At 71.9% G+C, this 57,671-nt stretch carries 46 protein-coding genes and 1 tRNA gene (1 of these 47 running past the window's edge); 26 read left to right on the top strand and 21 right to left on the bottom strand.

Features of this window, described 5'->3' with window-relative positions:
* From tmk to ACZ499_RS23155, 4 genes are all read left to right on the top strand, one after another.
* On the top strand, positions 1–3,261 hold the 3' portion of the coding sequence (tmk, locus tag ACZ499_RS23170) for a dTMP kinase (protein WP_468677534.1). 45 nt of this gene lie to the left of the window's left edge; only the last 3,261 of its 3,306 coding nucleotides appear in the window; its start codon lies beyond the left edge, outside the window; the stop codon is at positions 3,259–3,261.
* A gap of 102 nt (positions 3,262–3,363) precedes the next feature.
* Positions 3,364–4,569: a DNA polymerase III subunit delta' gene (locus ACZ499_RS23165; RefSeq protein WP_468412908.1), complete on the top strand. Its 1,206-nt coding sequence runs from the start codon at positions 3,364–3,366 to the stop codon at positions 4,567–4,569.
* 124 nt (positions 4,570–4,693) lie between these two features.
* Positions 4,694–6,238 carry an alpha/beta hydrolase gene (locus tag ACZ499_RS23160; protein WP_468677532.1) on the top strand — a complete coding sequence of 515 codons (1,545 nt, stop codon included), beginning with the start codon at positions 4,694–4,696 and terminating at the stop codon, positions 6,236–6,238.
* Between the two features lie 96 nt (positions 6,239–6,334).
* Positions 6,335–6,408, top strand: a tRNA-Thr gene (locus ACZ499_RS23155).
* A 79-nt stretch (positions 6,409–6,487) separates the two neighbouring features.
* Here ACZ499_RS23155 and ACZ499_RS23150 read toward each other — a convergent pair.
* The 5 genes from ACZ499_RS23150 to ACZ499_RS23130 all read right to left on the bottom strand — a co-directional run bounded on the left by ACZ499_RS23150 (position 6,488) and on the right by ACZ499_RS23130 (position 13,741).
* Positions 6,488–6,967, bottom strand: a complete 480-nt coding sequence (locus tag ACZ499_RS23150) for a hypothetical protein (protein WP_468677530.1) — start codon at positions 6,965–6,967, stop codon at positions 6,488–6,490.
* Positions 6,968–6,996: 29 nt separating this feature from the next.
* Complete coding sequence (locus ACZ499_RS23145; protein ID WP_468412902.1) at positions 6,997–7,263, bottom strand: hypothetical protein; 267 nt, start codon at positions 7,261–7,263, stop codon at positions 6,997–6,999.
* Between the two features lie 84 nt (positions 7,264–7,347).
* Positions 7,348–11,691 (bottom strand): polymorphic toxin type 17 domain-containing protein, encoded by a 4,344-nt coding sequence (locus tag ACZ499_RS23140; protein WP_468677528.1) that lies wholly within the window; start codon positions 11,689–11,691, stop codon positions 7,348–7,350.
* Entirely contained in the window at positions 11,688–12,101 is a 414-nt protein-coding gene (locus ACZ499_RS23135; protein ID WP_468677527.1) for a hypothetical protein, read from the bottom strand. Before ACZ499_RS23135 ends, ACZ499_RS23140 begins: the two co-directional genes overlap by 4 nt.
* 128 nt (positions 12,102–12,229) lie before the next feature.
* A complete protein-coding gene (locus ACZ499_RS23130) occupies positions 12,230–13,741 on the bottom strand; it encodes an FAD-binding oxidoreductase (RefSeq protein WP_468412896.1) in 1,512 nt (503 codons plus the stop codon).
* 257 nt (positions 13,742–13,998) lie between these two features.
* Between ACZ499_RS23130 and pdxR the strand changes: the two genes are divergently transcribed.
* From pdxR to ACZ499_RS23105, 5 genes are all read left to right on the top strand, one after another.
* Entirely contained in the window at positions 13,999–15,429 is a 1,431-nt protein-coding gene (gene pdxR / locus ACZ499_RS23125; RefSeq protein WP_468677525.1) for a MocR-like pyridoxine biosynthesis transcription factor PdxR, read from the top strand.
* Between the two features lie 72 nt (positions 15,430–15,501).
* Positions 15,502–17,220, top strand: coding sequence for an alpha/beta fold hydrolase (locus ACZ499_RS23120; RefSeq protein WP_468677523.1), 1,719 nt, complete (start codon positions 15,502–15,504; stop codon positions 17,218–17,220).
* 343 nt (positions 17,221–17,563) lie between these two features.
* On the top strand, positions 17,564–20,632 hold the full coding sequence (locus tag ACZ499_RS23115; RefSeq protein ID WP_468677521.1) for an AfsR/SARP family transcriptional regulator: 3,069 nt from the start codon (positions 17,564–17,566) through the stop codon (positions 20,630–20,632).
* 63 nt (positions 20,633–20,695) lie between these two features.
* Positions 20,696–21,232 (top strand): SigE family RNA polymerase sigma factor, encoded by a 537-nt coding sequence (locus tag ACZ499_RS23110; protein WP_283142276.1) that lies wholly within the window; start codon positions 20,696–20,698, stop codon positions 21,230–21,232.
* 65 nt (positions 21,233–21,297) lie between these two features.
* Positions 21,298–22,539: a hypothetical protein gene (locus ACZ499_RS23105; RefSeq protein ID WP_468677520.1), complete on the top strand. Its 1,242-nt coding sequence runs from the start codon at positions 21,298–21,300 to the stop codon at positions 22,537–22,539.
* Positions 22,540–22,689: 150 nt separating this feature from the next.
* On the opposite strand, the gene ACZ499_RS23100 is transcribed toward ACZ499_RS23105, so the two are convergent.
* Positions 22,690–24,387: a bifunctional 3'-5' exonuclease/DNA polymerase gene (locus ACZ499_RS23100; protein WP_468677519.1), complete on the bottom strand. Its 1,698-nt coding sequence runs from the start codon at positions 24,385–24,387 to the stop codon at positions 22,690–22,692.
* A 60-nt stretch (positions 24,388–24,447) separates the two neighbouring features.
* On the bottom strand, positions 24,448–25,308 hold the full coding sequence (locus ACZ499_RS23095) for an NAD(P)H-binding protein (RefSeq protein ID WP_468677517.1): 861 nt from the start codon (positions 25,306–25,308) through the stop codon (positions 24,448–24,450).
* 100 nt (positions 25,309–25,408) lie between these two features.
* Between ACZ499_RS23095 and ACZ499_RS23090 the strand changes: the two genes are divergently transcribed.
* The 3 genes from ACZ499_RS23090 (at position 25,409) to ACZ499_RS23080 (ending at position 29,389) form a co-directional block, all read left to right on the top strand.
* The gene (locus ACZ499_RS23090; RefSeq protein ID WP_468677515.1) at positions 25,409–25,828 is read left to right on the top strand and encodes a winged helix-turn-helix transcriptional regulator; all 420 of its coding nucleotides are present in this window, start codon (positions 25,409–25,411) and stop codon (positions 25,826–25,828) included.
* Positions 25,829–25,833: 5 nt separating this feature from the next.
* Positions 25,834–26,964 carry a DUF2786 domain-containing protein gene (locus tag ACZ499_RS23085; RefSeq protein WP_468677631.1) on the top strand — a complete coding sequence of 377 codons (1,131 nt, stop codon included), beginning with the start codon at positions 25,834–25,836 and terminating at the stop codon, positions 26,962–26,964.
* Between the two features lie 322 nt (positions 26,965–27,286).
* A complete protein-coding gene (locus tag ACZ499_RS23080) occupies positions 27,287–29,389 on the top strand; it encodes an FUSC family protein (protein WP_468677514.1) in 2,103 nt (700 codons plus the stop codon).
* A gap of 36 nt (positions 29,390–29,425) precedes the next feature.
* Here ACZ499_RS23080 and ACZ499_RS23075 read toward each other — a convergent pair whose 3' ends face one another.
* On the bottom strand, positions 29,426–29,929 hold the full coding sequence (locus ACZ499_RS23075; protein WP_468677512.1) for a hypothetical protein: 504 nt from the start codon (positions 29,927–29,929) through the stop codon (positions 29,426–29,428).
* A 241-nt stretch (positions 29,930–30,170) separates the two neighbouring features.
* Here ACZ499_RS23075 and ACZ499_RS23070 point away from each other — a divergent pair, with 241 nt between their 5' ends.
* Positions 30,171–30,410: a DUF397 domain-containing protein gene (locus ACZ499_RS23070; protein WP_385539564.1), complete on the top strand. Its 240-nt coding sequence runs from the start codon at positions 30,171–30,173 to the stop codon at positions 30,408–30,410.
* A 90-nt stretch (positions 30,411–30,500) separates the two neighbouring features.
* Here ACZ499_RS23070 and ACZ499_RS23065 read toward each other — a convergent pair whose 3' ends face one another.
* Positions 30,501–31,004, bottom strand: coding sequence for an ATP-binding protein (locus ACZ499_RS23065; protein ID WP_468677511.1), 504 nt, complete (start codon positions 31,002–31,004; stop codon positions 30,501–30,503).
* Between the two features lie 311 nt (positions 31,005–31,315).
* On the opposite strand from ACZ499_RS23065, the gene ACZ499_RS23060 reads away from it, so the two are divergent.
* From ACZ499_RS23060 to ACZ499_RS23050, 3 genes are all read left to right on the top strand, one after another.
* Positions 31,316–32,179, top strand: a complete 864-nt coding sequence (locus ACZ499_RS23060) for a helix-turn-helix domain-containing protein (protein WP_385539567.1) — start codon at positions 31,316–31,318, stop codon at positions 32,177–32,179.
* 122 nt (positions 32,180–32,301) lie between these two features.
* Positions 32,302–33,759, top strand: coding sequence for an aldehyde dehydrogenase family protein (locus ACZ499_RS23055; RefSeq protein WP_468677509.1), 1,458 nt, complete (start codon positions 32,302–32,304; stop codon positions 33,757–33,759).
* Positions 33,760–33,809: 50 nt separating this feature from the next.
* Positions 33,810–34,412 (top strand): PadR family transcriptional regulator, encoded by a 603-nt coding sequence (locus ACZ499_RS23050; protein WP_468677507.1) that lies wholly within the window; start codon positions 33,810–33,812, stop codon positions 34,410–34,412.
* 169 nt (positions 34,413–34,581) lie between these two features.
* On the opposite strand, the gene ACZ499_RS23045 is transcribed toward ACZ499_RS23050, so the two are convergent.
* Together ACZ499_RS23045 and ACZ499_RS23040 are read right to left on the bottom strand one after the other, a co-directional pair.
* On the bottom strand, positions 34,582–36,012 hold the full coding sequence (locus ACZ499_RS23045) for a glutamate decarboxylase (protein ID WP_468677506.1): 1,431 nt from the start codon (positions 36,010–36,012) through the stop codon (positions 34,582–34,584).
* Positions 36,013–36,027: 15 nt separating this feature from the next.
* Complete coding sequence (locus ACZ499_RS23040; protein ID WP_101389397.1) at positions 36,028–36,393, bottom strand: YbjQ family protein; 366 nt, start codon at positions 36,391–36,393, stop codon at positions 36,028–36,030.
* 175 nt (positions 36,394–36,568) lie between these two features.
* Between ACZ499_RS23040 and ACZ499_RS23035 the strand changes: the two genes are divergently transcribed.
* Positions 36,569–37,282 (top strand): DedA family protein, encoded by a 714-nt coding sequence (locus ACZ499_RS23035; protein ID WP_468677504.1) that lies wholly within the window; start codon positions 36,569–36,571, stop codon positions 37,280–37,282.
* A gap of 20 nt (positions 37,283–37,302) precedes the next feature.
* Here the strand turns inward: ACZ499_RS23035 and ACZ499_RS23030 are convergent, their stop codons facing one another.
* Together ACZ499_RS23030 and ACZ499_RS23025 are read right to left on the bottom strand one after the other, a co-directional pair.
* Positions 37,303–39,009, bottom strand: coding sequence for a threonine/serine exporter family protein (locus tag ACZ499_RS23030; RefSeq protein WP_468677503.1), 1,707 nt, complete (start codon positions 39,007–39,009; stop codon positions 37,303–37,305).
* 69 nt (positions 39,010–39,078) lie between these two features.
* Positions 39,079–39,573 (bottom strand): inorganic diphosphatase, encoded by a 495-nt coding sequence (locus ACZ499_RS23025; RefSeq protein WP_067160543.1) that lies wholly within the window; start codon positions 39,571–39,573, stop codon positions 39,079–39,081.
* Between the two features lie 211 nt (positions 39,574–39,784).
* On the opposite strand from ACZ499_RS23025, the gene dacB reads away from it, so the two are divergent.
* The 7 genes from dacB (at position 39,785) to ACZ499_RS22990 (ending at position 47,846) form a co-directional block, all read left to right on the top strand.
* Positions 39,785–41,176 carry a D-alanyl-D-alanine carboxypeptidase/D-alanyl-D-alanine endopeptidase gene (dacB, locus tag ACZ499_RS23020; protein WP_468677630.1) on the top strand — a complete coding sequence of 464 codons (1,392 nt, stop codon included), beginning with the start codon at positions 39,785–39,787 and terminating at the stop codon, positions 41,174–41,176.
* 54 nt (positions 41,177–41,230) lie between these two features.
* Positions 41,231–42,361 (top strand): zinc-dependent metalloprotease, encoded by a 1,131-nt coding sequence (locus ACZ499_RS23015; RefSeq protein ID WP_468412868.1) that lies wholly within the window; start codon positions 41,231–41,233, stop codon positions 42,359–42,361.
* Between the two features lie 210 nt (positions 42,362–42,571).
* Positions 42,572–43,633, top strand: coding sequence for a tRNA lysidine(34) synthetase TilS (gene tilS, locus ACZ499_RS23010; RefSeq protein ID WP_468677502.1), 1,062 nt, complete (start codon positions 42,572–42,574; stop codon positions 43,631–43,633).
* 45 nt (positions 43,634–43,678) lie between these two features.
* Positions 43,679–44,218, top strand: a complete 540-nt coding sequence (gene hpt, locus ACZ499_RS23005) for a hypoxanthine phosphoribosyltransferase (RefSeq protein WP_385539612.1) — start codon at positions 43,679–43,681, stop codon at positions 44,216–44,218.
* Positions 44,219–44,399: 181 nt separating this feature from the next.
* Positions 44,400–46,427, top strand: coding sequence for an ATP-dependent zinc metalloprotease FtsH (ftsH, locus tag ACZ499_RS23000; RefSeq protein ID WP_468677500.1), 2,028 nt, complete (start codon positions 44,400–44,402; stop codon positions 46,425–46,427).
* 107 nt (positions 46,428–46,534) lie between these two features.
* Complete coding sequence (gene folE / locus ACZ499_RS22995; protein ID WP_468677499.1) at positions 46,535–47,140, top strand: GTP cyclohydrolase I FolE; 606 nt, start codon at positions 46,535–46,537, stop codon at positions 47,138–47,140.
* Positions 47,141–47,645: 505 nt separating this feature from the next.
* Entirely contained in the window at positions 47,646–47,846 is a 201-nt protein-coding gene (locus ACZ499_RS22990) for a hypothetical protein (protein WP_468677497.1), read from the top strand.
* A 21-nt stretch (positions 47,847–47,867) separates the two neighbouring features.
* Here ACZ499_RS22990 and ACZ499_RS22985 read toward each other — a convergent pair whose 3' ends face one another.
* The 6 genes from ACZ499_RS22985 to ACZ499_RS22960 all read right to left on the bottom strand — a co-directional run bounded on the left by ACZ499_RS22985 (position 47,868) and on the right by ACZ499_RS22960 (position 51,449).
* The gene (locus ACZ499_RS22985; RefSeq protein WP_371653972.1) at positions 47,868–48,347 is read right to left on the bottom strand and encodes a DUF3180 domain-containing protein; all 480 of its coding nucleotides are present in this window, start codon (positions 48,345–48,347) and stop codon (positions 47,868–47,870) included.
* Positions 48,348–48,397: 50 nt separating this feature from the next.
* Positions 48,398–49,012, bottom strand: coding sequence for a 2-amino-4-hydroxy-6-hydroxymethyldihydropteridine diphosphokinase (gene folK, locus ACZ499_RS22980; protein WP_385539588.1), 615 nt, complete (start codon positions 49,010–49,012; stop codon positions 48,398–48,400).
* On the bottom strand, positions 49,009–49,368 hold the full coding sequence (gene folB, locus ACZ499_RS22975) for a dihydroneopterin aldolase (protein WP_371653974.1): 360 nt from the start codon (positions 49,366–49,368) through the stop codon (positions 49,009–49,011). The genes folK and folB overlap by 4 nt, the downstream gene beginning before the upstream one ends.
* 205 nt (positions 49,369–49,573) lie before the next feature.
* Positions 49,574–50,035 (bottom strand): nuclear transport factor 2 family protein, encoded by a 462-nt coding sequence (locus ACZ499_RS22970; protein WP_468677496.1) that lies wholly within the window; start codon positions 50,033–50,035, stop codon positions 49,574–49,576.
* Entirely contained in the window at positions 50,032–50,925 is an 894-nt protein-coding gene (gene folP / locus ACZ499_RS22965) for a dihydropteroate synthase (RefSeq protein ID WP_468412856.1), read from the bottom strand. The genes ACZ499_RS22970 and folP overlap by 4 nt, the downstream gene beginning before the upstream one ends.
* 53 nt (positions 50,926–50,978) lie before the next feature.
* Complete coding sequence (locus ACZ499_RS22960; RefSeq protein WP_468677494.1) at positions 50,979–51,449, bottom strand: MarR family winged helix-turn-helix transcriptional regulator; 471 nt, start codon at positions 51,447–51,449, stop codon at positions 50,979–50,981.
* Between the two features lie 170 nt (positions 51,450–51,619).
* Between ACZ499_RS22960 and ACZ499_RS22955 the strand changes: the two genes are divergently transcribed.
* Positions 51,620–53,149, top strand: a complete 1,530-nt coding sequence (locus tag ACZ499_RS22955) for an MFS transporter (RefSeq protein WP_468677493.1) — start codon at positions 51,620–51,622, stop codon at positions 53,147–53,149.
* Positions 53,150–53,298: 149 nt separating this feature from the next.
* Here the strand turns inward: ACZ499_RS22955 and ACZ499_RS22950 are convergent, their stop codons facing one another.
* On the bottom strand, positions 53,299–55,146 hold the full coding sequence (locus ACZ499_RS22950; RefSeq protein ID WP_468677491.1) for a phosphatidylglycerol lysyltransferase domain-containing protein: 1,848 nt from the start codon (positions 55,144–55,146) through the stop codon (positions 53,299–53,301).
* Between the two features lie 153 nt (positions 55,147–55,299).
* Here ACZ499_RS22950 and ACZ499_RS22945 point away from each other — a divergent pair, with 153 nt between their 5' ends.
* Entirely contained in the window at positions 55,300–56,412 is a 1,113-nt protein-coding gene (locus tag ACZ499_RS22945; RefSeq protein ID WP_468412848.1) for an alpha/beta hydrolase, read from the top strand.
* Here ACZ499_RS22945 and ACZ499_RS22940 read toward each other — a convergent pair.
* On the bottom strand, positions 56,399–57,562 hold the full coding sequence (locus ACZ499_RS22940) for an ABC transporter ATP-binding protein (protein WP_385539601.1): 1,164 nt from the start codon (positions 57,560–57,562) through the stop codon (positions 56,399–56,401). The genes ACZ499_RS22945 and ACZ499_RS22940 overlap by 14 nt on opposite strands.
* Positions 57,563–57,671 lie beyond the last annotated feature (109 nt).

Genomic DNA, 57,671 nt, shown 5'->3' with positions numbered 1-57,671 from the left:
ACCCCCACGGTCGTGAGCCCCGTTTCCAACGCCCTAGCCGCAGACTCACGCGAGCGTGCCGTACGGGCCCTGTTGCGCATCCCGCCGCTGAGGCGGTTGTGGAGCGCGCAGTTCGTCGGCGGGATCGGCGACGCCCTGGCCGTACTCGTCCTGCTGCTGCTTGCCCTGCAGGCGGCGGTCTTTGAGGACGCCCTCGGCGGGGGCTACCGGGGCGCGGCCTTCGCCGTGGCCGCGGTGCTCGGCGCCCGGGTCCTCGCGACGTTCCTCTTCGGGGCGGTGCTGCTCGGACCCGTGTCCGCGCTGACCGCGCCCAGCGGTCCGCTCGACCGGCGCTGGACCATGATCGGGGCGGACGGCGTACGCGCCGCGTTGCTGATCGTCGCGCCGCTGTGGATCGACTGGACCCCCGACAACGCGCTGATCTTCCTGCTGGCCACCGTCTTCGTGGCCGGTGTCGCCGAGCGGTTCTGGACGGTGTGCAAGGAGAGCGCGGCGCCCGCGCTGCTGCCCGCGCCCCCGCTGGAGGGCGCCGCCGTGCGCCCGCTGCCGGACCATCTGGACGCGCTGCGGCGCCTGTCGCTGCGTACGACGTTCGCGTCCGTGCCGACGGCCGCCGCCGCCCTGCTGGTGGCCGCGCTCGTGAGCAAGGGCCTCGGCAAGGGCATCGACTGGTTCTCGCTGCACCAGGCGGCGCTCGGCTCGTACGTGGCGGCCGGTCTGTTCGCCGCGTCCGTCTCCGTCCTGGCGATGCTCGAACTTCCGGACTCCCAGACTCCGCGCGCCCGCTCGCCGCTGGAGGGGCTGCGCAGGCCCTCGACCGGCGCCGGTCCCGACAAGGGGCGTACGGGCGCGATTCCGCTGCTCGTGCCGGCCTGCGGGGCGGTCGCGGGCGCCCTCGCGTCGGCGGTGGCCGTGGCCGTGCTGCACGCGGCGGACCTCGGCGGCGGGCCCGCCTCATTCGCGCTGCTGGTGCTCGCTCTGATCGGCGGCGCGGGCGTGGGTATCCGTACCGCGCCGAAGGTGCTCCCCGTCCTCTCGCGGCGGCGGCTGCTCTCGCTGGCCATCGCGGTCACCGGGGTCGCGCTGCTCGCGATGGGGCTGGTTTCGGACACCGCGACGGTTCTGTTCATCGCGCTCCTCGCAGGCGTCGCCGCAGGTGTGGCGGCCAACAGCGGGCACACGCTGATCGACCAGGAGACCGAGGAGCACCGCCGGGCCCGCACCACCGACCACCTCCAGGCGGTCGTACGGGTCGCGATCGGCCTCGGCGCGATCCTCGCCCCGCTGGTCGCCGCCGCCATCGGCCCGCACCGTCTGGCCGGCGACGGATTCGTCTTCGCGCACGGCGGCGCCGGCTTCACGCTGATGCTCGTCGGCGCGCTGCTGCTGCCGGTCGCCGCGGTCGTCCTGGCCAAGACCGACGACCGGCAGGGCGTGCCGCTGCGGCGCGATCTGCGGGACGCGGTGCGCGGCGCCGACCCGGTGCAGGCCCCGGCCCCCACCGGCTTCTTCATCGCCCTTGAGGGCGGCGACGGCGCGGGCAAGTCCACGCAGGCGCAGGCGTTGGCCGAGTGGATCAGGGCCAAGGGCCACGAGGTCGTGGTGACCCGTGAGCCGGGCGCGACTCCGGTGGGCAAGCGGCTGCGCTCGATCCTGCTCGACGTCTCCAGCGCCGGGCTCTCCAACCGCGCGGAGGCCCTGCTGTACGCGGCGGACCGCGCCGAGCACATCGACTCGCTGGTCCGACCCGCCCTGGAGCGCGGCGCGATCGTCATCTCGGACCGCTACATCGACTCGTCGGTCGCCTACCAGGGCGCCGGGCGCGATCTGTCGCCGACCGAGATCGCCCGGATCAACCGCTGGGCGACGGGTGGTCTCGTACCGCATCTGACCGTGCTGCTCGACGTGTCGCCGGAGACTGCGCGCGAGCGGTTCACGGAGGCGCCGGACCGGCTCGAATCGGAGCCGCCCGAGTTCCACGCGCGCGTAAGGGCAGGTTTCCTCACCCTGGCGGCCGCCGACCCGTCCCGCTACCTGGTGGTGGACGCGGGCCAGGAGCCCGAGGCGGTCACCACGGTCGTACGCCACCGGCTCGACCAGGTGCTGCCGCTCTCCGAGGCCGAGGTGAAGGCCCAGGAGGAGGCGCGCAAGGCGGCCGAGGAGGAGGCCCGGCGCAAGGCCGAGGAAGAGGCCGCGCGCAAGGCCGAGGAGGAGCGCCTGGAGCGCGAGCGCCAGGCGCAGCTCGCCAAGCTGCGCGCCGAGGAGGAGGAGCGCAAGCGGCGCGAGCTGGAGGAGGCGCGCCGCCGCGAGGAGGAGCGCCAGGCGGAGGAGGCCCGGCTGCGGGCCGAGGAGGCCAGGCGTCTCGCCGAGGAGGAGCGCGTCCGGCGCGAGGCGGAGGCCAAGGCCGCCGAGGCCGAGCAGGCCCGGTTGCGCAAGCAGGCGGAGGAGCAGGCCCGGCTGCGCGCCGAGGCCGAGGAGCGCCGTCTGGAGAAGCAGCGCAAGGCCGAGGAGGCGCTGCGGCGGGCTGAGGAGGCCCGGCGGCTCGCGGAGGCGGCGAGTGCGGCGGCTGCGGCTGCGGCGACCGCGGCGGCCGCCGCGCCGACCGCCACGGGCTCTCCCTCCGCCCCTGCGACGGCGTCTCCCTCCGCTCCCGCCAAGGGCGCGGAGGCTTCGGCCACGCGCGCGAGGCGGAAGCCCGAGGCGGAGTCCGCCTCCGAGGTGACGGTGCCCACGCCCGTCGTGAACCCGGCCGGGCACCCCGAGGTGAGCCCCAACGAGATCACCCAGGAAGTCGCGGTGCCGGGCACGGACGCCCCCGGCCGGGCCGCTCGGGACGCCGCAGAGACCACGGTCCTGCCGCAGGTCCCGGCCGAGGCCGCCGAGACGACGGTGCTGCCGCCCGTACGGGACGCGGACGAGACGACTGTGCTGCCTCCCGTACGGGAGCGGGCGCGGGACGCCGAGGAGACGACGGTCCTGCCGCCGGTGCGGGACGCGGAGCGGTTCCCGCGGGGGATCTTCCGGGACGAGCAGGAGCAGCCCGAGCGGGCGAACGAGCGGACGCGGGAGCTGCCGCAGGTCGACCCCGAGCAGCTGGGCGCGGAGCCCGAGGCCGGAGCGGAGGCGAAGCGGGGCCGGCGGCCCAAGCGGCGTTCGGACTGGGCCGAGGAGACCCCGCTGGACGATCTGCCCTCGCTCGCCGACGAGCTGCTCGGGCCGCGCGCCGACGACGATGACGACCGCCGGGGCCGCCGCCGCTGACCTGCGGGAAAGCCGCGCCGGACGGGATTGTCCGACCCCTCCCTCACAATGGGGTCGTAGCGGGGACGTACGGGGCGGAACAGAGTGCGGAGGCGGTGACCCATGACGGTGTGGGACGACCTGGTCGGCCAGGACCGGGTGCAGGAGCAACTGGCCGCTGCCGCGCGTGACGCCGACACGCAGGTGACCGCGGTCTCGGCCGGCGAGCCCGTCCCGGACGCGTCGAAGATGACGCACGCGTGGCTGTTCACCGGGCCGCCCGGCTCGGGCCGGTCCACGGCCGCGCGCGCGTTCGCCGCCGCGCTCCAGTGCGTCAGCCCCGACCGGGCACTGGGCGGGCAGCCAGGCTGCGGGTTCTGCGACGGCTGCCACACCGCGCTCGTCGGCACACATGCGGACGTGCAGATCATCCGCACCGACCTGCTCTCCATCGGCGTGAAGGAGACCCGCGACCTCGTCCGGCGCGCCCAGCTGTCGCCCGCCGTCGGTCGCTGGCAGGTGATCGTCCTGGAGGACGCCGACCGGCTCACCGAGGGCGCGGGCAATGTGCTCCTGAAGGCCGTGGAGGAGCCCGCCCCGCGCACGGTGTGGCTGCTCTGCGCGCCGTCGCTGGAGGACGTGCTGCCGACCATCCGTTCGCGCTGCCGCCATCTGACACTGCGGACGCCGCCGGTCGAAGCCGTCGCCGAGGTGCTCACCCGTCGTGACGGCATCCCGCCGGAGACCGCCCTCGCCGCCGCCCGCGCCACCCAGGGCCACATCGGCCGGGCCCGCCGCCTTGCCACCGACGACCGCGCGCGCGCCCGCCGCGCCGCCGTGCTGAAGGTGCCGCTCCGGGTCGAGGACGTGGGTGGCTGCCTCAAGGCCGCCCAGGAGCTGGTCGACACGGCCGCCGAGGACGCCAAGCAGCTCGCGGAAGAGGTCGACGTCAAGGAGACCGATGACCTGAAGGCAGCCCTCGGCGCCCAGGCCGGAGGCCGTATGCCGCGCGGCACCGCCGGGGCGATGAAGGACCTGGAGGACCGCCAGAAGCGCCGCAAGACGCGTACGCAGCGGGACAGCCTGGACCTCGCCCTCACGGACCTCACCGGCTTCTACCGCGACGTCCTGGCGCTCCAGCTCGGCTCCCGTATCGCGCTGGCGAACGAGGAGGTACGGGACGCGGTGGACCGCATCGCGCGCGGCTCCGCGCCCGAGGGCACCCTGCGCCGCATAGAGGCGGTCCTCGCCTGCCGCGAGGCACTGGACCGCAATGTGGCGCCGCTGCTGGCGGTGGAGGCGATGACGCTGGCGCTGCGGGCGGGATAAGGCGACCGGGGACGATACCGCCCCCGCTCGTCCCCTGGCCCCGCAGTGGACCGGCTCACTCGTACGAGCCGTCGTCCGGCAACCAACGGGGCACATGCCGTCACTCCCCGGTTACGCTCCGGGGATGGACTCCAGGCGCCTGCTCCGTTCCTCCGCCCTCGCTGTCGCGACAGCCGGGCTGCTCGCCTCCGGATGCTCGTCGGGCAGCTCGTCCACCACCGCGACGGCGTCCACCACATCGGCCGCGGGCGCCCGGATGTCGGCCGCCCTGCGCACGTACTACCAGCAGAAGCTGACGTGGCGGGCGTGCGGCGTACCGGGCTTCGAGTGCTCCACCATGAAGGCGCCGCTGGACTACGACAAGCCGGCGGGCACCTCCATCAAGCTGGCGGTCGCCCGCAAGAAGGCCACCGGCCCGGGCAAGCGGATCGGGTCGCTCCTGGTCAACCCGGGCGGCCCGGGCGGCACGGCGGTCGGCTACCTCCAGCAGTACGCGGGCCTCGGCTACCCTGCCCCGGTCCGGGCCCGGTACGACATGGTGGCCGTCGACCCGCGCGGGGTGGCCCGCAGCGAGCCCGTCGAATGCCTGACGAGTCAGGAGATGGACGCGTACACCCAGGTCGACCAGACCCCGGACGACGACGCCGAGAAGGGGGCGCTCGCGACCTCGTTCAAGAACTTCGCGAAGGGCTGCGAGACCCGCTCCGGGAAGGTGCTGCCGCATGTCTCCACGGTTGAGGCGGCCCGTGACATGGACATCCTGCGGCAGCTGCTCGGCGACGAGAAGCTGCACTACGTGGGCGCCTCCTACGGCACCTTCCTGGGCGCGACCTACGCCGAGCTGTTCCCGGACCGCACCGGGCGCCTGGTCCTCGACGGCGCGATGGACCCGTCCCTGCCGGCCCTGGAGATGAACCGCGACCAGACGGCGGGCTTCGAGACGGCGTTCCAGTCGTTCGCGGCGGACTGCGTGCGGAGCAAGGACTGCCCGCTGGGCACGACGTCGGTGGCGGACGCGTCGACGCGGCTCAAGAAGTTCTTCGCCGACCTCGACGCGAAGCCGGTCGAGACCGGCGAGTCCCGCAAGCTCGGCGAGGCGCTCGCCACGACGGGCGTGATCGCCGCGATGTACGACGAGACGACCTGGCCCGAGCTGCGCGCCGGCCTCACGCGCGCGATGCACGGCGACGGCGGTGGCCTGCTGACCCTCGCCGACTCGTACTACGAGCGGGACGCGGAGGGGAAGTACGCCAACCTGATGTACGCGAACACGGCCGTGAACTGCCTCGACCTGCCCCCCTCCTTCGCCGGCCCCGACGCGGTCGACGCCGCGGTCCCCTCCTTCGAGAAGGCCTCCCCGGTCTTCGGCGAGGGCTTCGCCTGGGCGGCTCTGAACTGCGCGTACTGGCCGGTCAGGGCCACCGGCACCCCGCACCGCATCGAGGCGAAGGGCGCGGCCCCGATCGTCGTGGTCGGCACCACCCGCGACCCGGCCACCCCCTACAAGTGGGCGAAGTCCATGGCCTCCCAGCTGGCCTCCGGCAGGCTCCTCACCTACGAGGGCGACGGCCACACGGCGTACGGCCGGGGCAGCGACTGCATCGACACCGCGATCAACACGTACCTCCTGGAGGGCACGGCCCCGCCCGAGGGCAAGAAGTGCACCTGAGCTGCAGAAGTCCCTCGAACAGGGGTGGTCAGGAGCACCCCTGGAAACTGTGTAGACTTGGCCGCGTTGCTGATCGCACCATGGTGCGGACGGCGTGCCGCCTTAGCTCAGTTGGCCAGAGCAACGCACTCGTAATGCGTAGGTCTCGGGTTCGAATCCCGAAGGCGGCTCTGTGGAAGCCCCAGGACTCACTCGCCGTGACCTGGGGCTTTTGCTTTTGACGGATGCGGCGCCGACGCCGCGCGGGTGTCACCCCGCCCCCGCCGTCTCGACGGTCTCGACCCAGGTCGCTCGGAGGTCGTTGGCGTGGACCGTGATCGTGGCGTCGGTCAGGGCTATCTCGTGGGTGCAGCCGCCGTCGGCGGTGGGGAGGATCTCGTCGAGGAGCACGGCGTCGGACCGCATCCAGTCGATTTCGTGGTCGTAGGTGAGGGTGAAATGGACCACGCCGTCGTAGGTGATGCGAAGACCCGCGTCGTGCTTCCACTGGTTGGGGGCGAATTCGAGGGTGAGCGTTCCGCTCTTGTCCGTCGCGATCCGGATGTCGGAGAGCTCCAGGTCCTTCACGCACCGCGTGGCGTTCCGGGTGTAGTGGTCGGCGTCGGAGGCGAAGGCCCGGGCGCCGGGGGGCAGCGCTCCTTCGAGTTCGGGGAGCGCCGCCAGGTACGCAGTGGCGTCCGTGAAGAACCCCTGGAGGTCGCCGTCCCAGGCAGCCTTGACGTGTTTCATCTGCAACCGACCGCGTCGTTCCAGTCGCTCTAGTAGTAGTCCTCGTGCTTGCGGTCCTGGCCCGTCGGGGTCAGTTCGTGGCGTTCGAACTGCACCGTGTAGTCGTAGTCGTCCACCATGACCGCGTAGGCGGGGGGAACCTCGGGGTCGCGGGGTTCGGTGATGCCGAGGATCGCCCCGAGGCGGCCGGCCAGTTCCGGGCGGCGCGGGGAGTGGGTGATGCGCACTTCGGCGTAGAAGTGGAACGCGTCCTCTGGGGTCTGATCGGCCTGCTCGGTCTGTTCCATGGCGGTCATTCCGTTTCCTGCTGTCTCTGTCTCTGTCTCTGGCTCGGCGCCTGCGTCGTCCACTGTCTCACCGTCTCTCTGGGCTCTCTGGGCTCACTTGTGGGTGATCTCTCCGTCCAGGGAGACGTTCAGATGGCTGCCGTCACGGCTCAGCCAGCCGAGCTGGGCCCGGCCCTTCTTGCTCAGCTGCACGTCCCACTCGAACGGCTGGCCCGCGGTGCGCGACGGTCCCTTGATCCACTCGTTACCGAAGCGGTCGATGTAGCCCTTCCGCGTTCCCCGGGGCAGGCCCGAGTTCACATTGACGTCCTGCGACGGTACGAACCGGATGCGGCCGGAAGTCGGCAGCTGGGCCTCCTTGATGAGCCCCTTCACCCCGGTCCGGGGCTTCGACGTCGGTACCGGCTCGTCGCACGTCTTCAGCCCCAGCGGGTCGATCATCGACAGCGGGGTGTCGACGTATCCGTGGTGGTTCGGCGCCGGATCCAGCCCGAGGGGGTCCGCGGACAGGTAGCGCGCCGTTTCCGGGTCGTAGTAGCGGAAGTAGTTGTAGTGCAGTCCGGTTTCGGGGTCGGCGTACTGGCCGGGGAAGCGCAGGGGGCAGTCGGCCGTGCCTTCGTCCGGGGCGGTGGAGTGGCGGGCGCCCCACAGGACGTGGTGGTGCTGCCACGCCAACTCGCCGTCGGGGGACACCAGTTCCGTGGGGGTGCCCGCGGTGTCGGTGATGACGGCGTGGAAGCGGACGGTGCGGTCGGCGGTGGTGTCCTCGGCCAGCGCCGACAGGAGGGACGTTCCTCCGGTACGGACGAGAGGGCGGTGATCGGTCTGGGTGAGGGGACGGTGGGAGTCGGGGGCGTAGTCCCAGGTGGTGACCCGGCCGCCCGGGGCCTTCTGTTCGGCGAGGCGGGTGTCGTCCCACGTGAAGTCGGTGCGGTCGGCCGTCGAGCCGTCTTCGAGCAGCCGGTACTTGGCGATGCGGCGGCCCATCGGGTCGTACGCGTAGTGCCAGTGCTCTCCGTCGGGGGTCACCGCCCCGGTGAGGCGGTCCTCGGGGCTCCAGGTGTAGGTCCAGCTCCGGCGCTGCCCGTTGAGGAGCTTGCGGGTGCGGCGGACCAGGCGGCCCTGGGCGTCGTGCTCGTACGTCGTGTTCCCGGACCGGCGGATCAGGGTGCCCTCGAACTCGAACTCGAACTCGAACGCGCGCTCGCCGGTGGGCTCGCCGGTGGCTCCGCCGCTCGCCTCGCCCGTGGCCTCGGCGGCTGGGGCGGCGGCTGGGGCGGCGGCGCGGGTCAGGTTGCCCGCCGTGTCGTAGGCGTACGCCTCGGTCCAGCCGTGTGCCCGGACGCCGGTGACCCTGCCGGCCGGGCTGGTGGTGAACCTCCTCGTACCCGAGGACAGGTCGCGGATCTCGGTCGGATGGCCGTCCGCGCGGTAGGCGTAGGTACGGTGCTGGAGGAGGCGGTCGGCCAGGTCGGAGCGGGCGGTGAGGGACTGGGCGGCGAGGCGGCCCCCGGCGTCCCAGTCCTGATGCAGGGTGACTCCGTCGCCGATGCGGCGCGACGTCTCCCGGCCGGCCGCGTCGTACGAGAAGGTCAGCGTGCCCGCGTCCGAGGCCAGTTCGACCGCGCGACCGGTCGGGCAGTACGACCAGCGCGAGACCAGTCCCGACGGGGTGGTGCGGCTGACGAGCCGCTCGCCGGCGTCGTACTCGTATGTCGTGGTGCGGCCGTTCACCGTCTCGGCCGTCACCCGGCCGAGCGCGTCCCGGACGAGAGTGAGCTCCGCGTCGGCGTTGACCGCGCGGATCAGATGGCCGGCCGGGTCGTAGGCGTAGGTCGTGGTCCCGTCGTCCGCGGGGGAGCGCTGTTCGGTGATCCGGCCGAGCGGGTCCCGCGTGAAGTGGAGGGATTCACCTGCCCCGTTGGTGCGCGAGACCAGTTCGCCCGCCGCGTTGTAGGTGTAGCTGAGGGTGCGGCCGTTGAAGTCGGTCTCCGCGGTCGGGCGGCCCGCTTCGTCGTAGGTGTAGGTCCAGGTCAGGCCCTGGGCGTTGGTGACGCCCGTGAGTCGGCGCTCGGTGTCGTGGGTGAAGGTGTAGGTGGCGCCGTCGGCGGTGGTGTGGGTGGCCGGGACGTCGAACGGGGCGGGAGTGTGGCGGGTGGTGTGGCCGGCCTGGTCGGTGTGGGTGAGGGGGTTCCCCTCGGCGTCCCAGGTCCACGACTCCGTCGTGCCGTCGGGGTGCTCGCGCCGGGCGGGCCTGCCCTCCGTGGTCCAGGTGGTGCGGGTGGTGTGGCCGAGGGGGTCGGTGACCTCGGCCGGCCGGCCGAAGGGGTCGCGGCGGACCGTCGTGGTGCGGCCCAGCTCATCGGTGATCGCGGCAGGGAGGCCGGCCGGGTCCGGGGTGATGCGCCGCGTGCCGCCGAGGGCGTCGGTGACGGCGGTCAGATGGCCCGACCCGTCCCAGCTGTGGGTGGTCCGGGCGCCCAGCGGGTCGGTGGTGGTGAGGAGGTTGCCGAGTTCGTCGTAGGTGTGGCGCCAGGTGGCCCCGCCCGGCTCGACGACCTCGACGGCCTGGCCGAGCCGGTTGTAGGCGGCGCGGGCCACCGAGCCGTCGGGCAGGGTGAGTTCGGTGAGGTTGCCGTGCTCGTCGTACGCGTACCGGGTGGTGCGTCCGAGGGGGTCGGTGCTGGTGAGGGGATTGTCGCCGTACTCGTCCCACTGCGTGCGGGTGGTGTGGCCCAGTTGGTCGGTCTCCTCGACGACCAGGCCCTCGGCGTTGTAGCGGTGGCTGGAGGAGTGCCCCAGCGAGTCGGTGTACGTGGTGGTGCGGGCCACCTCGTCGTAGGTGAGCGTGCCGGAGAGGATGCCGTCGACGCCGTCGGTGCGTACGACGCGGCCGCGTTCGTCGTACACGTAGGAGAACCAGGTGCCGTTGCGGTCCGTCCACCGGGTCATACGGCCCTGGTCGTCGTAGGTGAACGTCAAGGGCCTGCCGCTGGAGTTGACGACCTCGCTGAGGTTCCCGGCGGCGTCGTATCCGTAGCGCATCACCACGGTGCCCGCGTCCGGGGGGAGTTGGCCGGTGTAGCGGTCGGGGGCCCGCTCCAGCAGGCGCAGGGCGGTGATGCGCGGGCCGTGGGAGTCGACGGCGAGGTAGTAGCCGCCGGAGTGGCGGATGCCCTCGGGGACGCCGCCGGCGTTGCGCTCGACATCGATGCGGGCGCCGCCTCGGTCCTGCCAGGCGTCGATGGGCAGGTGGAAGACGCCGGGGGTGGCGGAGTTCAGCGGGGTGCTGAAGGAGCGGACCACGCCGGTGGCCGGGTCGGTGATCGTCATCACGCCGTCCGGTTTGCCGTCCCACTCCAGCGGCCAGCGGGCGCCCTTGAGAGGCAGCACCGGCTCGCCGGGAGCCGGCACCGGGTAGACCAGGCGCATGCCGTCCGCGCCCGCGAAGACGACGCCCTCGCCGTCGATCTGGACGCATTCGTCCAGGGTGGAGATCCACGTCGGGCCGAAGCACACCCCGCCCCGGTAGGAGGACAGATGGGTGCGCTCGAAGACGAACGGCAGCGAGGCGGGCAGCGTCAGGTCGGTCTGCGACATGAGCATCGCCCCGGTCGCCACGTCGATGGGCTCTCCGACGCAACGGGTGCGCTCGCAGTTGCGTGCGGCGGGCCCGAGCTCGACCAGGTCGGGGCGGAGCGAGGGCGGGCGCAGCATGAACGGCGTCGGGTTGGTGAACGCGCCCTCGACTCCCGCCTTCACCACGCCGCTTCCGGCACCCAGCACCCCGCCGTAGATCATGCCGTCCTTGGCGGCCTGGTTGATCTCGTCCAGGCTGAAGCCGTCCTGCAGACCGGTGGCGATCTTCAGCGGCTGGGCCACGGCCAGGTCGACGGTGACCGACTCGACGCCGCCGAACGCGGCCGCGACCAGCGTCCCCGCCGCGATCTCCGCGACCGTGGTGGAGACCGCGACGCCCAGGGTGGCGCCCATCTCGATGATCACGTCGGCGGCCGCCACCGCCGCCCCCGAGGCCAGGCCCGCGGTGAAGAAGGCCAGGGCGATGCCGCCGGCGATCACCGCCGCGTCGATGCCGATCTGCGTCCACAGCTTGGTGATCGCGTCGTCCACCGCGTCCGCGAACTTCTCCAGCGCGTCCGCCATCTTCCGCGACGACTTGGCCAGATCGCTCAGCCAGCCCGCGTCCTTGCCCTTGGCGTACCGCTCCCAGAACGTGGTGAAGGTGTCGATCGCCTCACCCTTGTTGTTGTGGATGAGCGAGGTCGCCGTGTTGTTCACCGGGGTGCGTACGTCGTCGACCGCGTCCGCGAAGGTGCGCCAGGCCTGTGCCGCGTGCCGCAGGGTGCCCGAGTTCGCGTCCGGCCACCACATGCCCAGCTTGAGCAGGACCTTCTTGGCCTCGTCCTCGATGCTCACTCGGCACCGTCCTTGGGGCCGTCCTGCGGGCCGTCCTTCGGGGTCACCTTGGCGAACATCCCGGCGATCAACTCGTCGTTGTCCACATGCCCGTCCGACATGTCGATCATCGCCTCGTGAATGCTCGTCAGCCCGAGCACCAGGATCCCCGCCCCACGCTCGATCGCCTTCTGCTGCGGCTCGTAGGCATCCCCGAACGCCTTGCCCTGCTCGTCATCGCCCCAGGGCTTGCCGAAGCCGTCCAGCGCCTTCACCAGATTCGTCAGCGCGGTGCTCAGGTTCTTCGCCTGTTCGTGGAAGACCGGCGCCGACAGCTTCAGATCAGCCGTCTTGATGTCCAGAACCTTGCCGTCGTCGCCCACCGGCACCTTCCCCCGTCGATCCCGCACGCGCCCTTGCGACTCGCGCATGCCATTCCTTGACCGTAGGAGGCCAGAGTCATGGGATCGCAAAGCGGAGGTCGTGGGTACGTAACGAAAGGCCAGGTCGGATCCGCTCCGACCTGGCCTTTACGGGTTCAAATGACGCTCGGGTGACGTCAGTCGATGCCCTGTGCGAACGAGAACACCCCGTACGGGTCGTACTTCGACTTGACGTAGGACAGGCGGTCGTAGTTCTCGCCGTAGTACGCCGTGCGCCAGTCCGTCAGGGCCGGGTCGATGAAGTTCTGGTACGACTCGCCCTTCGAGATCGGGTTCACCGCGGTGAAGCCGTTGTCGACGAAGCGCTGGCCGGAGGCGAGCTGGTCGCCGGAGAGGATGCCGTAGGCGAACGTGTAGTACGACATCAGCAGGGTGCTGTCGCGGTGGACGTACGCCGTCGAGGTGCGCGGGACCTTGTTCGCGGCGCCGCCGAGCGCCATGATCTCGAACTTGTGGAAGTGGCCGGCCGTGCGCTCGGTGTCGAAGACGCCGACCAGACGGGCCCACTCGGTCTCCGAGGGCGACCGGCTCAGCAGCCGGCCGCGGCCCAGGACGTGGCCGAACGGGGCGAGCTTGCCGTTGGCCGGGTCCCAGGTGTTGTTGTGGCACTGCTGCTGCGAGTACGTGCCGCAGCCGAAGATCTTCATCATCGCGGACTTGTAGGTGTCCGTGTAGACGTTCTGCTGGATGGGGGCCGCGCCCGTCAGGGCAGTCAGCCGGGCGATCTCGGTGTCGAACTCCGCGCGCGTGCCGATCGAGGTGACGAGCAGCGTCACCAGCGGGGCGTTGCCCGCCGCCGAGTCGAACAGGTCGATGTTGGAGCGGCTGCCGAACGTGGTCGGCGCGGTCTCCAGCCACTGGGTGAGGCCGTGCATCGCGCCGACCGCGTGGTCGTAGCTGAACAGCAGCTCGGCCACGTTCAGGTTCGGGACGGCGGTCGGGGTGACCGTGTACTGGGTCACGATGCCGAAGTTGCCGCCGCCGCCACCGCGGATCGCCCAGTACAGGTCCGGGTTGGAGGTCGGGGACGCGGTGACCTGGCGGCCGCTGGCGAGGACGACCTTCGCCGAGGTCACCTTGTCCGCGCCGAGCCCGTGCTGGCGGGTGAGCAGACCGACGCCGCCACCCTGGAGGAAGCCGCCGAGCGCGACGGTCGGGAACATGCCGCCCGGGATGGCCAGGCCGCTCGCGCCGAGGCCGTTGACGAGGTCGACCAGCTGCGTACCGCCGCCGACGGTCGCCGTGCCGGAGCCACCCGTCACCGCGTTCAGCTTCGAGACGTCGATGACCAGGCCGGTGGTGGTCGAGTAGCCGCCGCCGCTGTGGCCGCCGCTGCGGGCCGTCACCGGGATGTCGTGGTACTCGGCGAAGATCAGGCTGGTCGTCACGTCGGTGGCGTTCGCCGCGTACACGACGGCCTGCGGATTGGTCAGGCTGTACTGGCCGTACTCGACGGTCTTGGCCGCCGCGTACGAGGAGTCGGACGGCAGCACCAGCGTGCCCGTCAGATTCGCGCGCAGCCGGTCCCATTGGCTCGTCGTCGTGGCGGTGGCGGTGGTGAACCCCGACAGGGACAGGGCCGCGGCTCCGGCCCCCGCCATCCCGATGAACGACCTGCGTGTGATCATGCCTTGCTCTCCCCTGTGAGCCTCGTTGATCCCCTGGATCCGAGGGATCGGAATCCTGCCACGGATTCCGGCCGACAGGTGGGGCAGTTGGCCAGTACGGCGCGACCTCGACTACCGCTCAAGTCCCGCTGGAGCTGGGGTTGTTCGGGATCCGGAGGGTCCGCCGCCGCGTTCAAGTGTGGAGCTTGACGTGGTCCGCGGCCGTGTCCGCGCCCCCTAGGCTGAACGCGTAGCGACCACGTACAGGGCGGGTGTTCATGGCGGACTCATGGGTCAATTCCGCGGCGCGGATCGGCGCCGACCTCCATGTGGAACTGGCCGGATCCGGCAGCCGGCGGGCCGCGCTCATCCGCGCGCTGCGGTCCGCCGTCCAGGACGGGCGGCTCGCGCCCGGCACCCGGCTGCCCCCGTACCGCTCGCTCGCCGCCGACCTCGGCCTCGCCCGCAACACCGTCGCCGACGCGTACGCCGAGCTCGTCGCCGAGGGCTGGCTGACCGCGCGCCAGGGCTCGGGCACCAGGGTCGCACCGCGCGCCGAGCCCGTACGGGCCGCCCGGGTGCCCAAGAAGGTGCCGCGCCGGACCGCCGCCCCGGCGCACAACCTGATGCAGGGCCAGCCGGACGCCGGGTCGTTCCCGCGCGGCGCCTGGCTGACGGCCGCCCGCCGCTCGCTCAACGCGGCCCCCAACGAGGCGTTCGGGCCGGGCGACCCGCAAGGCCGCATCGAGCTGCGCCGGGCGCTCGCCGGGTATCTGGCGCGGGTGCGGGGCGTACGGACCACGCCCGAGCGCATCGTGATCTGCTCCGGCTTCGCCCACGCCCTGCGGCTGCTCTTCGGCGGCCAGGTGCTGCGCGGTCCGCTCGCCGTGGAGTCGTACGGACTCGCCTTCCACCGCTCGCTGCTCGCGGCGGCGGGCGTACGGACCGTGCCGGTCGGGCTCGACGAGCAGGGCGCGACGGTGGCGGAGCTGGCGGAACAGCCGGCGCTCAAGGGCGTACGGGCCGCGCTGCTCACCCCCGCCCACCAGTTCCCGACCGGCGGACCGCTGCACCCGGAGCGGCGCGCGGCCGTCGTCGACTGGGCACGCGCCCGGGGCCGGGTGATCCTGGAGGACGACTACGACGGCGAGTTCCGCTACGACCGCGAGCCGGTAGGTGCGGTGCAGGGGCTCGATCCCGAGCGGGTCCTCTACATCGGCTCGGTCAGCAAGAGCCTGTCCCCGGCGGTGCGGCTCGGCTGGATGGTGCTGCCCGAGCAGCTCGTCGACCCGGTGCTCGCGGCCAAGGGCCAGCGCGAGGCGTGGGCGAGCGTCCTGGACCAGCTGACCCTCGCGGACCTGATCGAGAGCGGCGGCTACGACCGGCACGTACGGCGGATGCGGCAGCACTACCGGGGCCGCCGCGACCAGCTCCTCGCCGCCCTCGACGAGCACGCCCCGCACATCACGGCGGCCGGGATCGCGGCCGGTCTGCACGCCGTGCTGCGGCTGCCGCCGGGCACCGAGCGGGCGGTCCTGAAGGCCGCGGCCTGGCAGGGGATCGCGCTCGACGGGCTCGCCGGCTACCGCCACCCGGACGCGACCATGCCGGGTCAGGACGGTCTGGTCGTCGGCTATGCCACCCCGCCCGACCACGCCTATCAGGCGGCTCTGGACGCCTTGTGCCGCGCGCTGCCTCCGGCGCCATGACTTCACGGGACCTCGGGGACTTGAGGGACTTTAGGGTGGACGGCACGGCGATCACGAGGGGGAGTGGCTGAAGTGGCCGAAGTTACGGAGCTGGTCGGAGAGTTCGACGGGGAGCGGATCAGCTGCGCGGTGGCGGAGCCCGACGGAGTGATCCCCTCCGTCACGGTCGTCCTGCTGCACGGCGCCGGAATCGGCGACAAGGCGCGGCTCGCGGAGCTGGCGGAGGACTTCCGCTCCCGTGGCCACCGCGTCCTCGCCCTCGACTTCTCCGGGCACGGAGCCTCCAGCGGTGACCTCGCGGAGCTGAGCCTGGAGCGCCGGTTCCGGCAGGCGCGGGAGGCGGTCGACGCGTACGTTCCGCCCGGCCAGAGCCTGGTCCTGACCGGCTTCAGCATGAGCGGCCAGACCGTCGCCGATCTGGCCGCGCACTACGGCTCCCGGGTCGCGGGCATCGGGCTGTGCGCGCCCGCCGTGTACGCGGACGCGGCCTGGTCCGAGCCGTTCGGGGCCGAGCCGGGAGCGCCGGGGACCCCTCCAGGGGCGCCCGTCTCGCGCTTCACCGAGATCCTCCGTACGCCCGACAGCTGGCGCGGCTCGCGCGCCCTGGACGTCTTCCAGGCGCTGCGCACCCGGGTGGTCCTGGCCGTACCAGAAGTGGACGAGATCATTCCGTACGCCGTCACGGAGGCCGTGACACAGGCGCTGGCCGCCGGGAACGAGTCCCGCTTCACCCGTCTCGCCTTCGAGGGCGCGCACCACCGGCTCGGGGTGTGGTTCAGGGAGCACCCGGTCGAGCGCGGCCGGTTCGTGGACGCGGTCCTGGACGATCTGGGCGCGGACGGCTGGGAGCTGACCCGCCGCTGGGTCGACAAGTCACTGCCGGAGGGCGAGCGGGTCCGGGACGCGGTGGCGCTGCGGGGCGGATGGACGTCGCAGATGCGGCTGGTCCGTACGGAAGACGTCGACGGTGTAGGTGCAAAACAAGCCACTCCCGTACGCGAGTTGGTGCTGCGCTCCTTCGCCAAGCCCTTCTACCGGCGGCACGCGGCCGGTCTCCTCGCGCGCGAGGCCGCGGTGCTCGGGCTGCTGGCCGGGACGGACGTGCCCGCGCCCGTACTCGTGGCGGCCGACCCGCAGGGCGAGCACTGCGACCACCCCTCGCTGCTGATGACCCGCCTGGACGGCGCGGTCCGGCTCGACGAGGACGGTCTGGAGCGCCGGATCGGGCTGCTCGCGCGGCAGTTGCTGGACATCCACGGCGTCCGGGTGGCGGAGGCCGGCCGGCCCCGGGAGTACGAGCCGTGGACCTCCGCCGACCGGGTGCGCGTCCCGGCGGACACCCGGCGGCCCGACGTCTGGCACCGGGCTGTCGACGTCATCCGGCAGCCGCCGCCCCCGTACGAGGGGTGCTTCCTGCACCGGGACTTCCACCCGGGGAACGTGCTGTTCAGCGGCGTGGGCGACGGGCTGCGGATCAGCGGGGTCGTCGACTGGGTGGAGACGTCGTGGGGCCCGGCCGCGCTCGATGTGGCGCACTGCTCGACGGCGCTGGCGCTGCTGCACGGGGTAGGGGCGGCGCGGGAGTTCGTGGCGCGGTACACCGCCGGGGGCGGACGGCTCGGCGGCGGCCTGCTCCACTGGCAGCTCCTGGACGCGCTGGCATACGCGCCGGACGCCGAGAAGGTCGCGGGCCCGTGGCGGGAGCTCGGGCGCACGGACCTGACGCCGGAGCTGCTGACCGGGCGGCTGGAGGAGTACATCGCGTCGCTGCTCGACGGAGAGGCCGACTAGGACGCTCGGGCGGCCCAAAGGTTGTACCCGATCGTAAAATTGGCGCAAAATCGCTGGTGCCGGTCAGCGGTCGTCCCGCTTCGGCGAGCAGGCGCGGATCGAGTGGCGAAGAGGCGTCCGTGGACGCGGGCAGGACGAGGTCCCCGGGCACTCACCTGGGATGCCCGAGGACCTCTCTGTCCTTCAGATCCGTTCCGACGGCGACACTCCCCCGAGTGTGGTTCTCCACCGAGCGCCGGCGGACCGGATCCGATGGACAGATCTAATCAGCGCCCACCAACAGATCGCTAACATGTGGCCAACGGTCAACGGGGCAGCCGGTGGACGGGCAGTGGGGAAACCGGTGGAGGTCGGAGTGTGCGTGCGGTTCGGCCTGCTCGGCCCGCTGACCGTGGGGGGCGAGCCCGTCGGCGGCGGCAAGGTCCGGTCACTGCTCGCCGCCCTTCTGATGCGGCCCGGCCGGGTCGTCCCCGGTGACGATCTGAAGCTGGCGCTGTGGGGCGGCGAGCCGCCCGCCTCCGCCACCGCGTCACTGCACAACCACGTCGCCAGGCTGCGGCGGCTGCTCGACTCCGAGGACCGGGTACGGGCCGTGCCGCCGGGATACGTCCTGCGGGTCGATCCGGGCGAGCTCGACACCCAGGTCTTCGAGGACCACGCGCGCGTGGCGCTCGCCGCGCACAACCGGGGCGACTGGCCGGTGGTGGCCGAGGAGACCGCCGCCGCCCTCGCGCTGTGGCGCGGCGCGCCACTCGGCGGGCTCTACGACCCGGCCGACGGCGAGCCCGCCCTCGTCCAGCGGCTCGGCGAGACCCGGCTGCTCGTCCTGGAGTGGAAGTACGAGGCGGAGCTGCGGCTCGGCCGCCATGAGGGGATCGGGCCGGAACTGGCGGCGCTGACCGCCGCGTTCCCGCTGCGCGAGGCCTTCCACCGGCAGCTGATGCTGGTGCTGCACCGCACCGGCCGGCAGGCGGAGGCGCTCGCCGTGCACCAGCGGCTGCGCCGCACCCTGGTCGAGGAGGTGGGCGTCGACCCGGGGCCCGCCGTCCAGGAGGCGCACCGGGAGATCCTGCGGGAGCCCGCCCCGCGCGCCGAGCTGCCCACCCCGGCCCAACTACCTCCCCGACCAGCCCATTTCACCGGCCGCGACGACCTGGTGGCGCAGCTCTGGACCGCCCTGACCCAGCGGCGGCGGCAGCCGGAGGCGCCCGTGCCCCCGAGCACTCCCGTAGGCGCCCCGCGCGCCCCCGCCTACCCGGCCGCCCTCGCGGCCCTCACCGCGCTCGCCGGACCTGCTGCCCCGGCACGGCCGGGCCGCGTCCCCGCGCCGCCCGGATCCGCCGCCCGGCACGAGAGCGCGCCCGCCGCCACCCTCGCCGTGGTCACCGGCATGGCCGGGGTCGGCAAGAGCGCGCTCGCCGTCCATGTGGCGCACGCCCTGCGCGAGGAGTTCCCGGACGGGCAGCTGTATCTGAACCTGCGCGGCGCGACCCCGGGGCTCCCCCCGCTCCCGCCGATCCAGGCGCTCGCCGCGCTGCTCAACGCGCTGGGCGTCGACTCCCGCAACGTTCCCGACACCCCCGACGCGGCCGCCGCGCTGCTGCGCTCCCGGCTCGCACCGACCCGTACGCTCCTCGTCCTCGACGACGCGGCCTCCGCCGCCCAGGTGCGGCCGCTGCTGCCCGCGGGGGACGGCTGCGCGGTGGTCGTGACCAGCCGGTCGCCGCTGGCCGCGCTCGACGGCGCGACGCGCTTCCCGCTCGCCCCGATGACGGCCGCCGAGAGCCTCGGCCTGCTCCGGGCGATCTCCGGGCGTCAACTGGTCGACGGCGCCGCCAGGCTGGTCGAGCTCTGCGGACGGCTGCCGCTGGCGCTGCGGGTAGCGGCCGCCCGGCTCGCCGCCCGCAGCGCGCTCAGCCCCGACGCGCTCGCCGGACTCCTCGACGCCGAGGACGGGCGCCTCGACCACCTGGAGTACGACGACCTGAGCGTGCGTCGCTCGCTCGCCGTCGCGCTCGGCGCGCTCGACCCGGACGCGGCGCTCGCGCTGCGCCGCCTGGGAGCGCTGGACCTGCCCGTGTACGAAGTCCCCGTCGTCGCCCGGCTGATGGGTCTGCCGGAGCAGCGGGCGGGGGACGCCCTCGACCGCCTCGTCGAGGTGGCGCTCCTGGAGGAGATCTCGTACGGGCGGTACGCGCCGCACGACCTGGTCCGCGACTTCGCCCGTGAGCTGGCCGCCCGGGACGACGGTCGGGAGGCGGCCGTCGAGCGCGGGCTGCGCTGGTACGCCGAGGCCGCCCGGCAGAGCGGCCTGGCCCTGTCCCCGCCCGAACGCGAGGGCCCCGCGCGCGTACCCGAGCCCGTCGGGGACGCCGCCCCCTTCCCGGACACCGCGGCCGCGCTGGCCTGGGGGGACCGCGAACTGCCCGCCGTCCTGACGCTCACCGAGCGGTACGCGCGCTGCTCACCGACCGTGTTCCTACTGGTCAGGGCGTACTTCAGCCATCTCCAGTACCGGGGCAAATACGCCGCGCTGCGCCACCTCAACCGGTTCGTCCTGAGCGCCGCCCGGACGAGCGGCGACCGGGTCGCGCAGGCGCACGCCCTCGGGGACCTGGCCGGGGCGAACTTCCTGGCCAGCCGCATCGAGGAGGCCCTGGCCCTCAACGACGAGGCGATCGCGCTCTGGCAGGAGCTCGGGGAGCGGGGCCGCACCCAGCGCACCCTCGCCAACCGCGGCATGCTCCTGGAGCGCCTCGGCCGGCACGCCGAGGCCGCCGAGCCGCTCCAGCGGAGCCTGGCCCTGACCCGCGAGCTCGACGACGCCTACGGCGAGGCGATCATCCTCAGCCACCTCGGCAACCTGCACGAGCACACCGACGCGCGAGTGGCCATCGCCTACCACGAGCGCAGCCTCGCGACCGGCTGCCGTATCGGCAGCGAGCTTCTGGCGCACACCGCGCACTGCAACATCGGGTACGCCCACCTCACCCTGGGCGAATGGGCCGCCGCCGTCGGCCACTTCGAGCGGGCGCTGCGGATCCTCGGCGAACAAGGCGACTGGCACGGGCGCTCCCAGTCCGGGGTCGGTCTGGTCCGGGTCCTGGGCGAACTGGGCCGTACCGACGAGGCGTACGCCGCCTGCGCGGACCTGCTCGACCAGGCCGTCGAGCGGTGCGACGCGTACACCGAGGGGCTGGGCAGACGTGAATACGGCCGCCTGGAGCGGTCGCGCGGCCGTCTCGCGCAGGCGCGGGTCCAGTGGGAGCTGGCGCTGACGGCGCTGGAGGGCGGCGACCCGAAGGCGTACGCGGAGGTGGCGGAGCTGCTGGTGGGGCTGGACGCGGGGCAGGGCGCCGGGGTGGGTGCGCGGGAGGACGGGGAGGGGCGGGTCGCGGCGGAAGCCGGGTGAAACATTCCCGGGCCCCCGTCGCGTCAATGAGGTGTAGGGGAGGTCAACGGGTCGGGGGAGAGCATGAGAAAGCTGGGGCAGCCGAGGCAGCCGAAACAAGCGCGTACGGATGAGTTCCTGGAGTTCGCGTCAGGCAGAGCGAACCACCTCTTCCGCGCCGCGTGCCTGCTGACCAGTGGAGACACTCATCTCGCCGAAGACCTGGTGCAGGAGACGCTGGGCCGGATGTATGCGCTGTGGGGCCGGATCTCCCGGATCGACAACCCCGCGGGATACGCGCAGACGATCCTCGTGCGCACGTTCCTCACCCACCGGCGACGGCGCTCGGCCGACGAACGGCCCATAGGGGAACTGCCGGACCGGCCCGTGACCACGGACGGGGACCCGGCCCTGCGGCTCGCGCTGCTCGACGCGCTCGCCCGGCTCGCGCCCAAGGACCGCGCGGTGGTGGTCCTGCGGTACTGGGAGGACCGCAGTGTCGAGGAGACGGCCGAGGCGATGCGGGTCAGCTCGGCCGCGGTCCGCACCCGTTCGGTGCGCGCGCTGGCGAAGCTGCGCGAACACCTGGGCGGCAGCCTGGCGGAACTCGCAGCGCTCTGACGACCACGCACCACGCACGACTGACCACCGACCACTGACCACGAAGCGAGGAGTGGGGTTCCACCATGCCTTTTGAAGACCAGCTCGGTGACGCGATGCGCAGCACCGGCGACGGCTTCGTCCCGCAGGACAGCCACGCGCTGCTCGACGGCGCCTTGATCAGCGGCCGCCGCCGGTTGGCCCGGCGCCGGGCCGCCACGGTGACCGGCAGTGTGGTGGCGCTGGCCGCGGTGGGCCTCGGCGGCGCCTGGGCGGGCGGGCTGGTCGGCGGCTCGTCCGGCGGCTCGGGGGGCTCGGGCGGTGCGGCCGCGTCCGTGGCGGCGCCGCCCAGGTCGACTCTCCCGGAGGGGGTGTCGGTCGACGCCGAACAGATGATCAAGAACCTCATCTCGCTCCTCCCGCAGGGGAAGACCAGTGACGAGCAGGGCAGTGGCACGGGTGGCCCGGCCGGCAAGCCCGAGATGCCGACCGCGTCGGTCGTCTTCGACGACGGCAAGGGCAAGGGGTCGATCGGGATCACGCTGAGCACGATCGATCCGGCGGGCCAGGGCGCCACCGGGTATGTGGCCTGCCCGTCGAAGGCGATCACGGACTACGACCACTGCGCTGCCGAAGTGCTGCCCGACGGCTCGCGGTTCATGTTCTTCCAGGGGTACGAGTACCCGGACCGCCGCGAGGAGACGAAGAGCTGGCGGGCCACGCTGATCACCCCGAAGGGCGTGCTGGTCGACGCGAGCGAGTACAACGCGCCCGCAGAGAAGGGCGCGAAGATAAGCCGCGTCGACCCGCCGCTGACCGGAGCGCAGATGAAGGCGCTGGTCACGGCCGAGGTGTGGAAGACGACCATGGCGGGTGCGAAGGTGCCGCGCCCGGAGGCGGTGCACCCGGCCGAGCCGAGCGGGGCCTCGATGCAGGCCGAGCTGGTCGCCTCCCTGCCGAAGGGACTCAAGGTCGTCGACCAGGGAAACCAGGGTGGCTACGCGTTCGCGGTCGTGGACGACGGCAAGGGCAAGAGCCTGGTCGGCATCAACGTCCAGCCCGGGATGGGAGACGTCCCGCTGCAGGGCGCGGTGTCGACGCTCCCCGACGGCACCCGGGTCGGCGAGGAGCAGCGTCCGGGCGAGAAGGGCGGCGCGGGCGTGGTGTGGTGGACGGTCGACACGATCCGCAGGAACGACCTCCGCGTGGTCATCAGCGCGTTCAACACGGGCAACCAGAACGCCTCGGCGACGCGCGCCACTCCCGCACTGACGATGTCCCAGCTGAAGGCGATAGCGCTCGATCCGAAGTGGGAGAAGCTGAGCTGAGCGTTCCGCTGGGAGGTGTGGTGATGCTGCGGACCGGCTGTGGCTTGTCGCTCCCCCACGTTCTCGGCTTCGCTCGAACAGGGGGGACCTCCATCGCGGCGGAGCCGCATGTGTCACGGCCCCGCGCCCCTGTGGGGTCGCCGTGGGCGCTCACTTCGCCTCCGAATACCGCTCCACCACCGCCGTCGTGAACGGGAACCTCACCGGGGTCTCGCCGAAGGCGATCCGGCCGGCGAGTTCGCCCGCCGTGCGGATCGCCTTCACGACCTGGGGGGCCTCGGCCTCGGGGCAGTGCACGATGACCTCGTCGTGCTGAAAGAAGACCAGCTCGGCCCGCGTCCCCGCGGCGGCGAGCTCCTGGCGCAGCGCGGCTAGCAGCAGCAGCGCCCAGTCGGCGGCGCTGCCCTGGACGACGAAGTTGCGGGTGAAGCGGCCTCGGGCTCGGGCGTTGGTGGACGCGTATCCGGGGGTGAACTCCCCGTCCGGGGAGGGAAGTTCGGCGCCGCCCTCCTGGGGCAGGCCCGCCTCGCCGTCGTCGCCCGCCCCGGCCGCGGGCGGGCTGGTGCGGCCGAGCCAGGTCCGTACGAGACGGCCTTCCTCGCCCGCCTTCGCGGCGTCGTCCACGTACGCCACGGCCCGGGGGAAACGGCGGCGCAGGGCGGCGAGGTTCTTGAGGCCGTCGCCGGACGTCTGCCCGTAGATCGCGCCAAGGAGTGCGAGCTTCGCGTGGTCGCGGTCGCCGGAGAAGGCGCGGTCGGACAGGGACGTGTAGAGGTCGCCGTCGTGCCCGGCCACCTCCATCAGCCCCGGGTCGCGGGAGATCGCGGCGAGCACGCGCGGCTCCATCTGGTCGGCGTCGGCCACCACCAGGCGCCAGCCCTCGTCGGCAACGACCGCCTGTCGGATGACCTTGGGGATCTGCAGTGCGCCCCCGCCGTTGGTGGTCCAGCGGCCGCTGACCGAACCTCCCGGGGTGTACCCGGGGCGGAAGCGGCCGTCGCGCACCCAGTCGTGCAGCCAGCTCCAGCCGTGCGCGGTCCAGATCCGGTACAGCTTCTTGTACTCGACCAGCGGCGCCACGGCCGGATGGTCGATCTCCTCCAGGGCCCAGCGGCGCGTGGAGGTGATCCGGAAGCCCGCCTCGGCGAACGCCTTGATGACGTCGGCGGGCAGATCGGGCCGGACCCGGCGGCCGAACGCGGCCGACACCCCGTCCGCGAGTTCGGCCAGCCGGCGGGGCTCGCCGCCGCCCGCGTACCGCTCGCCGAGCAGTTCGTGCAGCAGCGCGCGGTGGACGTCCGCGCGCCAGGGCAGGCCCGCCCGGTTCATCTCGGCGGCCACCAGCATCCCGGCGGACTCGGAGGCGGTGAGCAGCCGCATCCGGCCGGGGTGCTCGGCCTTCTCGTGCCGCCGCTGCTGCTCCGCGTACACCTCGACCAGGGCTTCGAGCGGCAAGGCGGTGCCGCTCGGCGGCTCGAAGAGGGGGGATTGGCGGCCGGGCTCGGCGGCGCGGGCGGGCGGGTCCGCCGGTACGGGCAGGTGGCGCAGCCGGGCCCAGGCGGCCGCTGCCGAGCGCGGCTCCCCGAGGCGGCCCTCGTGGCCGAGGAGGAGCAGCTCGGCGGCCTCGATGTCGTAGCACCGCTCGACGCGGACGCCGGCGGCGAGCAGACGCGGGTAGAGGTCGGCGGTGGAGCGCCACACCCAGCGCCCCACGTCGGGCCGCGCCCGGACCGCCCCGGCCAGATCGGGCTCGTGCACCACGGGCCCCTCGGGCAGCCCGTCCCGCCCGAGGGCGACGAGCCGCGCGCCGCCGTCCTCGGTGGGGTCCAGTGCCCATTTTTCGTCCACGAGTGCGAGTGTGGCACCGGCCACTGACAACGGCGTTCTGCGGCGCGGCGCCGGGCGTCGCTACCGGTCGGCTGCCGCCCCCACCACGGCCGTCACGGCCTCCGCGTACACCTCCAGTGGATCGAGTGGCGCACGGCCCAGGAGATCGCGCAGCTCGCCCATGTCCGTGGTGGCGAGGAAGCCGCTGGCGATCGCCGAGTATGTGCCGACCAGCATCGGCACCTGGAAGTCCAGCGCCCCGGACGCGGAGATCCGCTCGCGTGCCGCGGCCAGGGTCTCGGGCTCGTACGCAGTCCCGGTCACGGCGGCCAGCTCGGTGCCGCCGAGGGCGCGGGGACCGACCAGTTCGTAGACCCGGCCCGCGTGCGGCGCGGGGTCGAGGGCGACGCGGGCCGCGATCTCGGCCAGGTCGGCGCGGGCCACCGCCGCGAGGCGGCCGTCGGCCAGGGGTGCGGTGAGGCGGCCGTCGGCGCCGGGGGCGGCGAGGAAGGCGAGGAGCTCGGAGTAGAGCCCGTTGCGCAGGACCGTCCACTTCAAAGAAGTGGATGCGCTCAGGCGGCGCTCGGTCCAGCGGTGGGCGAGGGCGTACGGCAGGTGGTCGCCCGCGCCGGTGAGGCTGGTGTAGACGACGTGGCGCACCCCCGCCCGTTCGGCTGCCGAGATCGCACCGTCGTGGCGGGCGATCACGCTGTCGTCCTCTCCGTCACCGGCGGAGATCAGCAGCAGGGTGTCGACCCCGGCGAACGCCTGCGGCAGGGACTCGGGGTCGTCGAAGTCGACGCGCCGGGCGCCGGGCAGCGGCGCGCGCGTGCCGAGTACGACGTCGTCGCGGTCCGCGAGACGCTCGGCGACGAGTTGGCCGAGCCCGCCGGAGACACCGGTGACGAGCAGCATGGAAGACCCCCGGGAGAAGTGACGCACGATGCGGAAGGTGGTGCGGTTGCTGGTGTGGTTCGTGGATGTGTTCGGTAACTGCGACCATCGTGTGCGGTCCGGCACGCGCGCGTAAGGAGGCACTTCGATGTCAGTGGGGCACACGGAGGTAACCACCCCCGAGAGCCGACGGGGGATCACCGACCCCGTGATCAGCTGCGAGACCCCGCAGGACGAGTGCGGGGTGCGCGATGTGCTCGACCGGCTCGGGGACAAGTGGTCGGTGTACGTCGTGGTCGAACTCGCCGCGGGCGTCAAGCGGTTCCGCCAGCTCCAGCGCGCGGTGCCCGGCATCTCGCAGCGGATGCTCACGCTGACCCTGCGACGCCTTGAGCGCGACGGTCTGGTGGACCGGACGGTGTACCCGACCGTCCCCGCGCAGGTCGAGTACGAGCTGACCGAGACGGGCCACAGCCTCACCCACTTGGTCAAGGCGCTCGCGGACTGGTCGATCGGCCACCGGGACGCGATCGCCCGGGCCCGGCGGGACTGGGACGCGGCGCAGTGACGACGGTGGAGCGGGCGCTGGCCGCCGCGTTGTACGCCGAGTCCGACGCGGAGCTGGACACGGGCGCGTCGCTGCTCGCCGCCGATCCGTCCGCCGACGCCGAGCTCTGCCTGCGCGGGCAGGAGCTGATCGGGCGGGCGTGGGAGCGGGGGTGGCAGCCGGCCGATGTCGTACGGATGGTCCGGCGCGAGCTGGCGGAGCCGCACGCCCGGCTGGCCGTGGAGCTCGTCCTCGTACAACTGAAGCGGTACGAGCGCTTGCCGGCGCGGTGGGCGGAGCAGGTCGAGGCCCTCGCGGACGCCGTCCGGGGAGCGGGGGACCGGGCCGAGGACCGTTTCACGCGCGCGACGACGGTGCTTGAGCTGTACCGGCTGCTGCTGCGGCTGCCCGCGATCGAGCCGGTGGGGCCGGTGCCGGGGACGCCCGTGCACCTGCCGCCGGCGCACGGCGAGCCGAAGGCGCTGACGCGGATCCGGGCTCTGCTCGCCAAGGCGGAGGCGACGGAGTTCCCGGAGGAGGCGGAGGCGCTGAGCGCCAAGGCGCAGGAGCTGATGGCGCTGCACAGCATCGACGAGGCGGTGCTGGCGGCGGGCGGCCATCGGGGCGACGCGCCGGGGGCGTGCCGGATCGGGGTGGACGCGCCGTACGAGACGGCCAAGGCGATCCTGCTCGACGCGGTCGCCTCGGCCAACCACTGCCGGGCGGTGTGGAACGGGGAGTTCGGCTTCTCCACGGTCGTGGGCTTCGAGGCCGACCTGGAGGCGGTCGAGCTGCTCTACACGTCGCTGCTGGTGCAGGGGACAGCGGCGATGACGCGGGCGGAGGCGGCGCAGCGGGCGGGCGGGCGTCGGCGGACGAAGACGTTCCGTCAGTCCTTCCTGCTGGCGTACGCCAACCGCCTGGGCGACCTCCTGTCGGCGACGGCCCGCCAGGTGGAGTCGACGGCGTCCTCCACGCTGCTGCCGGTGCTCGCCACGCGCGCGGTGGCGGTCGCTGGGCGGGCGGAGGCGATGTTTCCGCGGACGGTACGGACGCGGGTGCGAGGGGCGACGGACGAGGCGGGCTGGCAGGACGGCACGACGGCGGCGAACCGGGCCCACCATGCGCCGGGGCGTCGGGGCTTGCCGCCGGGCTGACCCCATTTGCCGGCGGCTCCGCCCCGGCCTTCCCGGCCCCCCTCCGCCTGCGGGCCGGTGGTCCGTTGTGCCCACCCGTTCCGCCTCAGCGGAACGATCGCCCACAACGGACGGCAACGGTCAGGTTCAGGGGTCCGGGCAAATTCAGCCCCTGCGGCGTTTGAGGAGCGGGGTCCGGGGCGGAGCCCCGAAGCGGGGTGCAGGGGCCGCAGGCCCCGCAACGGGGGCCGGGGGCGCAGCCCCCGGGAAACCCGCCTCAACCCCCACCCACCCCCGGAGGGTTTAGGGAACGGGCGGGGCGGGGCTCGATACGCTCGGCATCATGAGCTGGCTCCGCGCGCTGAAGGAGACCGCGCGTTCGGGGCTGAGCGTCGAGCGCCGACGGCTGGAGCCCGCCGTCGCGCTGCGCGGGGCCGCCGGGCTCGCCCTCGTCGTCGGCGTCAGCCTCGTCGCCCTCGGCCCCACCGCCGCCGTGAGCTCCGCGTTCGGCGCGTTCCAGGCCGCCATCGCCACCTTCCAGCGCAGCTGGCGCCCCCGCCCGGTGCTTGCGCTCGCCTCCGGCGCCAGCCTCGCCCTCTCCACCTTCCTCGGCTACCTCGTCGGCGCCCACTCCCCGTTCTTCCTGCTGCTGCTCGCCGTGTGGACGTTCACCTCCGGCCTGGCCTGGGCCGTCGGTCCCACCGCCGGGATCATCGCCTCCTCCAACGTGGCGATCATGCTGGTCACCGTCACCCTGCCCACCTCGATCGCGGCAGCCGCCGGGCACGCCGCGATGATCGCGGTGGGCGGCGTCGTCCAGGCGGCCCTAGTCGTACTCGTCCCGATCCGCCGCTGGGGCGCCCAGCGCGACGCGCTGGCCGACGCCCTGGCCGCCGTGGCCGACTACGCCCGACGGCTGCGGCACGACCCACGCGCCCCGTTCGACCCGCAGCCCCTGATGACCGCCCGGCTCGCCGCCGCCGTCACTCCCCGCGAGGCCCGCCGCCGCCCGGCGGAGCTGCACGGATCCCGGGGCGTGGCCGAGCGCATCCGGCCGGTCCTCGCCTCGCTCGCGGACCCCGCGCTCGGTGTCCCGCAGGAGGGCCCCGAGCGCGACCGGGTGCGCGAACTGCTCGGCGCCGCCGCCTCCGTGCTCGACGCGGCCGCCCGCGCGATCCGGCACGGCGAGGCCGTACGCATCCCCCCGCCCGCCGAGGCAGCCCTCAGGACGCCCGACACCGGTGCGATCCTCACCGGCCCCGCCTTCCGCGCCGCCACCCGGCTGACCGCGTTGCTCGGCGATGTTGTGGAGACGGCCGAGGGCACCGGCGGCGACGGGTCCGAGGCGCTGCTGAGGCCCACCCTGCCCCGGCTCGTCCCGCTCGCCCTGCGCACCATGTGCGCCGAGCTGGGCCGCCGCGACTCCCCGGTCTTCCGGCACGCCACCCGGGTCTGCGCGGTCGCCGCCGCCGGGTACCTCCTCGGCAAGGCCCTGCCGCTCGGCCACGGCTACTGGGCGCCGATGGCCTCCGTCATGGTGATGCGCCCGGACTTCTCCCAGACGTACTCCCGGGCGGTCGCCCGCTTCGGCGGCACCCTCGTCGGCGTCGCCCTCGCCACCGGTCTCGTCCAGCTCACCCACCCCGGCCCGGGCCTGTCGGCCGCGCTGGCGGTGCTCTGCGCGTTCCTGATGTATCTGCTGATGCGTACGGGATACGCGGCGGCCAGCGCGTGCACCTCCGCGTACGTGGTCTTCCTGCTCGGCACCGGCGGCCTCCAGTGGACCCAGACCGTCCCCGACCGGGTGCTGCTCACCCTGCTCGGCGGGGTGTTGGCGATGGCCGCGTACGCCCTCTACCCGGCCTGGGAGACGCCCAGGCTGCGGACCCGGCTCGCGGAATGGCTGGCCGCCTGCGGGCGGTACGCGGCGGCCGTCGCCGACCGGTACGCCGACCCCGCCGCGCCCGCCGACGAGGTGCGCCGGGCGCTGCTCGACGCCCGCGCGGCCCGGGTCGCCTGGCAGGAGGCGCTGGAGCGGGCCACTCACGAACCGGTGCGCCACCGGGGGCTGTCCAGGGCCGCCGCCGAGGGGGCCGGGCACGCGGTGGGGCAGCTCGGCCGGATCGCGATGCTGATGGAGGCGCACGTGCCCGAGCGCGGCGCGGCCCCGGTCCCGGCCGCCGCCGCGTTCGCCGGGGCGCTGCGCGGGGCCACCGAGAGGGGTGCGAAGGCGGTGCGGGAGCGGCGGGTGCCGCAGTGGGGCGAGGCGGAGAAGGCGCTGGCCGCGTGGGACGGCGAGGGGGCGCCCGCCGGCTCCGACCGTGTCGTACGCAAGGGCGCGGGCCTGCTCCTCCACTGTCTGGAGGAGCTCTCGGACGCGCTCGCCTCGCCCGCCCCGCCGATGGCCCTCAAGGACGCCGGGCCGTCCCGGCAGGAAAGGGCCTGACGGGAAGGTCCTGACGGGAAGGTCCTGACCGTCGGGTCAGGGCGTCGGCAGTCCCGCCGTAGGGATGCCCGTCGGCAGTTTCCCGTCCAGCTCCGACTTGGTGAAGGTGTCGGTCTTGCCGCCCTCCCACTTCACCGTGAGGGTCTTGCCGTCCGTGCTCAGCGAGGGCATGCCCGCCGCGCGGTCGGTGTTGCCGTCGGTGCACTTCAGCTCGATCATCGCCATGCCGTTGTCGCTGACCGTGCCGCTGCACGTGTGTTCGCCGCCGAGCGCCACGTTGGCCCCGCTGATCACCAGGGCGGTGGGCTTGCCCTGGAGTACGGCCGCCCAGGCTCCGGCGATGTCCTTGGCGGCCACCTTGCCGCCGTTGCCACTGCCGTTGCCGCTGCCACCGCTCGCGCTCGGGCTCGCGCTCTGCCCGGTGCCGCCGGTGCTCTTGTCCTTGGGCTTGTCGCCGCCGTCCGAGCTGGAGCACCCGGCCAGGGCGAGACAGGCGGCGAGGGCCACGGCGCCCGCCCCGGTACGTACATGCCTGTGCACTGCGAAATCCCCTTGCCTCAACGGTTCCCGGACGCGACAAGCTACCAGCGCGTGAACCAGGTGGGCGCGGGACGCGTCTATACCCAGTGGACGAGGTGTCCAACCCGGTGGAATGCCTGTAACGGCCCGAGTACCGCGCGTGCACGTGCATATGCTCATGCAGGCGCACATGAACACGGCTATGATCCGGGGCAGTTGACCTTTCACAGATGCACGCCTGCACATCCCCTCGGGAGCGACCTTGCACCACGCGTACAACGGCATGGCGGCAACGGAGCTTCAGGGTGTCGTCTGGCAGAAGAGCCGGCACAGCAACTCCCAGGGGACCTGCGTGGAGTTCGCCAGGCTGTCGGGCGGGAGGGTTGCCGTCCGCAACTCGACGTTCCCGGACGGACCCGCGCTGGTCTACACGCGCGCGGAGATCGAGGCGATGCTGCTCGGCATCAAGGACGGCGAGTTCGACCACCTGATCACCGACTGAGCCCCCTGGCTCACTGGCTCACCGAACCCCGAATACGCGAACGGGCCCCCATTCGGGGGCCCTCATGTCGTACGGGTGAGAAGTGCCGGTTCAGTCGGCCGGCTGGAGGCGGAACAAGGCCCAGACCACCTTGCCGCTCAGCGTGCCCGTGAGCGGGTGCCAGCCCCAGGAGTCGCTGAACGAGTCCACCAGGAACAGGCCGCGCCCCGACTCGGCGTCGCAGTCGTCGGAGCCGGGCGAGGACGGGCTGTCCACGCTGGGGTCGCGCACCGCGCACACCAGCCGGCTGGTCCAGCGCATCAGATGCAGCCGCACGGGCGGCGCGTCGGACTCGCGGGCGGTGTCGGCGGGCAGCGCGTGGCGCAGTGCGTTGGTGACGAGCTCCGAGACGACCAGGGCCACTTCGTCGAAGCGCTCTGACAGCTCCCACTGGCCGAGCGTCTTCTTGGTGAACTGTCTGGCACCGCCCACGGCTTCATAGCGGGCGGGCAGCGCACAGGACGCGGAACTGGCCACGGCGGAGGGGTCGATGGGCGGGAGGGCCTGCTTTAAAGGCTCCAACGGCTCCAGCATGGTCGATCCATTCGTCCCCATGCGAGGCACTCCCGGGATTCGCGGCCGTGGCGGTACAGGCGAACGTGGCGTACAGCAGAACAGAACGCAGGACACAGCAGGACACAAGACGAGCACGCAGGTGCGCGGGGACCATGGTTCCGAATGCCCGCTCCTGATGCAAGGGCAGATGCACGTGCACGTGCCAGACCTGTCCAACCCCGTGGTGATTGTTGCTCATTTCTTCCCGAGGCCGATTTCGGAGCTTGACCATTTCCGTAATCGATTGAGTACGGGCTGAAGCGTTTTGGTGGCAGACTGCCGTGCACCGTCGGTTGGGGAGGGGCAGCGAAGTGACCGCAGGAGAGTCGAGTGGGTCGGTGGTCCGGCGCATTCTGCTGGGCTCACAGCTCAGGCGCCTGCGCGAGTCCCGGGGCATCACCCGTGAGGCCGCCGGGTATTCGATCAGGGCGTCCGAGTCGAAGATCAGTCGTATGGAGTTGGGGCGGGTGAGCTTCAAGGCAAGGGATGTCGAAGACCTGCTGACGCTCTACGGGGTCACCGACGACGCCGAGCGCGCGTCGCTCCTGGGGCTCGCGAAAGAGGCCAACATCGCGGGCTGGTGGCACAGTTACGGCGATGTGCTGCCCGGCTGGTTCCAGACGTACATCGGCCTGGAGGGCGCGGCCTCGCTCATCCGGATCTATGAAGTGCAGTTCGTCCACGGCCTGTTGCAGACCGAGGCGTACGCCCACGCCGTCGTCAGGCGTGGCATGCCCAACGGGTCGAACGCGGAGGTCGACCGCCGCGTGGCGCTGCGCCTGGAGCGCCAGAAGGCCCTCGTCTCCGAGCGTGCGCCGAGGTTCCACGCCGTCCTGGACGAAGCGGCGCTGCGCCGCCCGTACGGCGAACGGGACGTGATGCGCGGCCAGTTGAAGCACCTCATCGAGGTGTCCGAGCAGCCGAACGTGACCCTCCAGGTGATGCCGTTCAGCTTCGGCGGGCACGCCGGCGAGAGCGGGGCCTTCACCCTGCTGCGCTTCCCGGAGTCCGACCTCTCCGACATCGTCTATCTGGAGCAGCTCACCAGCTCCCTCTATCTGGACAAGCCGGAGGAGGTCGCCCAGTACGAAAGGGCGATGGAACGGCTCCAGGAGGACAGCCCGGGACCGGAGGAGAGCCGCGATCTTCTCCGTGGACTGCTCCAACTCATCTGATACGTCAGTACGATGACGTCACATCAGGGTTGTGTACCAGAAGCGGGGGACACAGTGGACGCGACGACGAACACGTTCGCGACGGACACGGTGGCGGCGCAGTGGCAGCAGTAAGGGATGGCATGTCCTTCTTCACCGACCTGGCCCACCAGTACATCGACGGCGAGTGGCGCACCGGCAGTGGGTCGTGGGACATCATCGACTTCGATCCGTACAACGGGGAGAAGCTCGCCGCCATCACGGTCGCCACGGTGGACGAGGTCGACGAGGCCTATCGCGCGGCCGAGCGCGCCCAGATCGGCTGGGGTGAGACCAACCCGTACAGCCGAAGACTGGTCTTCGAGCGCGCGCTGAGGATCACCGAGGAGCGCGAGCCGGAGATCATCGAGGCGATCGTCACCGAGCTGGGCGGCACCCGCCTCAAGGCCGGGTACGAGGTGCACCTCGCCAAGGAGTTCCTGCGCGAGGCGATACAGCTGGCGATACGGCCGGAGGGCCGGATCCTGCCCTCGCCCGTGGACGGCAAGGAGAACCGCGTCTACCGGCTGCCGGTCGGCGTGGTCGGGGTGATCAGCCCCTTCAACTTCCCCTTCCTGGTGACGCTGAAGTCGGTCGCACCGGCCCTGGCGCTCGGCAACGCCGTCGTCATCAAGCCGAACCAGAACGCGCCGGTGGTCGGCGGCGGCCTCATCGCCAAGATCTTCGAGGACGCGGGCCTGCCGGCCGGGCTGCTGAACGTACTGGTCACGGATATCGCCGAGATAGGCGACGCGCTGATAGAGCACCCGGTGCCCAAGGTGATCTCGTTCGCCGGCTCCGACCGCACCGGCCGCCATGTGGCCGCCGTCGCGGGCAGCCACTTCAAGCGGGCCATCCTGGAGCTGAGCGGCAACAGCGCGCTGGTGGTCCTGGACGACGCGGACATCGACTACGCGGTCGAGGCGGCGGTTTTCAGCCGGTTCGTCTACCAGGGCCAGGTCTGTATGGCCGCCAACCGCGTCCTGGTGGACCGGACCATCGAGCAGAAGTTCACCGAGAAGTTCTGTGCGCGCGTCGCGGCTCTCAAGACCGGCGACCCGGCCGACCCGGCCACCGACATCGGCCCGGTGATCAACAACTTCCAGGCGGAAGCGCTCACTTCGCTGGTCGACCAGGCCCTGGCCGAGGGCGCCACCGCGCTCGTACGGGGCCGCACGCGCGGCAGCCTCGTCGAGCCGACCGTTCTGACCGGGCTGCCCGAGGACTCCCCGCTGCTGCGGCAGGAGATCTTCGGCCCGGTGGTGCTGCTGCTCTCCTTCGACGGCGAGGAGGAGGCGGTACGGATGGCCAACGACAGTCCGTACGGACTGAGCGGCGCCGTCCACACCGCCAACGTGGAGCGGGGTGTGCGGTTCGCCAAGCGGATCGTCACCGGGATGATCCACGTCAACGACTCGACCATCCAGGACGAGCCGCTGGTGTCGTTCGGTGGTGAGAAGTACTCGGGGCTCGGGCGGCTCAACGGGGACTCGACGGTGGAGGCGTTCACCACCCAGAAGTGGATCTCCGTGCAGCACGGGAGGAGCCTGTTCCCGTTCTGAGCGACGAGCTGGTTGCTCTCGCGAACAGCCGAGGTCATAGGCTGACGCGCATGTCAGCGATCCGACTCCTCGTCCTCGGCGCGATCCGCCAGCACGGCCGGGCGCACGGCTACCAGGTCCGCAACGACCTGGAGTACTGGGGTGCCCACGAGTGGTCCAACGCCAAGCCCGGCTCGATCTACCACGCCCTCAAACAGATGGCGAAAGAGGGCGTGCTGCACGCCCACGAGATCGCGCCGAGCACGGTGGGCGGCCCGCCGCGCACCGAGTACGAGCTGACGGACGCGGGCCGCGAGGAGTACCTGAAGCTGCTGCGCGCGGCGCTGACCTCGTACGACCAGAAGATGGACATGCTCTCGGCGGCGATCGGCTTCATGGTCGACCTGCCGCGCACGGAGGTGGTGGCGCTGCTGCGCGACCGCCTGGAGCGGCTGGCGGCGTGGCGCACCAGGGTGACGGAGTACTACACCCCCGAGGAAGGCCCCGAGTCCCTCGGTCACATCGGCGAGATCATGAACATGTGGGTCCACTCGGCGGACGGGGAGGCGGAGTGGACGGGCGGCCTGATCGCCCGGATCGAGGGGGGCGCGTACACGTTCGCGGGCGAGGGGAAGCCGTTCGTGGGGGTCCTGGCGGACGGGGGCGCCCCATAGGGGCGCGGTGAACTGCGAGACCGGCCCCCACCGGCCCGCAGCCGAACACGCACCCCGCGACAGCGGCACCGCAGCCGAACACGCACCCCGCGACGGCGCACCGCAGCCGAACACGCACCCCGCGAAGCCCCCGCACCCCGCGACAGCGGCACCGCACCCCACAAGCGCGTCAGTGGTGGAACGCGGTAGCCACAGACTCATCCCGGCCGAGCGGGCCGGCCTGCCGCCGCAGCTCCGGCAGCAACCGCCCCAGATCCTCCACCAGCATCGCCGCCAGGTCCGACGAGAACCCGTTCCGGCACACCACCCGCAGCACGGACAGATCCTCCCGGTTCTGCGGGAACGTATAGGCGGGCACCAGCCACCCATGCTCCCGCAGCCGCCGTGACACATCGAACACGTCGTACCCCTTCACCTCCGGCCTCGTGGTGAACGCGAACACCGGCAGCTCGTTCCCGCGCGTGAGCAACTGGAAGTCGCCGAACGCCTCGATGCGGTCGGCAAGCGTCCGCGCCACGTCCCGGGTGGTCTGCTGCACCGCCCGGAACCCCTCCCGCCCCAGCCGCAGGAACGTGTAGTACTGCGCGACCACCTGCGCCCCCGGCCGGGAGAAGTTCAGCGCGAACGTGGGCATGTCGCCGCCCAGGTAGTTCACCCGGAAGACCAGCTCCTCCGGGAGCTCCTCCGCCGAGCGCCACAGGGCCCACCCCACGCCCGGATACACCAGGCCGTACTTGTGCCCGGACGTGTTGATCGACGAGACCCTGGGCAGCCGGAAGTCCCACACCAGGTCGTCGTCCAGGAAGGGCGCCACCATCGCCCCCGACGCGCCGTCCACATGGACCGGCACATCAAGACCCGTACGCTCCTGCAACGCGTCGAGCGCCGCGCAGAGTTCCGCGATCGGCTCGTACGATCCGTCGAAGGTCGAGCCGAGGATCCCGACCACGCCGATCGTGTTCTCGTCGCACAGCTCGGCCGCCGCCTGCGGGTCGAGGTGGAAGCGGTCGCCCTCCATCGGGACCTGGCGCGCCTCGACCTCCCAGAAGGCGCAGAACTTCTCCCAGCAGACCTGGACGTTCACGCCCATCACCAGGTTCGGCACCGCGTCCCGCCCCGGATAGCGGTCCGCGTTCCGCTTCGCCCAGCGCCGCTTGAGCGCCATCCCTGCGAGCATGCACGCCTCGCTCGACCCCGTTGTCGAGCAGCCCACCGCCCCGGCCGGGTCGGGCGCGTGCCACAGGTCCGCGAGCATCGCCACACAGCGCCGCTCCAGCTCGGCGGTGCGCGGGTACTCGTCCTTGTCGATCATGTTCTTGTCCCGGCACTCCGCCATCAGCACCCCGGCCTCCGGCTCCATCCAGGTGGTGACGAAGGTGGCCAGGTTGAGCCGGGAGTTGCCGTCCAGCATCAGTTCGTCGTGGACGAGCTGGTACGCGGTGGAGGGGGCCAGCGGCCGGTCCGGCAGCCGGTGCCTGGGCGGCGCCGACGTCATGGAGCCGACCGGGTCGGCCTCCCCGAAGAACGGGTTGAGGGCGAGCCGCCCGTACTCCTTCTCGTGCTCCTGCGCCTTCTTGCCGGCGCCCTGGTGCAGTGCCATGGCTGTTCCCCCGCCTCAGAGCTTCGTGATCACGACCGCTGTTCCGTACGCGCAGACCTCAGTCCCGACGTCGGCCGCCTCGGTGACGTCGAAGCGCATCATGAGGACGGCGTTCGCCCCACGCGTGCGTGCCTGCTCCACCAGCCGCTCCATCGCCTGGTTCCGGGTCTGCACGAGCGTCTTCGTCAGCCCCTTGAGCTCGCCGCCGATCATGGACTTCAGTCCGGCGCCGATCTGGCTGCCGAGGTGGCGGGAACGGACGGTCAGGCCGAAGACCTCCCCGATGACCTGCTGGACCTGATAGCCGGGTACGTCGTTCGTCGTCACGACCAGTACGTCGGACTGCGCGCCCTGCCCGCCGCCGTATTCCTCGATGCCCATCGCGCCCACCTTCTGGAGATCCTGGGACTCAGCTTTGTACCCGCCCGGGCACAGCGCATCCCCAGGAACCCGGTGGAACCTGGATTGGGCCGAACGCGTTGATAGTTTTGGCCCCGTCAACACGCGCTTACGCGCGCCCCCTCACCCAGACCCCTGACCCAGGAGCCCGGAACCCGTGACCAACCTCGCACTCGGTCCGAGCTGGCTGGACCCCGACCAGCTGCTGTCGTCCTTCGGCCTGCCCGGTCTGCTGGTGATCGTCTTCGCCGAGTCCGGCCTGCTCATCGGCTTCTTCCTGCCGGGCGACTCGCTCCTGTTCACCACCGGACTGCTGGTCACCAGCGACAAGATCGACACCCCGCTGTGGCTGGTCTGCCTGGCGGTCGTGGCCGCGGCCGTCATTGGCGACCAGGTGGGCTACCTCTTCGGCCGCAAGGTCGGACCGTCGCTCTTCAACCGGCCGGACTCCAAGCTCTTCAAGCAGGAGAACGTGGAGAAGGCCCACGAGTTCTTCGAGAAGTACGGCCCGAAGTCGCTGGTCCTGGCCCGGTTCGTGCCGATCGTGCGGACGTTCACGCCGATCATCGCGGGCGTGAGCCGGATGAACTACCGCTTGTTCATCACGTACAACGTGATCGGCGGCACGCTGTGGGGCGCGGGCGTGACGCTGCTCGGCGCGGCGCTCGGCAACGTCGAGTTCGTGCACAAGCACATCGAGCTGATGCTGGTCGCGATCGTGCTCGTCTCGGTGGTGCCGATCGCGATCGAGTTCCTGCGGGCCCGCTCCAAGGCGAAGAAGGCGGGCCCGGGCGACGGCCCCGGCGCGGCCGGCCCTTCGGCGCCGCCCGTCGCCCGGCCCCCCCAGCGCAGGCGCCACGCCAAGCGCTGAGGGTCCCCGCGGGGCCGCGTCTAGAACCCCCGCGTCCGCTTGGCCGCCCTGCGGGCCTCCGCGCCCGGCGCCTTGAGGAACATCCGGGACATCTCGCTCCCCAGGTTCACCCCGATCGCGATGGCCATCGCCAGCGCCGCCGCCTTGGCGATGTTGGCGAGGCCCTGGTCACGGTGGTTCTGGGCGATCGCGAGCACACCGAAGTAGGTGGCGCTGCCGGGCAGCAGCGGGCCGATCGCGGCCGTCACGTACGGCAGCGCGGAGGTGTTGCGGTAGCGCGCGAGCAGCTGGCCGAAGAGGCCGACGAGGCCGGCGGCCACCGCCGTCGCCATGATCGGTGAGCCCTTCGCGGTGACCGCGATCGACGCGTAGATCACCCAGGCGATCCCGCCGTTGACGGTCGCGATCCACACGGTGGACCGTTCCTGCTGGAGCAGGACGGCGAAGGTCAGGCACAGCGCCATCGACGCGAGCGTCTGCACGACGGGCCGCTCGATGGGGCTCAGCGCCCCTTCCGGGTTCAGCTTGGCGTCGACCTGGAGCCCCCCGTACAGCACGGTGAGCACGCCGATCACGATCGCCACGAAGAAGTAGGTGACCTCAAGGAGGCGGGCCGAGGCGGTGATGTAGAAGCCGGTCAGGCCGTCCTGTACGGCGGCCACCAGCGCCCGCCCCGGGATCAGGGCGAAGAGCCCACCGGTGATCACCGCCGAGGGTCGCAGGTCCCAGCCGAGGAGGCTGAGCGCCACCCCCATCGCCGCGGGAGGCATCGCCGCCACCACGAACTGGTAGAACTCGGGCAGTCCGCGCGCCGCGCAGAGCCAGGCGAGCCGGTCGCCGAGGATCGCACCGGCCGCGGCCAGGAGGAAGACCGTGACACCGCCGCCCACCAGCACGGAGGCCGCTCCGGCGAGTCCGCCCGCGGCCATGGTGAGGACCCAGCCGGGGTACGGGTGCCGGTTGCGGCGGATCTCCGCGAGCCGGCGGTAGGCCTCTTCGAGGGTGACGTCGTGGTCGGGGCTGGTCATGTCGGTGACGAGCCGGTGCACGGCCGCCAGGCGCGTGTAGTCGGTGCCCCGGCGGCGTACCGTCCGGTTCGCCGTGACGGGGTCGTCCACCAGGGACGGCTGGTGGGTGATGGACAGCAGGGTGAAGGTCACCGTCGGCTCGCAGCGGTCCAGGCCGTACGAGCGGCAGATCGCGAACATCGCCGCCTCGACGTCCTCCGCGCCCTCGCCGCCCGCGAGCAGCAGCTCGCCGATACGCATCGTCAGGTCGAGCACGCGCGGCACGGCGGGCCCGGCCTCGTCGGTCTTCAGGGCCGCCTCCGGCACCGGCCGGTCGCCCACCGGCATCCGCAGCATGGTGCGCATCCGGTCCTGCCAGGGCGCGTCCTTGGAGAGCCGCACCAGCGGCATCCCGCCGGTGGTGACCATCGCGGACGGGGCCTCGCGGGCCGAGTAGGTGCGGGGCAGCGCGAAGGCGGAGGCCGGCTGTTCGACGGCCTCCGCCTTCGGCTCCGGCACCCCGGCCGGCAGGGCGAACTCGGAGGTCGGTGCGTCCTCCTCCAGGGGCCCGGGCTGATCCACCCCGTCGGGAGCCGCGAAGGCGCTGCGCGCCTCGTCCGAGGGCGGCTTGCGCTCCTCCGACTCGTGCTGCTCAGCCAACCCTTGTCTCCCTCCGGTCCCTTCCGTACGTATGCGTGTGCCCAGTATGTGGGCGATCATCAAGTCGTACGACAACGGGCGGCGCACCCCGGAAGGTGCACCGCCCGTCGTCGTACAGGTGAAGACGCGTCAGTGCGCGCCGCCCTGCGCCTCCAGGCGCTTGTAGGAGGCCTTGATCTCTTCCTCGGCCTCGGCGCGGCCGACCCAGTCGGCGCCCTCGACGGACTTGCCGGGCTCCAGGTCCTTGTAGACCTCGAAGAAGTGCTGGATCTCCAGGCGGTCGAACTCCGACACGTGGTGGATGTCGCGCAGGTGCTCGACGCGCGGGTCGGACGCCGGCACGCAGAGCAGCTTGTCGTCGCCGCCCGCCTCGTCGGTCATACGGAACATGCCGATGGCGCGGCAGCGGATCAGGCAGCCCGGGAAGGTCGGCTCGTCCAGGATGACCAGCGCGTCCAGCGGGTCGCCGTCCTCGCCGAGGGTGTTCTCGACGAAGCCGTAGTCGGCCGGGTAGCTGGTCGAGGTGAAGAGCCGACGGTCCAGGCGGATCCGGCCGGTCTCGTGGTCCACCTCGTACTTGTTCCGCGAACCCTTCGGGATCTCGATGGTGACGTCGAACTCCACGGGTGGCTCTCCTCAGTGATCAGCACATGCATGGGACGGTTCCTGCGCCCCCGGGCGGGCCCGGGACATTCAGCCGGATGGGCCGCCGGTGCTGACCCGGAGTGCCATGTTCGCGGCAAGACGCAGTTCTGGTGATTAAGTGTCCCTCACGCAGGTGTGTGATCGCGAAAGGGGCTGGTCCTCGGTGCCGGGACCCAAGACATGGCAGCTCATGGCGGGTGCGGCTGCGGTAGGCATGGCGGTGGCGGCCGGAGCGGTGGCCACGGCCGGTCCCTGGGACTCCGGTCAGCGTACGGCCGAGCGCGACCGTGCGGCGGCCCGGCAGCGGACAGGTGGCGCACATCACCTGGGCGCGCCCCCCGCACCGGCGCCCGCGCCCAGCGCGAGGGGCGTGCTCACCGCACTGGGCGCCCCCGCGGACGCCCCGGCGGACACCGTGCTCGACCAGGTCCTCGGCCCCCTGCTCGCCTCGCCCGGCCTGGGCCCGCAGCCCGCCGCCGCCGTGTACGACACGGCCACCGGCAAGCAGCTCTACGGGCAGCGCGCGGACACCGCCATGACACCCGCCTCCACCGTCAAGATCGCCACCGCCGTCGCCGCCCTGTCGGCGCTCGGCCCCGACCACCGCATCCCCACCACCGTCGTCGCCCCCGCCACAGGGGGCGCGCTCACCCTCGTCGGCGGCGGCGACCCCACCCTCGGCAAGGACGGCCTGCGCGCCCTCGCCGACGCCACCGCCCGCGCCCTGCGCACCCGGGGCGTCACCGACGCGGCCCTCGCCTACGACCTCTCCCGCTACAGCGGCCCCGAGCTGCACCCCGTCGGCCCGAACGAGAACATCGCGCCCGTCGTCGCCCTGATGACCGATGAAGGCCGCACCGACGGCAGCGACAGCGGGCCCGCCCCGCGCACCGGGGACCCGGCGGGCGACACCGCCCGTACGTTCGCCTCGCTGCTGCGCGAGCGCGGCATCACCACGAGCGCGCCCCGGCCCGGAAAGGCCCCGCAGGGCGCCGCCGAGCTGGCCCGCACCCTCTCCGCGCCGCTCGCGGACCTGGTCGAGCGGATGCTGACCAACAGCGACAACGACCTCGCCGAGGCGCTTGCCCGCCAGACCGCCGTCGCCACCGGGCGGCCCGCCGACTTCGACGGGTCCGCCAAGGCGGTCGCCGACCGGCTCGCCGCGCTCGACCTGCCGCAGGCCGCCACCGCCCGGTTCGCCGACGGCAGCGGCCTCAACCGCGACGACCGGGTCAGCGCCCAGCTCCTGACCCTGCTGCTCGCCCGCGCCGCCGACCCCGCCCACCCGGAGCTGCGCCCGGTCCTCACCGGCCTGCCGGTCGCCGGATTCACCGGCACCCTTCGCGGTCGCTACGGGGCCGCCTCCTCGGGCACCGGCCTCGTCCGCGCCAAGACCGGCACCCTCTCCGGCGTCAACGCGCTCGCGGGCACGGTCGTGGACGCCGACGGCCATCTGCTCACCTTCGCCTTCCTCGCCGCGAACACCCCCGGCCCCGACCCGGCCCAACGCGCCCTCGACCGGCTCGCCGAGCGACTGGCCGGCTGCGGCTGCCGGGCCGGCTCCGCGCCGGCCGCCCAGTAAGCGCCCGGCTTCAACCCTCCTCCCCTGGAGGAGGGGACAACGTACGGTTGACGCATGACGCGCATCGGTGGTGCCGAGATGGTCGACTGGAACCTCGCGGTGGCGACCGCGACCCGACTGGTGAGGCCGGGCCCCGACGTGAGCCGGGACGAGGCGCGAGCCATCGTCGCCGAGCTGCGCCGGCACGCCAAGGCCTCGGAAGAACACGTACGGGCGTTCACCCGGATGATCCCGGAGAGCGTGCAGCCTGCCGACACCCCCGTCCTCGTGGTCGACCGCGCGGGCTGGGTCAAGGCCAACGTGGCCGGCTTCCGGGAAGTCCTGAAGCCGCTGCTCGACAAGATGCAGGAGCGCCGGGGCGGCAGCCCGGGCGGCGCCGTGCTCGGCGCGGTCGGCGGCAAGGTCACCGGCGTGGAGCTGGGGATGCTGCTCAGCTTCCTGTCCTCGCGCGTCCTCGGGCAGTACGAGACGTTCGCGCCCCCCACCCGAGAGCTCCCGGCCGGGGAGAACGGCGGCGGACGCCTGCTCCTGGTCGCCCCCAACATCGTCCACGTGGAGCGCGAGCTCGACGTGGACCCGCACGACTTCCGGCTCTGGGTGTGCCTGCACGAGGAGACCCACCGCACCCAGTTCACCGGCGTGCCGTGGCTGCGCGACCACCTTGAGGGTGAAATCCAGTCATTCCTCGGCGAGACCGACGTCGACCCGATGACCGTCCTGGAGCGGCTGCGCGAGGCCGCCCAGTCGCTCAGCGGAAGCCGCCCCGAAGGCGAGGAGGGCGACAGCGGCCGCTCCCTGGTCGAGCTGGTGCAGACCCCTGCCCAGCGCGAGATCCTCAGCCGGCTCACCGCCGTGATGTCGCTGCTCGAAGGCCACGCGGACTTCGTGATGGACGGGGTCGGACCGCAGGTCGTGCCCTCGGTGGCCGAGATCCGCGAGAAGTTCCAGCAGCGCCGCGCCAAGGGCGCCTCCCGCCTCGACCAGGCCCTGCGCAAGCTGCTCGGCCTGGACGCGAAGCTGCGCCAGTACCGCGACGGCGAGCGCTTCGTACGGGCGGTCGTCGACCAGGTCGGCATGGACGGCTTCAACCGGGTCTGGACCTCGCCCAACACGCTCCCCACCAAGGCGGAGATCGCCAAACCGGCGGACTGGGTCGCGCGGGTGCACAGCAGGACAGAGGGCTGACGGGGCGAGCGCCGACCGCACCCACGTACCCGGGGGCCACACGTGTCCCCCCGAAATGCGCAGGATCACCCATCCGAGGGACCGTAGGGCATGGGTAGGCGTGCAATGCTCGGGTATCGGCTCGGTTCTGTCACCATCGACGCACTCTGTGTGACCGATCTTTCCCCTCGTCCCGAGGCACCCCCCCAACTTCACCGAAGGGCACCGGACATGGGTCCCCATCCTGCGGTCGCGGCGATACGCCTTGCGGTCCGCCGCGTACTCCACGACGTACTGCACGACGCGCTCGTCCTCCCCGACGGCCGCACCCCGCCCCCCGACCTCACCCCCCGTGACATCGCGCGCGAGGGCGACGCCAGCGGCCCCCTGGTCCTCGTCGCCTGCTCGGGCGGCGCCGACTCCATGGCGCTCGCCTCCGCCCTCGCCTTCGAATCCCGCAAACTCTCCGTCCGCGCCGGCGCCGTCACCGTCGACCACGGCCTTCAGTCCGGCTCCGACCAGCGCGCCGCCGAGGTCGCCGCCCGGCTCACCGCGATGGGCCTCGACCCTGTCGAGGCCGTCGCCGTGAAGGTGGGCCGCGAAGGCGGCCCCGAAGCCGCCGCCCGGGACGCCCGCTACGCCGCCCTGGACGCCGCCGCCGAGCGCCACGGCGCCGCCGCGATTCTGCTCGGCCACACCCGCGACGACCAGGCCGAGACGGTTCTGCTCGGCCTCGCCCGCGGCTCCGGCACCCGCTCGCTGTCCGGCATGGCCGCCGTCTCCGGCGCCCACGGCCGCTACCGCCGCCCCTTCCTCCAGATCGACCGGCACACCGCCCGCAAGGCCTGTCTGGTCCAGTCGCTGCCCGTCTGGGACGACCCGCACAACGCCGACCCCGCCTACACCCGCTCCCGGCTGCGCCACGAAGGCCTGCCCGCCCTGGAGAAGGCGCTCGGCAAGGGCGTCGTGGGGGCACTGGCGCGCACCGCCGAGCTCTCCCGCGACGATGCCGACGCCTTGGACGCCTGGGCCGCCGAGGCCGACCCCGTCGTACGGGACGAGGCCGGCGAGCTGCTGTGCGGAAAGCTCTACGGGCTGCCCGCCGCGGTCCGCCGCCGGGTGCTGCGCAAGGCCCTCATCCACGCCGGTTCCCCCGCCGGCTCGCTCTTCGCCCGCCACGTCGAAGAGGTCGACCGCCTGATCACGGGCTGGCGCGGCCAGCGGGCCATCAACCTCCCCGGGCGCGTCGAGGCACGGCGGCAGGGTGGCAGACTGGTCATCCGGCAGAGCTGAGCTCACGTACGTACAACGAAAGTGGCCCGGGTGAACGAGAAGGACATGGGCACCGACCTCCAGTCGGTGCTCATCACCAAGGAAGAGATCGACGCCAAGCTGGTTGACCTGGCCGCGAAGATCGACGCGGAGTACGCGGGCAAGGACCTTCTGCTCGTCGGCGTCCTCAAGGGCGCTGTGATGGTCATGGCGGACCTGGCGCGCGCGCTCTCCACCCCGGTCACCATGGACTGGATGGCCGTCTCCTCCTACGGCGCGGGCACCCAGTCCTCCGGCGTCGTCCGCATCCTCAAGGACCTCGACACCGACATCAAGGGCAAGCACGTCCTGATCGTCGAGGACATCATCGACTCCGGCCTCACGCTGTCCTGGCTGCTCTCCAACCTCGGATCCCGCGAGCCCGCCTCTCTTGAGGTCTGCACGCTGCTCCGTAAGCCGGATGCCGCAAAGGTCGCGATCGACGTGAAGTGGATCGGATTCGACATTCCGAATGAATTCGTCGTCGGATACGGTCTCGACTACGCCGAGAAGTACCGCAATCTCCCGTTTGTCGGGACGCTCGCTCCGCACGTCTACGGCGGCTGAGCCGAGAAGCCGGACGGGAACCCTGAGCCCCCTTCCCGCGTTGGAGCTTGGGAAGGCGGGTTTGCCAGCCGTCCCTTGCGGCCGCGGGTGACAATGCTGGGGTACCGTCCGAAGAACAGTCTTTTCTCACAGCAGCATTTACCTACGGGCAGGAGGGACGGGGCGTTCTCGCTCCGTATGGATGGACGTGAAGCGATACTTCCGTGGGCCGGTCATGTGGATCGTGCTGGCCGTCCTCGCCGTGGTCGTGTTGATGCAGGTCGTCGGCTCGTCGGGCGGCTACAAGACGGTGGACACCTCTGAGGTCGTCCAGGCGATCGACAAGAACCAGGTAGAGCAAGCCAAGATCACCACCGGCGACGAGTCGGTCATCAAGGTCGAACTCAAGGACGGCCAGAAGGTCAAGGGCGCCGGCAAGATCCAGGCGAGCTACATCGGCGACGCCCAGGGCACCAGTCTGGCCAACAAGCTGCAGGGCAAGTTCGACAGCGGAGACCTCACCAAGGGCTACACGGTCTCCCCCTCGAAGCAGAACCCGATCGTGGGGATCCTGCTCTCGCTGCTCCCCTTCGTCCTCATCGTCGTCGTCTTCCTGTTCCTGATGAACCAGATGCAGGGCGGCGGCTCCCGAGTCATGAACTTCGGGAAGTCCAAGGCCAAGCTCATCACCAAGGACACCCCGAAGACGACGTTCTCCGACGTGGCCGGGGCCGACGAGGCCGTCGAGGAGCTCCACGAGATCAAGGAGTTCCTCCAGGAGCCGGCGAAGTTCCAGGCCGTCGGCGCCAAGATCCCCAAGGGCGTGCTCCTCTACGGCCCGCCCGGCACCGGCAAGACCCTCCTCGCGCGCGCCGTCGCGGGCGAGGCCGGCGTCCCCTTCTACTCGATCTCCGGCTCCGACTTCGTCGAGATGTTCGTCGGCGTCGGCGCCTCGCGCGTCCGCGACCTCTTCGAGCAGGCCAAGGCGAACGCCCCGGCGATCGTCTTCGTCGACGAGATCGACGCCGTCGGCCGGCACCGCGGCGCGGGCCTCGGCGGCGGCCACGACGAGCGCGAGCAGACGCTCAACCAGCTGCTCGTCGAGATGGACGGCTTCGACGTGAAGGGCGGCGTCATCCTGATCGCCGCCACCAACCGGCCCGACATCCTCGACCCGGCCCTCCTGCGCCCCGGCCGCTTCGACCGCCAGATCGCGGTCGACCGCCCGGACATGCAGGGCCGTCTGGAGATCCTCAAGGTCCACCAGAAGGGCAAGCCGGTCGCCCCGGACGTTGACCTCGCGGCCGTCGCCCGGCGCACCCCCGGCTTCACCGGCGCCGACCTGGCGAACGTGCTGAACGAAGCGGCGCTCCTCACGGCGCGCAGCAACCAGAAGCTGATCGACAACAACATGCTGGACGAGGCGATCGACCGCGTCGTGGCGGGCCCGCAGAAGCGGACCCGGATCATGTCCGACAAGGAGAAGAAGATCACCGCGTACCACGAGGGCGGACACGCCCTGGTCGCGGCGGCTTCCCCGAACGCGGACCCGGTCCACAAGATCACGATCCTGTCGCGCGGCCGGGCCCTCGGTTACACGATGGTCCTGCCGGACGAGGACAGGTACTCGACCACGCGCAACGAGATGCTCGACCAGCTCGCCTACATGCTGGGCGGGCGCGCGGCCGAGGAGCTCGTCTTCCACGACCCGACCACGGGCGCGGCGAACGACATCGAGAAGGCCACGACCACCGCCCGCGCGATGGTCACGCAGTACGGCATGACCGAGCGGCTCGGCGCGATCAAGTTCGGCGGCGACAACACGGAGCCGTTCCTGGGCCGTGAGATGGCGCACCAGCGCGACTACTCGGAAGAGGTCGCGGCGCTCGTCGACGAAGAGGTCAAGAAGCTCATCGAGACCGCGCACAACGAGGCGTGGGAGATCCTCGTCGAGAACCGCGACGTCCTCGACAACCTGGTTCTAGAGCTTCTGGAGAAGGAGACTCTGGGCAAGGAGCAACTCGCCGAGATCTTCGCCCCCATCGTCCGGCGCCCCGCGCGTCCGGCCTGGACGGGCTCGTCGCGGCGTACGCCGTCGACCCGCCCCCCGGTCCTGTCGCCCAGGGAGCTGGCCCTGACCAACGGCGCGTCCACCGCCAATGGCGCGACCCCGACCGACTCGGTCCCGACCGAGCAGCTCCCGGCCGCGGAAGACCGCCCCGAGAGCTGACCCCCGGCTCCTCGGACCCGGAATGCCTGCCGCGCCCCCCAGGTTTTAGCCTGTGGGGGCGCGGCGCTTTCGTACGCCCGTGCACACGAACCAGGAACGAGGCACAGATGACCGACCCGGTGACGCTGGACGGCGAGGGTTCCATCGGCGAATTCGACGAGAAGCGCGCCGAGAACGCCGTGCGTGAACTCCTCATCGCGGTCGGCGAGGACCCGAACCGGGAAGGGCTGCGGGACACGCCGGCGCGGGTGGCGCGGGCCTATCGGGAGATCCTGGCCGGTCTCTGGCAGCAGCCCGAGGACGTCCTGACGACGACGTTCGACTTGGGGCACGACGAGATGGTCCTGGTGAAGGACATCGAAATCGTATCTTTGTGCGAACATCACCTGCTCCCGTTCCACGGAGTGGCCCACGTCGGCTACATCCCGGCCGACACGGGCAAGATCACCGGCCTGTCGAAGCTGGCCCGGCTGGTGGACGTGTACGCCCGCCGGCCGCAGGTCCAGGAGCGTCTGACCACGCAGATCGCGGACTCGCTGATGCGGATCCTGGAGGCGCGCGGCGCGATCGTGGTGATCGAGGCCGAGCACATGTGCATGTCGGTGCGCGGCATCCGCAAGCCGGGCGCGAAGACCACCACGTCTGCGGTGCGCGGACAGCTGCGCGACGCGAGCACACGGGCCGAGGCGATGAGCCTGATACTGGCGCGGTAGTCCGGTTGTCAGTGGTGCGCGTACGGTCCCGGATCAGGGAATCGATCGCTGATCCGGGGGATCGCGATGGGGTACGGGGTTCCGAGCCGTCAGACGGTGAACGTGGTCGGCGGTCGGGCACGAGCGCGGCACGTCACCGCGGGCACCAGCCGGTGGACGCTCGACGACAGCGCAGTGTGCAGACTTCCGTCGTGGACGTGAAGGCGGCCAGGGCGCGCGAAGGGCTACGGAGAACGTCGTGTGGCCGGGCACTCCCGACGGCTGGGTGCACGCGCGGGATGCCGCAGGAACCGTGCTGGCGTGGACACCCGCACGCAAGCTGCGCCGGGAGCGGCTGACCATCCCGTCCTGGGCGCCAGTTCGGCTGCTTCGTGGGAGCGCTGCCGCGTCCGGCGGTGGCCGGCGCGGGTCGTCGTCAGTGCCAACGTCCCGTTTCTGGCGGAGATCGCGAAGGTGGTGCGGGGCACGGTTCACGCCCCGCACCGACGGCAAGGTGTCCCGCCTCGTGCCGGCCGACAGCTGGCCCGCACGCGGCACGTTCCGTGCCGAGCGGCATCCGCTTGAGCTGACGGAGTCGGCATGGACCGAGGTGCACGAGGTGCGCTTCCGGGCCGTGCCCGACAAGCCGTTCACCCTGTACGACTTCCGGCTGGAGCCGCACCCCGCCTTCCTCGTGAACGGCCACCTCGTACGCCAGACGTGGTGACGGGTACCGGGAAGCGCCCCCTCACACCGCCGGAGCCTTGCCCTCGTCCTCGTCGTCCGGGAGTTTGCAGACGCGCTCCAGGAAGAACGCCGCCGCTACCACCGCGATGCCGGCCGCTACCGAGAAGGCCGCGTAGATCGCCTGGTCGCGGCGGGCCGGGATGTCCAGGGAGCCGAGGAGGAAGACGCCCGTCCCTCCGTACATCCCCGAGACCAGGGCGGCCACCAGCGCGCTGGACTGGCCGAAGACCACGGCGCGGGCCGCCATCAGGGGCTCGACGCCCTTCGCGCCGGGGCGGCGCTCGCGCTGGGCGCGCAGGCGGGAGCGGATGGACAGGGCCGTGGCGAAGAGGGTGACCGCGATCACGGCCAGCACGATCGGCGCGGCCAGCGGGACGCTCGGCAGGGTGCCCAGGGAGTCCCACAGCCGGGCGCCTGCCCAGGAGAGCACTCCGGCGACGGCGAAGAGTCCCGCCAGTACGCCCAGCCTCAGTTGTTTCACCGAAGAGTGCCCTTCGTGTCGGAACTTACTCGCCGTCAGCAGCCTAACGACTACTCGGGCAGGCGGAGTTCCAGGTCGGCGCGCGGCAGCACGCCTTCGCGGCCGATCGCGGCGAGCAGCGCGGCGACCGGGCCGCGGCCGGGCAGCTGAGCCTCCGGGTCCACGTCCTGCCAGGGGGCGAGGACGAACGCCCGCTCGTGGGCGCGTGGGTGGGGCAGCGTCAGTACCGGGTCGTCCACGATGAGATCGGCGTAGGCAACGATGTCCACGTCGATCGTGCGCGGGCCCCAGCGCTCGTCGCGGACCCGGTCGAAGGCTTCCTCGATGGCCTGGCCGCGTTCCAGGAGGGAGGTCGGGGGGAGTGTCGTCTTCACCACGACCACCGCGTTGAAGTACGAGGGCTGGGAGCCGGGGGCGACTCCCCACGGCTCCGTCTCGTACACCGGGGAGACCGCCTTGACCCGCAGGCCGGGCGTGTCCTCCAGCGCGTCGATCGCGCCCTGGAGCGTCTCCAGGCGGTTGCCGAGGTTGGAGCCGAGGGAGATCACGGCGCGTTTCGGGTTGGACAGGGTGACGTCGGCCGCGTCCACCTGCTCGACCACGGAGGCGGGCACCGGCTGCACGGTCGGGTCGCTCTGCGGGCTCTCGTGGGAGAACACAGTCATACTCGGCTCCGGGTGATGGTGATGGTCACGTCGTCGAAGGGGACGGTGATCGGCGCGTCCGGCTTGTGGACGCACACCTCCACCTGCTGGACCCCCGCGTGCTTCAGGCACTGCTGGGCGATGCGCTCGGCCAGCGTCTCGATCAGGTCGACCGGCTCGCCCTGGACCACGTCCACGACTTCCTCGGCCACCACTCCGTAGTGCACGGTCTTCGCCAGGTCGTCGTCCTCCGCCGCAGGGCGGGTGTCGAGGCCGAGTACCAGGTCCACGATGAAGGTCTGGCCCTCTTCGCGCTCCCGGGGGAAGACGCCATGGTGCCCACGGGCCTTGAGGCCGCGCAGCGCGACACGATCCACGCGAATCACTCCTGCTGTCGTTGGTCGGTCGGGCACGGCCGCGTGCGGGCGGCTCCGTACCCACCATCGAATCTACCTGCGGGCACTGACAACGCTCGCCCACGGGGGCTATGGACAGACGGCGTCGGGACTGGTACCCGCCCCTACCCCGAGCCCCCTGTTTCAATCCTCGGAATCCCCGTCTTCAACGAACGGAAGCCCGGGCTCAGTCCTCGGAACCCTCGTCCTCGCCCGTTTCCGCCAGGACGGGGGAGCCGTGGTGGGACCAGAGCTTCCAGCCCTCGGATGTGCGGCGGAACACATTGGTGGCGACCACGAGCTGGCCCACCAGCGGCCCGAGCTCGCCGCTCTCCTGCGCGGGGCCGCCGCTGAGGATGTTCTCGGTGCAGGTGACCAGGGCGGTGTCGGTGAGGACGACGATCTTCACATCGGTGAGGAAGAACTGGATGTACTCGGTGTTCGCCATGATCAGCGCGTACGAGCGGAGCACCTCGCCGCGGCCGGAGAGGACCGGCCAGCCGGGGTGGACGCAGGAGATCGAGGTGTCCCCGGCGTCGGTGGCACTCAGCCAGAGCTCGGAGAGCTCGTCGAAGTCGCCGCGCTCCAGCGTCTCGTAGAACGCGGTGTTGGCCAGCTCGACGGCCTCCACGTCGGTGCGGGCCGTCACGCGGTTCCCTCGTTGGGCCCGGCCGCGTGGCCTGCCGCTCCTTCGACCGCGCGCGCGACGCGTACGGCGTCGGCCGTGGCGCGGACCTCGTGGACCCGGACCGCCCAGGCGCCCTCGTGGGCGGCGATGGCGGAGACGGCGGCCGTGGCGGCGTCCCGTTCGCGGGCGGGGGGCGGGCCGGAGCCGTCCCCGGCGAGTACGCGGCCGAGGAAGCGCTTGCGGGAGGCGGCGACGAGCAGGGGGTGGCCCAGGGCGCGCAGCTCGGCCAGGTGGGCGACGAGCGCCAGGTCGTGCTCGGCCTGCTTGGCGAAGCCGAGGCCGGGGTCGACGACGATCCGCTCGGGGGCGATACCGCCGGCGACGACGGCCTCCACGCGTGCGTGGAGCTCGGCGACGACTTCGGCGACCACGTCCGCGTACACCGCGCGGCTGTTCATGTCCTGGCTGAAGCCGCGCCAGTGCATGACGACGAAGGGGGCTCCGGCGGCGGCCACCACGGGGATCATGTCCGGGTCGGCGAGGCCGCCGCTGACGTCGTTGACCAGCAACGCGCCCGCCGCGACGGCCTGTTCGGCGACGCGGGCGCGCATGGTGTCGACGGAGACGGTGACGCCCTCGGAGGCGAGGCCGCGCACTACGGGGACGACCCGGCGCAGCTCCTCGTCCTCGTCGACGCGGGAGGCGCCGGGGCGGGTCGACTCGCCGCCGACGTCCACCAGGTCGGCGCCCTCGGCGACGAGGTCGAGGCCGTGCTTGACGGCGGCGGCGGTGTCGAACCAGCGGCCGCCGTCGGAGAAGGAGTCGGGCGTGACGTTGACCACGCCCATGACCGCACAGCGGTCCCATTCGGGCAGCCCGGTCACCGTGCCCCGTCGGCGCAACGTACTCATACGTCCAGCGTAGGCGTCAGCCGGTGGTACTCGGACCAGACGTCGGCCGGACCTCAGCCGACGGTGCGCGGGCGGGTGCCGGGGCCTGCGAACAGGCACCGCAGCAGTTCGTGGAGGGCGCCGCGGTCGGCGTCGGCCAGCGCGTCCAGGGCGCTGTGGGTGCCGTGCATGCCCGCCCGGATCGATTCGACGGCGCGGAGGCCGTCGTCGGTGAGGAGGACGTTCTTGACGCGGCGGTCGGTGGGGCTGGGCTCGCGGCGGACCAGGCCCCTGGTTTCGAGGCGGTCGACGATGCCCGTGATGTTGGAGGCGTCGCAGTGCAGCGTGGTGGCGAGCGAGCGCATGGCGGCGGGGCCGCGGCGCAGGACGGTGAGGGCCTTGGCCTGGCTGGCGGTGAGGCCGGCCTCGGAGGCGGCCGCGGTGAAGTCGCCGTAGTAGTCCGCCAGGGAGTCCCAGAGGGCGTCCATGAGCGCGTCGTTCGTGACGGCGTCGGTCACGGCGGCCGGGCGGCTGGTTCCAGACATGACGCCACCTTACCGCGAGAAACTTGACGATCTCAACCTTTGAGGTTTACCGTCACTCTAGTTGCTTGGGGTAATCAAGAACTTGAGGTAGTCAAGCATCTGAGAGAAGCATCCAAGAGCATCGAAGACCTCAAACGACCCCCTCCCTACGTACTCCTACGGAAGAAACCGTGACTCCCACACATCACGCGGCGCCCACGCGCCCCACCGGCGGCCCCGCGCTCGTCCTGGTCCTCGGGCTGGCCGCCATGGTCGTCTCGATGATGCAGACCCTGGTCGTGCCGATCCTCGGCATCATCCAGAACGACCTCGGCACCTCCACCGCCAACGTCAGCTGGGTCACCACCGCGACCCTCCTCTCCGCCGCCGTCTTCACCCCGCTGCTCGGCCGCTTCGGCGACATGCACGGCAAGAAGCCCACGCTCATAGGCGTCCTGGTGCTGATGGTGGCGGGCTCGGTGCTCGCGGCCACCACCAGCTCGCTGCTCTGGCTGATCATCGGCCGGGTCATGCAGGGCGCCGCCACCGCGATCTTCCCGCTGGCCCTCTCGGTGCTGCGCGAGGAGATCCGCCCGGAGAAGCTGCACGGCGCGATGGCGCTGGTCAGCGGCACCCTGGCGTTCGGCAGCGGCCTCGCCCTGGTGGGCGCCGGCCTGCTGACCCAGGGCGACCACCCCGACTACCACCGCGTCTTCTGGCTGGCCGCCGTGCTGGCCGTCGTCGCCCTGGTCGCCGTCGTCGCGGGCGTCCCGGCCTCGCGCCACAAGCCCGGCGGGCGCACCGACTGGCTCGGCGCGGGCACGCTGGCCGCCCTTCTGGTCCTCCTGCTGCTGCCGATCTCGCAGGGCCACGAGTGGGGCTGGACCTCGGTCCGTACCCTCGGCCTGTTCGTCGCCGCCGTCGTCATGGCCGGGGTCTGGGTCCTGGTCGAGCGCAAGGTCAAGTCGCCCATGGTGGACATGAAGATGTTCGCCCACCGCCCGGTGCTCTTCACCAACCTGGCCGGTCTGCTGCTCGGCTTCGCGATGTTCTCGCAGTTCATCGGCGTCTCGTACCTGGTGCAGATGCCGGAGAAGGTCACCGGTTACGGCTTCACCGCGTCGGTGCTGCGCGCCTCCGTCGAGTACCTGCTGCCCACCACGATCATGTCGCTGCTCGCGGCCCAGATCGGCGGCGTGCTGGTCCGCCGCATCGGCGCCCGCTTCACGCTGACGGCCGGTGCCGCGTTCGGTGTCATCGGCTTCGCCTGGCTGACCGGCGCGCACGACTCCGGCGCCTCGGTGATCCTGGCCGGCATGGTGATCGGTGTCGCCATCAGCTTCGGTTACGCGGCGATGCCCGCCCTGATCGTGGCGAGCGTCCCGCACCACCAGACCGGTATCGCCAACGGCATCAACTCGATCTCCCGGTCGGTCGGCAGCGCCATCGCCAGTGCGGTGATCACCTCGCTGCTCGCGTCCAAGACGATCGAGCACCTGCCGGCCGGGGTGCCGCCGCTGCCGCAGGAGAGCCAGTTCACGCTGAGCTTCGCGCTCGCGGGGGCGGCGTTCCTGCTGGTCGTGGTGGTGGCTCTGGTGGGGCTCCACTCCGACCGTCGGCCGGAGCAGCCAGAGCAGCCGGAGCAGCCCGAGCAGCCGGAGCAGCCGGAGCAGCCGGAGGCTGCCGTGACCGAGAAGGCGGCGGAGACGGCGTCCGCGTAAGACGAAAAGGGGCCCGGGATTTCTCCCGGGCCCCTTTCGGGCTGTCTGCTCGGCTGCGGACCGTGGGGGTTGCTCGCGCCACGCGGCGTAGCCGCAGATGTCACACCCCCGCGCCCCCCTCGAAGGGCGGCTCCGCCCCCCTTAAGGCGCTACGCCGCCCGTACCGCTCTCTCGCCCTCCGGCGCCGTCAGGTGTGCGCACGGGCGCTTGCGGTGGGCGCGGCTGAAGCGGGTGAACGGGCGCGGCAGGGCGAAGTTCACGAAGCCCTCGGCCTGCATCACCGCGAAGCCGATGCGCGGCAGGTCGCCGTGGGCCCGGTAGACCATGAAGCGCGGCTCCCAGCGTGGCTGGAACTTCGCATTGAACTTGTACAGCGACTCAATCTGGAACCAGCGGGACAGGAAGACCAGCAGTCCGCGCCAGAGCCGCAGCACCGGGCCGGCGCCGATCTTCTCGCCCCGCGCCAGCGCGGAACGGAACATCGCGAAGTTCAGGGAGACGTGTTCGATGCCGATCTTGGGCGCCGCCTGCAGTGCGGCGACGATCAGCAGCTCGTTCATACCCGGGTCGGCGGAGCGGTCGCGGCGCATCAGCTCAAGCGACATTCCGTCGGCGCCCCAGGGGACGAAGTGAATCATTGCCTTGAGGTCGCCGTACGGGCCCGGCTCGCCCGAGCCGTCGTCGTCGGCCTTGTGGGCGGTGGCGATCACGCAGTCGCCGTCGCCCGGGTCGCCGATCCGCCCCAGCGCCATGGAGAAGCCGCGCTCGGTGTCGGTGCCGCGCCAGTCCTCGGCGGCCCGCCGGATCCGTTCCAGCTCACCTACGGAGAGATCACGGACGCGCCGTACGCGGGTTTCGTAGCCATTGCGCTCGATGCGCTTGACCATCTGGCGTACGTTCCGCATGGCGCGCCCGGAAAGGGAGAAATCCGCGGCGTCCACCACCGCCTCGTCGCCCAGTTCCAGGGCGTCGAGCCCGGTCTCGCGGGTCCACACCTCGCCGCCCGTCTCCGAGCAGCCGACCACGGCCGGGGTCCAGGAGTGGGCCTTGGCCTCGTCCATGAACCGCTCGATGGCGCCGGGCCAGGCCTCGACGTCGCCGATGGGGTCGCCCGACGCGAGCATCACACCGGAGACCACGCGGTAGGTGACGGCCGCCTTGCCGCTGGGGGAGAAGACGACCGCCTTGTCGCGGCGGAGCGCGAAGTGGCCGAGCGAGTCGCGGGCGCCGTGCTTGGCGAGCAGGTCGCGCAGCTGGCGCTCGTCGTCCTCGGTGAGCCGGGCGGCCGGGTGCTCGGGGCGGAAGGCCAGGTAGATGGTGGTGATCGCGGTCAGCAGGCCGAGCGCGCCCAGCGAATAGGCAACGGTCCAGCTGGTGTCGCCCGCGTACTCGACGGGCCCCTCGAAGCCGAACAGGCCGTACATCACATGCTGGATCCGGTCGGCGATCGACGGGTTGCCGACGACCCGGCCCGGGTGGACCGAGACGATCACCAGTCCCAGGCCCAGCGAACCGGAGCCGAGCAGGATGAAGTTGGCCAGCGCCTTCCAGCGGCTGCGCGGGTCGGGCAGTGCGGTGAACTCGCTGCGGTGCCTGACCAGCAGCACCAGCAGGGCGATCGAGATCAGTACGCCGACGATCGAGTGGCGGTAGAGGAACTGGGCCACCGCGCCGATCGGCAGCAGGGCGACCGCGGCCCGCCAGGCCCGCCGCTTGCGCCGCTTCAGACCGTGGGCCAGGAGCAGCAGCAGGACGCCGGTGCTCAGCGCCAGGGCCGCCGCGAAGGGGCCCGTCGTGCCGGGCAGGACCTCGCTGACGGCGTGCATCCGGCTGGCGCGGAAGCGCGGGAAGATGCCGGCGGCGATGTTGAGCAGGCCGACGAACGTCGCGGCCGTGCCGACCAGTGAAGGTACCGTCTCGGGGCGCGGTCCACGGAGGACTTTGCGCGCGCCGGCCGGAACCGAACCCTTTTTGTCCCCATCTATCCTGACAGACATCGCTTCCCGTGACTCCGCGAGAGATTCTGTTGTCCGCCACAGTGACTAGGTCGCCGCTGTGTTTTGGACAATTTGCGCCCTCTAGGACGGCACTTCCCGGGGGCGGGTTCCCTCGGCCTCAGGAAAATCTCAGTCAGAAAGTTTCGACGACTCATGGGTCTCACGAGCAACAAGGTTCTGGCGCTCGCCGTCGTACTGGCGGTGGTGCTGTTCGCGCTCACCATCTGGCTCTGGCCGAAGCTGGCCAACCGCAGCTGGCGAGCCGTCCTGGGCCGGGTCGGCCTGCTCCTCGGCACACAGCTGATGCTCTTCGCCTCGGTGGGCCTCGCGGCCAACAACTCCTTCCTCTTCTACGGCTCGTGGGCGGACCTCTTCGGCCAGGAGAACGGCATGGGCGTGGTGGTCGACCACTCCGCCGGAAGCAAGGACATCAAGGTCACGGGGAAGCAGAAGCCCGACACCCCCGGTGCCGGCAGCCCCGCGGCGGGGGGTGAGATACAGAAGGTGGTCGTCCAGGGCCAACGCTCCAGAATAGCCAGCCCCGCCTACGTCTATCTGCCCCCCGAGTACTTCCAGAAGAAGTACGAGAACCAGAAGTTCCCGGCCGCCGTGGTGCTGACCGGCTATCCGGGCACCGCGGAGAACCTGATCAAGGGGCTGAGGTACCCGAAGACGGCATGGGCGCAGGTCAAGCAGAAGAAGGCGCAGCCGATGATCCTCGTGATGATGCGCCCGACGGTGGCGCCGCCGAGGGACACCGAGTGCGTGGACGTCCCGGGCGGCCCGCAGACCGAGACCTTCTTCGCCAAGGACCTCCCGAAGGCCGTCTCGCAGACGTACCGGGTCGGCACCAAGCCGCAGAACTGGGGCTTCATCGGGAACTCGACCGGCGGCTACTGCGCGTTGAAGATCGGCATCCACCACCCGGAGACCTTCGGCGCCAGCGCCGGCCTCTCGGCGTACTACAAGGCCGCCAGCGACCCGACCACCGGTGATCTCTTCCACGGCGACAAGGCCGCGAAGAATCGTTCCAACCTGCTGTGGGCGCTCGACCACGTGGCGCCGGCCAAGTCGTCGTTCCTGGTCACCAGCTCCAAGTCCGGCGAGGACAACCTCAAGCCGACGCTGAAGTTCATCGAGAAGGTGAAGTCGCCCGCGCGCGTCTCGTCGATCACGCTCGACAGCGGCGGGCACAACTTCAACACCTGGCGGCGGGAGATCCCGCCGGTCCTGGAGTGGATCAGCAGCCGCCTCAGCGCGAACTGATCGATTCCACTTCCACTTCCGTACGGGGGACGGCCTGGGCGTCCGCGTCGATCGAGCGGCGCAGCGCCTCGTGCAGCCGGGCCGGGGTGAGGACGCCGAGGAAGCGGCCCGTCCCCTCGTGGTCGATGACCGCGATCCACCCCGCGTCGTGCTGGAGCATCGTCGCGAACGCCTGCTTCAGGGAGGCGCCGAGCGGCAGCCAGGCCTCCATCCGGCGGGCGTGCTCGCGCACGGTCGCCTTACGGGTCCCTTCGCCGGCCAGGGCGGCCTTCTCGGCGGAGATCCAGCCGTGCAGGTCCCCGGAGGCGTCCAGGACCACCGCCCAGGGGGCGCCGAGGTCGCGGGGGAGCGGGTCGTCGAGCCGGACCACCGGCGGCTGTTCCAGGTCGCTCTCCTCGATGGGTGTCACCGAGAGCCGCTTCAGGCCCCGGTCGGCGCCGACGAAGTCCGCGACATAGGGGGTCGCGGGGGTGCCGAGGACGGCCGCCGGGGCGTCCAGCTGCTCGATGCGCCCCTGCCCGTACACCGCGATGCGGTCGCCGAGGCGGACCGCCTCCTCGATGTCGTGGGTGACGAACAGCACGGTCTTGCGGACCTGCGACTGGAGCCTGAGGAACTCGTTCTGCAGCCGTTCGCGCACCACCGGGTCGACCGCGCCGAACGGCTCGTCCATCAGGAGCACCGGCGGGTCGGCCGCCAACGCCCGTGCCACGCCCACGCGTTGGCGCTGGCCGCCGGAGAGCTGCTCGGGGTAGCGCGCCCCGTGGACCTTCGGGTCGAGGCCGACCAGGTCGAGCAGTTCGGCCGCGCGCTCACGGGCCTTGGCGCGCTTGACGCCGAGCAGGTGCGGGACGGTCGCGGTGTTCTCCAGGACCGTCTTGTGCGGGAAGAGCCCGACCTGCTGGATGACATAGCCGATACGGCGCCGCAGTTGCACCGGATCGACGGTGGATATGTCCTCCCCGTCCAGGAATATCCGGCCCTCGGTGGGCTCGATCAGCCGGTTCACCATCTTCATCGTGGTGGTCTTGCCGCAGCCGGACGGCCCGACGAGCGTGACCAGTTCGCCCTCGGCCACTTCGAAGGAGAGGTCGTCGACGGCGCTGGTGCCGTCGGCGTACCGCTTGGTGACGTGCTCGAATCGGATCATGGTTCCCCATTGTCGCCGGTGGTGACCGTGGCTGTGTGAACCCCATGTTGCCGCTCTGTGTTCGATGCGGGGATCCCCCCACCGGCCCTCGGTGATTGTCAGTGGCGGG

It is taken from the genome of Streptomyces sp. NPDC031265 (assembly GCF_055570295.1).
The sequence above is the reverse complement of the archived record's forward strand: the minus strand, read 5'-3'. Positions and strand labels throughout refer to the sequence as shown.

Coding starts and splice junctions, on each gene's coding strand:
- ACZ499_RS23165 (WP_468412908.1), top strand. CDS start 3,364: ATGACGGTGTGGGACGACCTGGTCGGCCAGGACCGGGTGCAGGAGCAA.
- ACZ499_RS23160 (WP_468677532.1), top strand. CDS start 4,694: ATGGACTCCAGGCGCCTGCTCCGTTCCTCCGCCCTCGCTGTCGCGACA.
- ACZ499_RS23150 (WP_468677530.1), bottom strand. CDS start 6,967: ATGAAACACGTCAAGGCTGCCTGGGACGGCGACCTCCAGGGGTTCTTC.
- ACZ499_RS23145 (WP_468412902.1), bottom strand. CDS start 7,263: ATGACCGCCATGGAACAGACCGAGCAGGCCGATCAGACCCCAGAGGAC.
- ACZ499_RS23135 (WP_468677527.1), bottom strand. CDS start 12,101: ATGCGCGAGTCGCAAGGGCGCGTGCGGGATCGACGGGGGAAGGTGCCG.
- ACZ499_RS23130 (WP_468412896.1), bottom strand. CDS start 13,741: ATGATCACACGCAGGTCGTTCATCGGGATGGCGGGGGCCGGAGCCGCG.
- pdxR (WP_468677525.1), top strand. CDS start 13,999: ATGGCGGACTCATGGGTCAATTCCGCGGCGCGGATCGGCGCCGACCTC.
- ACZ499_RS23110 (WP_283142276.1), top strand. CDS start 20,696: ATGAGAAAGCTGGGGCAGCCGAGGCAGCCGAAACAAGCGCGTACGGAT.
- ACZ499_RS23105 (WP_468677520.1), top strand. CDS start 21,298: ATGCCTTTTGAAGACCAGCTCGGTGACGCGATGCGCAGCACCGGCGAC.
- ACZ499_RS23090 (WP_468677515.1), top strand. CDS start 25,409: ATGTCAGTGGGGCACACGGAGGTAACCACCCCCGAGAGCCGACGGGGG.
- ACZ499_RS23080 (WP_468677514.1), top strand. CDS start 27,287: ATGAGCTGGCTCCGCGCGCTGAAGGAGACCGCGCGTTCGGGGCTGAGC.
- ACZ499_RS23065 (WP_468677511.1), bottom strand. CDS start 31,004: ATGGGGACGAATGGATCGACCATGCTGGAGCCGTTGGAGCCTTTAAAG.
- ACZ499_RS23055 (WP_468677509.1), top strand. CDS start 32,302: ATGTCCTTCTTCACCGACCTGGCCCACCAGTACATCGACGGCGAGTGG.
- ACZ499_RS23050 (WP_468677507.1), top strand. CDS start 33,810: ATGTCAGCGATCCGACTCCTCGTCCTCGGCGCGATCCGCCAGCACGGC.
- ACZ499_RS23045 (WP_468677506.1), bottom strand. CDS start 36,012: ATGGCACTGCACCAGGGCGCCGGCAAGAAGGCGCAGGAGCACGAGAAG.
- ACZ499_RS23040 (WP_101389397.1), bottom strand. CDS start 36,393: ATGGGCATCGAGGAATACGGCGGCGGGCAGGGCGCGCAGTCCGACGTA.
- ACZ499_RS23030 (WP_468677503.1), bottom strand. CDS start 39,009: ATGATCGCCCACATACTGGGCACACGCATACGTACGGAAGGGACCGGA.
- dacB (WP_468677630.1), top strand. CDS start 39,785: ATGGCGGGTGCGGCTGCGGTAGGCATGGCGGTGGCGGCCGGAGCGGTG.
- ACZ499_RS23015 (WP_468412868.1), top strand. CDS start 41,231: ATGACGCGCATCGGTGGTGCCGAGATGGTCGACTGGAACCTCGCGGTG.
- tilS (WP_468677502.1), top strand. CDS start 42,572: ATGGGTCCCCATCCTGCGGTCGCGGCGATACGCCTTGCGGTCCGCCGC.
- hpt (WP_385539612.1), top strand. CDS start 43,679: ATGGGCACCGACCTCCAGTCGGTGCTCATCACCAAGGAAGAGATCGAC.
- ftsH (WP_468677500.1), top strand. CDS start 44,400: ATGGACGTGAAGCGATACTTCCGTGGGCCGGTCATGTGGATCGTGCTG.
- folE (WP_468677499.1), top strand. CDS start 46,535: ATGACCGACCCGGTGACGCTGGACGGCGAGGGTTCCATCGGCGAATTC.
- folK (WP_385539588.1), bottom strand. CDS start 49,012: ATGACTGTGTTCTCCCACGAGAGCCCGCAGAGCGACCCGACCGTGCAG.
- folP (WP_468412856.1), bottom strand. CDS start 50,925: ATGAGTACGTTGCGCCGACGGGGCACGGTGACCGGGCTGCCCGAATGG.
- ACZ499_RS22960 (WP_468677494.1), bottom strand. CDS start 51,449: ATGTCTGGAACCAGCCGCCCGGCCGCCGTGACCGACGCCGTCACGAAC.
- ACZ499_RS22950 (WP_468677491.1), bottom strand. CDS start 55,146: ATGTCTGTCAGGATAGATGGGGACAAAAAGGGTTCGGTTCCGGCCGGC.
- ACZ499_RS22945 (WP_468412848.1), top strand. CDS start 55,300: ATGGGTCTCACGAGCAACAAGGTTCTGGCGCTCGCCGTCGTACTGGCG.
- ACZ499_RS22940 (WP_385539601.1), bottom strand. CDS start 57,562: ATGATCCGATTCGAGCACGTCACCAAGCGGTACGCCGACGGCACCAGC.